Annotated in this window: 52 protein-coding genes, 5 tRNA genes and 1 pseudogene (1 of these 58 running past the window's edge); 20 read left to right on the plus strand and 38 right to left on the minus strand. The window is 59.8% G+C overall.

Annotation, left to right across the window (positions count from 1 at the left end):
• A partial coding sequence (locus tag DYI20_RS12235; protein WP_483398292.1) for an IS110 family transposase occupies positions 1 to 254 on the plus strand: 254 nt, incomplete at its 5' end.
• A gap of 46 nt (positions 255 to 300) precedes the next feature.
• Positions 301 to 483, plus strand: a complete 183-nt coding sequence (locus DYI20_RS00010) for a hypothetical protein (RefSeq protein WP_122548660.1) — start codon at positions 301 to 303, stop codon at positions 481 to 483.
• A gap of 4 nt (positions 484 to 487) precedes the next feature.
• Here DYI20_RS00010 and DYI20_RS00015 read toward each other — a convergent pair whose 3' ends face one another.
• The 13 genes from DYI20_RS00015 to DYI20_RS00075 form a co-directional block, all read right to left on the minus strand.
• On the minus strand, positions 488 to 847 hold the full coding sequence (locus tag DYI20_RS00015; protein ID WP_183145563.1) for a hypothetical protein: 360 nt from the start codon (positions 845 to 847) through the stop codon (positions 488 to 490).
• A gap of 258 nt (positions 848 to 1,105) precedes the next feature.
• Positions 1,106 to 1,178: transfer RNA gene (locus DYI20_RS00020), tRNA-Ala, on the minus strand.
• A 76-nt stretch (positions 1,179 to 1,254) separates the two neighbouring features.
• Positions 1,255 to 1,902, minus strand: a complete 648-nt coding sequence (locus tag DYI20_RS00025) for a histidine phosphatase family protein (protein ID WP_166769825.1) — start codon at positions 1,900 to 1,902, stop codon at positions 1,255 to 1,257.
• Between the two features lie 20 nt (positions 1,903 to 1,922).
• Complete coding sequence (gene rsfS, locus DYI20_RS00030; RefSeq protein ID WP_122548662.1) at positions 1,923 to 2,312, minus strand: ribosome silencing factor; 390 nt, start codon at positions 2,310 to 2,312, stop codon at positions 1,923 to 1,925.
• A gap of 32 nt (positions 2,313 to 2,344) precedes the next feature.
• Positions 2,345 to 3,685, minus strand: coding sequence for a hypothetical protein (locus DYI20_RS00035; RefSeq protein ID WP_122548663.1), 1,341 nt, complete (start codon positions 3,683 to 3,685; stop codon positions 2,345 to 2,347).
• Positions 3,682 to 4,374, minus strand: coding sequence for a nicotinate-nucleotide adenylyltransferase (gene nadD, locus DYI20_RS00040; RefSeq protein WP_110099810.1), 693 nt, complete (start codon positions 4,372 to 4,374; stop codon positions 3,682 to 3,684). Before nadD ends, DYI20_RS00035 begins: the two co-directional genes overlap by 4 nt.
• Before the next feature lie 114 nt (positions 4,375 to 4,488).
• Positions 4,489 to 4,710: a hypothetical protein gene (locus DYI20_RS00045; RefSeq protein ID WP_110099775.1), complete on the minus strand. Its 222-nt coding sequence runs from the start codon at positions 4,708 to 4,710 to the stop codon at positions 4,489 to 4,491.
• 67 nt (positions 4,711 to 4,777) lie between these two features.
• Positions 4,778 to 6,073, minus strand: a complete 1,296-nt coding sequence (locus DYI20_RS00050) for a glutamate-5-semialdehyde dehydrogenase (protein ID WP_110099776.1) — start codon at positions 6,071 to 6,073, stop codon at positions 4,778 to 4,780.
• A 31-nt stretch (positions 6,074 to 6,104) separates the two neighbouring features.
• A complete protein-coding gene (proB, locus tag DYI20_RS00055; protein WP_110100973.1) occupies positions 6,105 to 7,277 on the minus strand; it encodes a glutamate 5-kinase in 1,173 nt (390 codons plus the stop codon).
• Between the two features lie 55 nt (positions 7,278 to 7,332).
• Positions 7,333 to 8,895 carry a GTPase ObgE gene (gene obgE / locus DYI20_RS00060; RefSeq protein WP_110122970.1) on the minus strand — a complete coding sequence of 521 codons (1,563 nt, stop codon included), beginning with the start codon at positions 8,893 to 8,895 and terminating at the stop codon, positions 7,333 to 7,335.
• Between the two features lie 144 nt (positions 8,896 to 9,039).
• Positions 9,040 to 9,300, minus strand: a complete 261-nt coding sequence (gene rpmA / locus DYI20_RS00065) for a 50S ribosomal protein L27 (RefSeq protein WP_110099779.1) — start codon at positions 9,298 to 9,300, stop codon at positions 9,040 to 9,042.
• Positions 9,301 to 9,334: 34 nt separating this feature from the next.
• Positions 9,335 to 9,643, minus strand: a complete 309-nt coding sequence (gene rplU, locus DYI20_RS00070) for a 50S ribosomal protein L21 (RefSeq protein WP_110099780.1) — start codon at positions 9,641 to 9,643, stop codon at positions 9,335 to 9,337.
• A gap of 236 nt (positions 9,644 to 9,879) precedes the next feature.
• Positions 9,880 to 12,552, minus strand: a complete 2,673-nt coding sequence (locus tag DYI20_RS00075; RefSeq protein ID WP_244924632.1) for an Rne/Rng family ribonuclease — start codon at positions 12,550 to 12,552, stop codon at positions 9,880 to 9,882.
• A gap of 531 nt (positions 12,553 to 13,083) precedes the next feature.
• Here DYI20_RS00075 and DYI20_RS00080 point away from each other — a divergent pair.
• The gene (locus tag DYI20_RS00080) at positions 13,084 to 13,758 is read left to right on the plus strand and encodes a vitamin K epoxide reductase family protein (protein WP_110110055.1); all 675 of its coding nucleotides are present in this window, start codon (positions 13,084 to 13,086) and stop codon (positions 13,756 to 13,758) included.
• Positions 13,759 to 13,788: 30 nt separating this feature from the next.
• Positions 13,789 to 14,517, plus strand: a complete 729-nt coding sequence (locus DYI20_RS00085; RefSeq protein ID WP_110100389.1) for an NUDIX hydrolase — start codon at positions 13,789 to 13,791, stop codon at positions 14,515 to 14,517.
• 18 nt (positions 14,518 to 14,535) lie between these two features.
• Here the strand turns inward: DYI20_RS00085 and ndk are convergent, their stop codons facing one another.
• The 6 genes from ndk to DYI20_RS12730 all read right to left on the minus strand — a co-directional run bounded on the left by ndk (position 14,536) and on the right by DYI20_RS12730 (position 21,856).
• Positions 14,536 to 14,970: a nucleoside-diphosphate kinase gene (ndk, locus tag DYI20_RS00090; RefSeq protein WP_110100388.1), complete on the minus strand. Its 435-nt coding sequence runs from the start codon at positions 14,968 to 14,970 to the stop codon at positions 14,536 to 14,538.
• A gap of 95 nt (positions 14,971 to 15,065) precedes the next feature.
• Positions 15,066 to 15,593: a DUF4233 domain-containing protein gene (locus tag DYI20_RS00095; RefSeq protein ID WP_110100387.1), complete on the minus strand. Its 528-nt coding sequence runs from the start codon at positions 15,591 to 15,593 to the stop codon at positions 15,066 to 15,068.
• Positions 15,586 to 17,166, minus strand: coding sequence for a bifunctional folylpolyglutamate synthase/dihydrofolate synthase (locus tag DYI20_RS00100; protein ID WP_244924633.1), 1,581 nt, complete (start codon positions 17,164 to 17,166; stop codon positions 15,586 to 15,588). Before DYI20_RS00100 ends, DYI20_RS00095 begins: the two co-directional genes overlap by 8 nt.
• Positions 17,167 to 17,172: 6 nt before the next feature.
• Entirely contained in the window at positions 17,173 to 20,598 is a 3,426-nt protein-coding gene (gene ileS / locus DYI20_RS00105; RefSeq protein WP_424923548.1) for an isoleucine--tRNA ligase, read from the minus strand.
• A gap of 339 nt (positions 20,599 to 20,937) precedes the next feature.
• Positions 20,938 to 21,714, minus strand: a complete 777-nt coding sequence (locus DYI20_RS00110; protein WP_110100418.1) for an SDR family oxidoreductase — start codon at positions 21,712 to 21,714, stop codon at positions 20,938 to 20,940.
• 16 nt (positions 21,715 to 21,730) lie between these two features.
• On the minus strand, positions 21,731 to 21,856 hold the full coding sequence (locus DYI20_RS12730; protein WP_255410737.1) for a hypothetical protein: 126 nt from the start codon (positions 21,854 to 21,856) through the stop codon (positions 21,731 to 21,733).
• Between DYI20_RS12730 and valS the strand changes: the two genes are divergently transcribed.
• Positions 21,855 to 24,503 (plus strand): valine--tRNA ligase, encoded by a 2,649-nt coding sequence (gene valS / locus DYI20_RS00115; protein ID WP_122548664.1) that lies wholly within the window; start codon positions 21,855 to 21,857, stop codon positions 24,501 to 24,503. The two genes, DYI20_RS12730 and valS, sit on opposite strands and share 2 nt — an antisense overlap.
• 111 nt (positions 24,504 to 24,614) lie before the next feature.
• Here the strand turns inward: valS and DYI20_RS00120 are convergent, their stop codons facing one another.
• From DYI20_RS00120 to DYI20_RS00145, 6 genes are all read right to left on the minus strand, one after another.
• The gene (locus DYI20_RS00120; protein WP_110100386.1) at positions 24,615 to 25,217 is read right to left on the minus strand and encodes a DsbA family protein; all 603 of its coding nucleotides are present in this window, start codon (positions 25,215 to 25,217) and stop codon (positions 24,615 to 24,617) included.
• Between the two features lie 117 nt (positions 25,218 to 25,334).
• A complete protein-coding gene (gene clpX / locus DYI20_RS00125; RefSeq protein WP_110099788.1) occupies positions 25,335 to 26,645 on the minus strand; it encodes an ATP-dependent Clp protease ATP-binding subunit ClpX in 1,311 nt (436 codons plus the stop codon).
• Positions 26,646 to 26,876: 231 nt separating this feature from the next.
• Positions 26,877 to 27,542, minus strand: coding sequence for an ATP-dependent Clp protease proteolytic subunit (locus DYI20_RS00130; protein WP_369860237.1), 666 nt, complete (start codon positions 27,540 to 27,542; stop codon positions 26,877 to 26,879).
• A gap of 59 nt (positions 27,543 to 27,601) precedes the next feature.
• Positions 27,602 to 28,222 (minus strand): ATP-dependent Clp protease proteolytic subunit, encoded by a 621-nt coding sequence (locus DYI20_RS00135; RefSeq protein WP_110099789.1) that lies wholly within the window; start codon positions 28,220 to 28,222, stop codon positions 27,602 to 27,604.
• A gap of 203 nt (positions 28,223 to 28,425) precedes the next feature.
• Positions 28,426 to 29,808 (minus strand): trigger factor, encoded by a 1,383-nt coding sequence (gene tig, locus DYI20_RS00140; RefSeq protein ID WP_122548665.1) that lies wholly within the window; start codon positions 29,806 to 29,808, stop codon positions 28,426 to 28,428.
• 66 nt (positions 29,809 to 29,874) lie between these two features.
• Positions 29,875 to 29,948, minus strand: a tRNA-Pro gene (locus DYI20_RS00145).
• Positions 29,949 to 30,205: 257 nt separating this feature from the next.
• On the opposite strand from DYI20_RS00145, the gene DYI20_RS00150 reads away from it, so the two are divergent.
• Positions 30,206 to 30,279 (plus strand) — tRNA-Gly (locus DYI20_RS00150).
• Positions 30,280 to 30,508: 229 nt separating this feature from the next.
• On the opposite strand, the gene DYI20_RS00155 is transcribed toward DYI20_RS00150, so the two are convergent.
• The 4 genes from DYI20_RS00155 to DYI20_RS00170 form a co-directional block, all read right to left on the minus strand.
• Entirely contained in the window at positions 30,509 to 31,612 is a 1,104-nt protein-coding gene (locus tag DYI20_RS00155) for a lipoyl synthase (RefSeq protein WP_110100384.1), read from the minus strand.
• 35 nt (positions 31,613 to 31,647) lie between these two features.
• A complete protein-coding gene (gene lipB, locus DYI20_RS00160; protein WP_110100383.1) occupies positions 31,648 to 32,334 on the minus strand; it encodes a lipoyl(octanoyl) transferase LipB in 687 nt (228 codons plus the stop codon).
• Between the two features lie 74 nt (positions 32,335 to 32,408).
• Entirely contained in the window at positions 32,409 to 33,299 is an 891-nt protein-coding gene (locus tag DYI20_RS00165; protein WP_110100382.1) for an Fpg/Nei family DNA glycosylase, read from the minus strand.
• A gap of 11 nt (positions 33,300 to 33,310) precedes the next feature.
• Positions 33,311 to 33,814, minus strand: coding sequence for a ribose-5-phosphate isomerase (locus tag DYI20_RS00170; protein WP_110100381.1), 504 nt, complete (start codon positions 33,812 to 33,814; stop codon positions 33,311 to 33,313).
• Positions 33,815 to 34,047: 233 nt separating this feature from the next.
• Here DYI20_RS00170 and pepN point away from each other — a divergent pair, with 233 nt between their 5' ends.
• From pepN to DYI20_RS12490, 3 genes and pseudogenes are all read left to right on the plus strand, one after another.
• The gene (pepN, locus tag DYI20_RS00175) at positions 34,048 to 36,747 is read left to right on the plus strand and encodes an aminopeptidase N (RefSeq protein ID WP_110100380.1); all 2,700 of its coding nucleotides are present in this window, start codon (positions 34,048 to 34,050) and stop codon (positions 36,745 to 36,747) included.
• A pseudogene (locus DYI20_RS12485) lies at positions 36,747 to 37,190 on the plus strand (OsmC family protein); the annotation flags it as partial. The gene pepN and the pseudogene DYI20_RS12485, both read left to right, overlap by 1 nt.
• Positions 37,191 to 37,334: 144 nt before the next feature.
• Positions 37,335 to 37,712, plus strand: a complete 378-nt coding sequence (locus DYI20_RS12490; RefSeq protein WP_233242980.1) for a globin — start codon at positions 37,335 to 37,337, stop codon at positions 37,710 to 37,712.
• A 33-nt stretch (positions 37,713 to 37,745) separates the two neighbouring features.
• Here DYI20_RS12490 and DYI20_RS00185 read toward each other — a convergent pair whose 3' ends face one another.
• Both DYI20_RS00185 and DYI20_RS00190 read right to left on the minus strand, forming a co-directional pair.
• Entirely contained in the window at positions 37,746 to 38,495 is a 750-nt protein-coding gene (locus tag DYI20_RS00185) for an SDR family oxidoreductase (RefSeq protein WP_110110047.1), read from the minus strand.
• A 68-nt stretch (positions 38,496 to 38,563) separates the two neighbouring features.
• Complete coding sequence (locus DYI20_RS00190) at positions 38,564 to 39,208, minus strand: DUF8185 domain-containing protein (protein WP_146206395.1); 645 nt, start codon at positions 39,206 to 39,208, stop codon at positions 38,564 to 38,566.
• Between the two features lie 152 nt (positions 39,209 to 39,360).
• On the opposite strand from DYI20_RS00190, the gene DYI20_RS00195 reads away from it, so the two are divergent.
• Positions 39,361 to 40,278, plus strand: a complete 918-nt coding sequence (locus tag DYI20_RS00195; protein WP_110100376.1) for an acyl-CoA thioesterase — start codon at positions 39,361 to 39,363, stop codon at positions 40,276 to 40,278.
• 142 nt (positions 40,279 to 40,420) lie between these two features.
• Here DYI20_RS00195 and ettA read toward each other — a convergent pair whose 3' ends face one another.
• Together ettA and DYI20_RS00205 are read right to left on the minus strand one after the other, a co-directional pair.
• Positions 40,421 to 42,103, minus strand: a complete 1,683-nt coding sequence (ettA, locus tag DYI20_RS00200; RefSeq protein WP_110099519.1) for an energy-dependent translational throttle protein EttA — start codon at positions 42,101 to 42,103, stop codon at positions 40,421 to 40,423.
• A 66-nt stretch (positions 42,104 to 42,169) separates the two neighbouring features.
• Entirely contained in the window at positions 42,170 to 42,634 is a 465-nt protein-coding gene (locus tag DYI20_RS00205; protein WP_110100375.1) for a single-stranded DNA-binding protein, read from the minus strand.
• A gap of 259 nt (positions 42,635 to 42,893) precedes the next feature.
• Here DYI20_RS00205 and DYI20_RS00210 point away from each other — a divergent pair.
• The 5 genes from DYI20_RS00210 to DYI20_RS00230 all read left to right on the plus strand — a co-directional run bounded on the left by DYI20_RS00210 (position 42,894) and on the right by DYI20_RS00230 (position 48,323).
• A tRNA-Arg gene (locus DYI20_RS00210) sits at positions 42,894 to 42,967 on the plus strand.
• 129 nt (positions 42,968 to 43,096) lie between these two features.
• The gene (locus DYI20_RS00215; protein WP_233487825.1) at positions 43,097 to 44,674 is read left to right on the plus strand and encodes a DUF2079 domain-containing protein; all 1,578 of its coding nucleotides are present in this window, start codon (positions 43,097 to 43,099) and stop codon (positions 44,672 to 44,674) included.
• A 28-nt stretch (positions 44,675 to 44,702) separates the two neighbouring features.
• Complete coding sequence (locus DYI20_RS00220) at positions 44,703 to 45,815, plus strand: hypothetical protein (protein ID WP_110110046.1); 1,113 nt, start codon at positions 44,703 to 44,705, stop codon at positions 45,813 to 45,815.
• A gap of 837 nt (positions 45,816 to 46,652) precedes the next feature.
• On the plus strand, positions 46,653 to 46,970 hold the full coding sequence (locus DYI20_RS00225; RefSeq protein WP_147472497.1) for a hypothetical protein: 318 nt from the start codon (positions 46,653 to 46,655) through the stop codon (positions 46,968 to 46,970).
• 129 nt (positions 46,971 to 47,099) lie between these two features.
• Positions 47,100 to 48,323 carry a hypothetical protein gene (locus DYI20_RS00230; protein WP_110110044.1) on the plus strand — a complete coding sequence of 408 codons (1,224 nt, stop codon included), beginning with the start codon at positions 47,100 to 47,102 and terminating at the stop codon, positions 48,321 to 48,323.
• Here DYI20_RS00230 and DYI20_RS00235 read toward each other — a convergent pair.
• The 3 genes from DYI20_RS00235 to mptB (DYI20_RS00245) are packed head-to-tail and all read right to left on the minus strand — an operon-like array spanning position 48,259 to position 52,952.
• Positions 48,259 to 49,653, minus strand: coding sequence for a glycosyltransferase family 87 protein (locus tag DYI20_RS00235; protein WP_110110043.1), 1,395 nt, complete (start codon positions 49,651 to 49,653; stop codon positions 48,259 to 48,261). The genes DYI20_RS00230 and DYI20_RS00235 overlap by 65 nt on opposite strands.
• Positions 49,654 to 49,659: 6 nt before the next feature.
• Positions 49,660 to 51,291, minus strand: coding sequence for a polyprenol phosphomannose-dependent alpha 1,6 mannosyltransferase MptB (mptB, locus tag DYI20_RS00240; protein ID WP_110110042.1), 1,632 nt, complete (start codon positions 51,289 to 51,291; stop codon positions 49,660 to 49,662).
• A complete protein-coding gene (gene mptB / locus DYI20_RS00245; protein ID WP_110099512.1) occupies positions 51,288 to 52,952 on the minus strand; it encodes a polyprenol phosphomannose-dependent alpha 1,6 mannosyltransferase MptB in 1,665 nt (554 codons plus the stop codon). The genes mptB (DYI20_RS00240) and mptB (DYI20_RS00245) overlap by 4 nt, the downstream gene beginning before the upstream one ends.
• A gap of 204 nt (positions 52,953 to 53,156) precedes the next feature.
• Between mptB (DYI20_RS00245) and orn the strand changes: the two genes are divergently transcribed.
• The 5 genes from orn to def all read left to right on the plus strand — a co-directional run bounded on the left by orn (position 53,157) and on the right by def (position 55,632).
• The gene (gene orn / locus DYI20_RS00250; RefSeq protein ID WP_110099511.1) at positions 53,157 to 53,801 is read left to right on the plus strand and encodes an oligoribonuclease; all 645 of its coding nucleotides are present in this window, start codon (positions 53,157 to 53,159) and stop codon (positions 53,799 to 53,801) included.
• 116 nt (positions 53,802 to 53,917) lie between these two features.
• Positions 53,918 to 53,990 (plus strand) — tRNA-His (locus DYI20_RS00255).
• 192 nt (positions 53,991 to 54,182) lie between these two features.
• On the plus strand, positions 54,183 to 54,620 hold the full coding sequence (locus DYI20_RS00260) for a hypothetical protein (RefSeq protein ID WP_110099510.1): 438 nt from the start codon (positions 54,183 to 54,185) through the stop codon (positions 54,618 to 54,620).
• 27 nt (positions 54,621 to 54,647) lie between these two features.
• Entirely contained in the window at positions 54,648 to 54,959 is a 312-nt protein-coding gene (locus DYI20_RS00265; RefSeq protein WP_110099509.1) for an antibiotic biosynthesis monooxygenase family protein, read from the plus strand.
• 31 nt (positions 54,960 to 54,990) lie between these two features.
• Positions 54,991 to 55,632 (plus strand): peptide deformylase, encoded by a 642-nt coding sequence (gene def, locus DYI20_RS00270; protein ID WP_110099508.1) that lies wholly within the window; start codon positions 54,991 to 54,993, stop codon positions 55,630 to 55,632.
• 91 nt (positions 55,633 to 55,723) lie between these two features.
• On the opposite strand, the gene DYI20_RS00275 is transcribed toward def, so the two are convergent.
• Both DYI20_RS00275 and DYI20_RS00280 read right to left on the minus strand, forming a co-directional pair.
• Positions 55,724 to 57,109 (minus strand): glyceraldehyde-3-phosphate dehydrogenase, encoded by a 1,386-nt coding sequence (locus DYI20_RS00275; RefSeq protein ID WP_233487836.1) that lies wholly within the window; start codon positions 57,107 to 57,109, stop codon positions 55,724 to 55,726.
• A gap of 214 nt (positions 57,110 to 57,323) precedes the next feature.
• On the minus strand, positions 57,324 to 57,671 hold the final stretch of the coding sequence (locus DYI20_RS00280; RefSeq protein WP_244924634.1) for an HNH endonuclease family protein. The gene runs 471 nt beyond the window's last position; only the last 348 of its 819 coding nucleotides appear in the window; its start codon lies off the right edge, out of view; the stop codon is at positions 57,324 to 57,326.

Genomic DNA, 57,671 nt, shown 5'->3' on the forward strand with positions numbered 1-57,671 from the left:
CCTCGATCCGAGGTGAGTCCCCGGCCCGCTCTAGCAATAAACAACTCAACAACGCCTTATTCCGATCCGCATGGATGGCCTCCTGCCACGACCCGGTATCGAAAGCCCACTACAACAAGAAACGCGCTGAAGATAAGAAACATAACGCCGCGGTGATCTGTCTGACACGCCACCGCCTCAACGTCATGTTCGCCTTGGTCCGAGATGGCAACTTCTATCACGCTACCCCAAACAAAGTTCCCCAAGCAGCTTGACTTAAAGCACAGGGGACACCCCCCTCAGGGATGCTTCCTGGCCTCTATGGCCGAGTTCTACTCGCTGAACCTAGCCCAAGAAATCCCCCGCGACATGACCCGGAGGACCACTATCGGCGGCACCCCCACCAAAGCACCCCTGGGCTACCTCACCGCCCGCACCGTAGCCGACTGGTCCCCGTCGCACCTGGCCAAAGAACTCACAGCCCGCCAAAACAGTCACCACTAACGGGCTACACAAGACCAACCACTCCTGCCAGGGCAGCGTCACCTTCCGTAGCGTCACCTACGACGGCACCCACCAGCCCCTCGTCGACGCCACGACCTCGGTGCGTGTCCACGCCAACCTCGACGCCAACAACACCCGTGGCGAACAATCCCAGAAGTATCACCACTACCGCAAAGGCACCCTGTTCTACACCTGCGCAGCCAAGCTCATGGTTGATCGTCGGCGCGACAGAGCCGGGGACCACTACGAGTAGTTCCACGGCTCCGCGATCCTCGTCGCACGCGCCGAAGCTCAGATGGAACACGCCTACCAGCACAACTCCCTCAGCTAAACCCAGGCCACGCAGGCCCGGAAGGACCGCCACGACGTCTCCGACAAACGCACAACTTAACGCCTCGAGCTGATCCCAACCCACTACACCGACACGCGATCACACTCGGCCATTTCACCGACCTCCTGCTCGACCTCGGTGACCTCTACAGCAAGTGCGAATCAGCCGAACGACGCATCTTCAACCGCGCGTCGTTCACCCGTATCACCATCGACGTCCCGGCCCACGTCGCCGCAGAAACAAAACGGCCCCGCCATCAGGCGGGGCGAGTTTCGATATTCTCATCTTACGTGGAGGTAAGGGGACTCGAACCCCTGACCTTCTCCATGCCATGGAGACGCGCTACCAGCTGCGCCATACCCCCGTAGTGAGTAGTTGCAACCTCTCGGAAGCAACTTCTCTACTATACAACCGCATCTTTTAATTGTGCAAATCGGCGGTTAAACGTTCGCATCGATGAGCTGAAATTCTCGGGACGCCCCGGGTGTATAGGTCAAGATGTGGGCTCGACAGTTGTCGAGCCGGGGGATGCTACCGTAGTGAGAATCGGGTTGTCCCAACAGTACATGAGTCGCGGCCCGTAAGGTGTTGCCGTGCGCGACAAACAGCACAGTAGCCGATGCTCCATTATGGCCCAGCTTCGGTAAGACCCCACTCAGCGTTTCCCGGATTGCTTGGGCGCTGCGAGTGCCGGATTCTTTGGGTGTTTCGCCCTGGACCGGCCCGCAATTGATATCGGGCCTGCGCCATTGAGCAAATTCTTCTGGCCACTGGGTAGCAATCTCGGAGAAGTAGAGTGATTCCCACTGTCCCCCGGCCGTTTCGGCCAGACGCGCGTCCACGGTGACAATCTGCGAGACTGGACGACGTACTCCACGAGCCTGCAACACATACTCCGCCGTGGTCCGCGCCCGCATGAGTGGAGAACTCCGCACGGCCAGGAAATCGGTCCCGAGCCAGCGTTCGGCTGCTTCTTTTGCCTGGACGACTCCGGTCTCATTGAGAGGCACGTCGGTTTGCCCTTGATATCGTTCACGAGCATTCCATTCCGTTTGACCATGTCGTAGCAAAACAATGCGGAATGTCATGGGACGTGCTCTTCTCCGGTCTAGTCCAGCTCGTTGTCCTGTTCGGGGCGTGCCACATCTAGCTCGATCTGAGGTGCTTCTGCCCATAAGCGGTCTAGGGCAAACAGTTCACGTTCTTCACGGTGTTGGATGTGAACGACAAAATGGCCATAGTCCAGCAGTATCCAGCGGGCTTCTTCGGTGCCTTCACGCCGGATTGGTTTCAGATCTTCCTGCTGCCGCAGGGCATCTTCAATCTCTTCGGTGAGTGCTTTTACCTGGCGTTCTGAGCTGGCACTGACGAATAAGAAGGCATCAGTAATTCCCAGGCGCGTGGCCACATCAACAGCGGAGATATGCTCCCCCTGTTTGCTATCGGCCGCCTGGGCGGCAACGTTGAGTGCTGTCAGGGTGGTCTCGGGAACGCTCACTAAGCTCCTTAGCAGGTTGAGATCGTCATCACTTAGAAAAACAGCAGAACCAGGCCGATAATCAAGGTGGCCACACCGATTATTAATACCACGGTAGACCACATCATCATTCTCCGCTCAGCAGCAGCGGAATCGCGGGTATCCAGGGGGTCCAGCCCGTGGGCAGAGCCAGCACCGACGGGGTTCTTCTTGACTTTCGCCGGCGCTGACACCGGTTCGCTCGCCGACGTGGCGGTGGTACGGGAACGGGGTGCTGGACGGTCCTGAGTGGCAGGTTCCACCACCGATTGGGTTGCTGTGGCCTTGGCCTGGAGCTGATCGTTTATTTTCGGCGGTGCGGTGTCCTCGGTGACAGCTGGCAACCCGGTATGTGACGTCCACTCTTCATCGGAGATCACCTGACTCTGGGCGCGCTGATTAATCTCGCCCATTCGTTTGGCCAGATCTTGTTGCCGTTGTAACAGGCGCGGATCAATCCGGTTGGGGTTCGTTTCACCGATCCGGGCGATCTCCTCAGAGACATGCTGAATTTCGCGCTGAAGTTCGGCACGCTCATCCTCGATCGGTTGGGTCAACCCAATTCCGGTGATCTCGGTGGTGGCAGTGGAGGAATACTCGTGAAACGACTGCACTTCTTGAGGTGCTGCCGGGTGGTCTTCCACGGTTTGTGGTGCCTCAGCCCGGCGCGGATGCTGTTGCGGGCGCTGTTGGGCGGCCACATCGTCAGCGTCGGGACTGAAAATATTCGAAGACTCTGCCTCGGCGTAGGCTTGGACACGCTCTGCTCGCGCCTGTCGTCGGGACCGTGGGGTGGTGTCCTGCGATGGTGCGGGGCTTGGCTGAGGTTGCTGAGAGATGACCGGGATACCACCGGTGGCGGTGGCGTCTGCATCGGCACGACGGTGACGCCGGGGAGTCGCCGGCGGGGTGCGTTCGGCACTGGGCGCACGACGAACTGGCTCGGGTTGTCCCGTCACGTCAGTTCGCCGGAAACTCTCGGTGACCTGATCAACAGGAGCTGACCGCGCTGAGTGCGCTGCGGTTCGGTGGTGCTGTGGAACGGTGGTGTGCCTCGGCGCATCGGGTACCGCTTGCGGATCAGCGTGTTGTCCGGGATGGCCCGGAACACTTCCGCGCTGAGTATCGGCGACGCGGTGTCCTGCGGATCGATATTCCTGCTGGATCCGAGGAACCCGACCAGAGACCATCGACGGAGCATCCGTGGGTGAATCCGCAGCCCGACGCGCGCGACGGGGCTGGTTGTTTTGTTCGCTTCGTCCGGTCTGCTCAACCGCAGTGCCCTCGAAGATGGCCCGTTCACGGCGACGACGTAGCTCACGACGGGACAGCGGGCGTGATGACTCGTTGCTCACGAGATCACCTCCTGATCAGTCGCGTTGGTCGGGTCCATGTGTCTGACGACCGCTGGGCGAAGCGGGTCTGTAGCGGCCTCTTCGGTGTCTTCGCTCAGGTATAAACCGTACTTGGCGATATATTGTACGACTCCGTCTGGAACCAGGTACCACACCGGCTTGCCGGCTCTGACCCGGGCCCGACAGTCCGTGGAGGAAATAGCCATGGCCGGAATGGACATCAGCGAAATGTCATCGCGCCCAAAGTCATCGAGGGCATGACCGGGCCGGGAGACACCGACAAAATGCGCTTTACCCCACAAATTCTCCACGTTTTTCCAGGACATGATGCTTTCCATCGCATCCGCACCGGTGATGAAATAGAGCTCGGCATCGGGCCGCAAGGCGTGGAGGTCATCGAGGGTATCGGCGGTGTAGGTCGGCCCGGGACGGTCAATATCCACCCGTGAGACGGAGAACCGCGGGTTGGCCGCGGTAGCAATAACGGTCATGAGATACCGGTGTTCGGCGGCGGTGACGTCTTTATCGGCCTTCTGCCAGGGACGTCCGGTCGGCACGAAGACGACCTCGTCCAACTCGAATTCGGAGGCAACTTCCGAGGCTGCGACCAAGTGGCCGTGGTGGATGGGGTCGAAGGTACCGCCCATAATGCCCAGACGGGGCCGGCGCTGGGCACCGTTACCTGCCATCTGGGACTGATCAGAGTGAGTCACGACTTAAACTACTTTCACATCCCGGTCCCACCCTGCAACGATCGTGGGTCCGAGACCGGGATGGCGACGGAGAGGTTTCCAGAACGGTCTTTAGTGTCCAGACTGCTCGTCGAAACGCTGGTGTGCGCGATCGCGGGTGACGACCTCGCTGCCCGGGGCCTGGTGACGACGCCGAACGGAGCGTAGGGACATGGTGGCAAACAGCAAGCACATCAGGATCACGAAGACTGCAACCCCGTAAGCCCAGGGTTCAACCGGTAATTCGTTGACAATCTCCGGACCGGAGCCAAGGGTGGTGAGATGTGAGAGCATGGGCGTTCTCTTTCTTATCGCTCAGCGGTGTGCAAAATCATCACCTAGTCTACTCACATTGTTTCCACTACGTTCTGATTTGTCCTTGACCGCGCAGAATCCACTTGGTACTGGTCAGCTCTTCCAGCCCCATGGGCCCGCGGGCGTGGGTCTTTTGGGTGGAGATTCCAATTTCTGCGCCCAGCCCAAATTGCCCACCATCGGTGAACCGTGAGGAGGCGTTGACCATGACCACGGCAGCATCAATGCCAGCGATGAACGTGTCGGCATGGGAGAGGTCGTTGGTGATAATCACTTCGGTGTGGCCGGTCGTGTGAGCTTGGATGTGCTCCATGGCGGTCTGAAGATCATCGACGACGCCCACCGCCATCTCCATGTCAAGGTATTCGGTATCCCAGTCCTGTTCGGTGACCTCCAGCAACATCCCGGCGCTCGGTGAGTCGGTGGCGGCAATGAGTTGCCGAGCTGCATCGTCCAGGTGCAAACGCACCCCGGCTTGGGCCAGGGCGCGCAGCGCCTCACGGCCGGCCTGGACCGCCTCGCGGTGGATCAGCAGGGTTTCGGCCGCATTGCACACGGAGGTGCGGTGGGTTTTCGAATTCAGCACGATGTCGGCGGCCATCTGTGGGTCAGCACTAGCATCCACATAAACGTGCACGTTACCCGCCCCGGTCTCAATGACCGGGACCCGGGCGTTGTCCACCACCGAGCGAATCAGCCCCGCTCCCCCGCGCGGGATCAGCAGATCGACTCCCCCGCGCAATTCCATCATGGCCCTCGCCCCAGCGCGACCGTGCTCGTCCACGGATTGAATGACATCGGGGTCAAAGCCTTGATCAGCCAGGGCAGAGCGCAAGATGGCGATGGTAGCCCGGTTGGTGTGTTCAGCCGCCGATCCACCCCGTAGTAGCACCGCGCTACCGGCTTTGAGCCCAATACCGGAAATATCGACAGTGACGTTCGGCCGGGCCTCATAGATGGCGCCGACCACGCCGATGGGCACCCGGACTTGTTGCATCCGGATCCCGTTGGGAAGGTTACGTCCGCGGACCACCTCACCGACGGGGTCGGGTAACGTGGCCAGCTCGTTGAGCGCGGAGCGCAGTCCGGCCATACGCTGTTCGGTGAGCGTGAGCCGGTCGAGTAGCGCCACCGAAAGACCGTTGTCGGCTCCGGCGCTCAGATCGGCTTGATTGTGGTCCAAAATGTAGCGACGTTGGTCCCAGATTGCCTCACCGAGTGCCTGCAGGGTACGATCTTTGCGAGCTCGTGATGCCGAGGCCAATGTCTGCTGGGCGCGACGGGCCCGCTGAGTCATCTCCCAAACTGCCGCGCGTACCGTGGAGTCCTGCTGTGTGGTCATACAGGCCAGTCTAGCGTCGATGGGATACATCTCACGGGCGGATAGTGAGACCGAAGGAATCGCGGGTGACGGTATCGTCGGTGTGGACCACTGCCCGATCGTATTCAGGCCCGAGTGCCTCCCGTAGCTCCGCGGTGGACTTGCCCAACATCTCGGGTAGCTCATGGGAGGAATAATTGATCAAGCCTCGGGCAACGATGGTGCCGTGCACATCGCAGATTTCGACCGCGTCTCCAGGCTCAAATTCTCCGCGGACGTCGACCACTCCGGCAGGGAGCAAGGAGCGATGCCGCTGGGTGACCGCAATGACCGCCCCGTCGTCGATGAGAATTGATCCTCGAGTCTCGGCCATCAACCCCAACCAGGCCGAGCGAGCGGTTTTGCGTTCACCGCGCACATCAAACCAGGTGCCCACATCCTCGCCGTCCAGTGCCGGGGCTGCCAGTGACGCCGCGGTCAGCAGTGCTGGAATCCCGGACCCAGTGGCGATCGAGGCGGCTTCGACTTTGGTCACCATCCCTCCGGTGCCCACACCGGCAGTGCCGGTGGTGCCAATCGTGACGTCGTGGAGGTCCTCGGCAGAGCGGACACGGGCGATGCGGGTGCTGCCGGGTCGGGTGGGTGGTCCGTCGTAGAGGGCGTCCACGTCGGTCAGGAGCACCAGCAGGTCGGCTTTGACCACATTGGCGACCAGTGCAGCCAGGCGGTCGTTATCGCCAAACCGAATTTCTTGGGTGGCCACCGCGTCGTTTTCGTTAACCACCGGGATCACGCCCAGATGCAAAAGCCGTTGAAGCGAACGGAAAGCATTGTTGTACTGGGTGCGGCGCATCAATTCATCGGCGGTCAGTAACACCTGGGCAACGGTATATCCGTGGCGGTGGCAGGACTGCGCATAGTAGGCCATCAGCTGGCTCTGCCCCACCGCGGCAGTGGCCTGTAGCGTTGCCAGATCCTTGGGTCGTTTATCGAAGTCCAAAACCGGTAACCCGGCAGCGATCGCGCCAGAGGAGACCAGCACCACCTGGGTGCCAGCCTTCCGCAGGGAGGCGATCAACGCGGTGAGCCGGTCTATAGCCTCCAGCGACACACCGGAGGGAGTGGTCAACGATGACGACCCAATTTTGATCACGATCCGACGCGCCTGGGAAATGGTCGAACGGTCAGTGACCGGGTTGTGCGAGACAGGGGTTCGGGTACTCACGCGGGTATCGCCTTCGGTGCTGGATGGATGTGATCTGTGCGGGGCAAGGACCGGATCAGAACTGGTCGTCGTCTTCGTCGGTATGATGCCAGTCGGTCCACAGACCGCAGCGACGTTCCTGTTCCATTTCGGCCTGGGTGGCGGCCCGGGCCGCTTTGCGTTCTGCCCAGTCCTGACGTTTTTCTTCACGGGTCGGACGGTGTCGCTCGTCCATGCGGTAGTCGGAACCCCGTGGACCGGTGAGGTGTTCCGACCCGGTCGAAATCGTCGGCTCCCAGTCGAAGACGACTCCGGTGTCGTCATCACCGATCACCACAGTAGCCCCAGGCACTGCGCCGGCTTTGAACAGTTCTTCTTCAATACCGATTCGCTCTAAGCGGTCGGCCAGATAACCCACGGCCTCATCGTTGGCGAAGTTGGTTTGAGCCACCCAGCGTTCCGGCTTGTCCCCGCGGATACGGAACAGTGGTTTCGCGCTCCGTTCCTCGGCGGTAATCGTAAAGTCTTGGGTACGATCACCCCGACGGCGCCGGGGCGTGATCTGCACAACGGGAGCAGGCTCGGGTTCGGGGGCAACGGCCCGGGCTTGGTTGACTAACTCAGCCATGGCGAATTTCAAGGCGTCCAGGCCTTGGTGGGCAATCGCTGAGATGTCAAAGACCCGCAGTCCGCGACTTTCCAGGTTATCTCGAACCATCTCAGCCATCTCCTGGCCGTCGGGAAGATCCGTCTTATTCAGCGCGACCAACTGCGGACGTTCGTTCAGCGGTTTCATTTGCTCGCCACTGCTACCCTGGACTGGTTTGACCGAATATGCGGCCAGTTCGTGTTCCAGGGCTTCGAAGTCCGAAATCGGGTCGCGGTCAGATTCCAAGCTCGCGCAATCCAGCACATGGACCAACGCCGCGCAACGTTCGACGTGACGCAAAAATTCTAGCCCTAAGCCCTTACCCTGACTGGCACCGGGGATCAGACCGGGCACATCGGCGACGGTGAACCGGGTTTCACCGGCTTGAACCACTCCCAGGTTAGGAACCAGTGTGGTGAAAGGATAATCGGCGATTTTCGGTCGTGCAGCCGACAGCGCAGCGATCAGAGAGGATTTCCCTGCCGAGGGGAAACCGACCAGGGCAATATCGGCCACGGATTTCAGCTCCAGCACAACACTACGTTCTTCGCCTGGAATACCGAGCAATGAGAATCCGGGTGCTTTACGTTTTGGTGACGCTAACGCCGCATTGCCCAGCCCCCCGGTGCCACCGGCGGCCACGACGTATTCCATGCCGGGATGCACGAGATCTGCCAACACGTTGCCTTCTTGGTCTTTAATCACCGTGCCAACTGGGACCGGTAGATACAGTGATTCACCGTCTCGACCATCTTTATTCCCTCCCTTACCGGGCTCGCCGTTGGTGGCTGAGCGGTGGGGACCGTGGTGATAGTCAAGCAATGTGGTTTCTTGGGAGTCGGCCACGACCACCACGTCTCCACCGCTACCGCCGTTGCCTCCGTCGGGTCCGCCAAGTGGTTTGTATTTCTCCCGGCGCACCGAGGTTTCCCCGTGGCCACCGTTGCCACCGGTGGCGTGCAAGGTGACATGATCAACGAACTGTGGCATTGGTTTCTCCCTCACGAGTCAGGTGGTCTCAGTCGGTGGCGGTTCGGGGGTTTAGATAGCGCAAGCGGGGGCGGACCCAGGCAGGCCCGCCCCCGCTGGAGCGTTGGTCTATAGTGACAGCTATGCTCTCACGGTGCGCAACGGCTATTCTGTCGTTGCCGGTACCACGTTGATCACGCGGCGACCACGGCGCTGACCGAACTCGACGGAGCCGGATGCCAGAGCGAACAGAGTGTGGTCTTTGCCCAGGCCGACGTTGTTGCCGGGGTGGTACTGGGTGCCGCGCTGGCGAACGAGAATCTCACCAGCGGAGACTGCCTGTCCACCGAAACGCTTGATTCCGAGGTACTGCGGGTTGGAGTCACGACCGTTTTTGGTCGAGCTTGCACCTTTTTTCGTTGACATCTGCTAAATCCTTTTCTTTGACGTCTCGATCGACCTAGGCGATAGAGGTGATCTTGACCTTAGTCTGGTTCTGACGGTGACCCTGACGCTTCTTATAGCCGGTCTTATTCTTGAATTTCTGGATGACGACCTTCTTACCACGGAGGTGTTCCAGAACTTCGGCAGACACCTTAACGTTGTCTAGTTCCTTCTTCTCCGAGGTGACCTTGTCCCCATCCACCACCATCAGTGCGGGCAACTCGATGGAGCTACCGGCCTCAGCGGGAACGCGGTCAAGGGTAACGAGGTCTCCAACGGAAACCTTTTCCTGGCGGCCACCAGCGCGGACAATCGCGTACACCACTTGGGACTCACTTCTCTCGACGTTAGAAAATTGTTCTTTTGCTGTGGCTGAGGCCCGATACGCCACACGGAGGTATTTTGACCTTCTCAGCCTCGACTCGGTGGGTGGACCGGCATGTTTTACGCACACTTAACGCGTAACTTCACAGCACCAAAGCTATACCTTACCTTGTCTGTTACGTGAATTTCAAATGACACACCGGGAAAGATGCGCCACATTTTCGCGTCTGCTGACCGTTATTGCGGTGAGGAAATATCCTCTGCACTCACGCCAACACCCAGCATCACCGCAGCAGCCTCTTTGGTCTCGGTCGATTCCTTCGGGGCCTTGGTACTGGAGGTCGTTGACCGGGCGGTGAACTGCGCGCCGGAATCTGGGGTGGACTCTACCGGGGCGGTCTGGACAGTTTCTGCCCCCACATCCGAGGTCGCCCGCCGCCGGCGTGGTTTCGCGCGCTGAGCCGTGTCGGTTGTTGTCACTGAGCCGGAGGGAGTCGAAGCGTGCTGGCTCTCCTGGGACTCGTGGGCGCGCTGCACATCATCCAGTGCGGAATTGATGTCGTCCAAAATGGACTGTTGCGACTGGACAGCACCGTCCGAGTCTGCCCGACGAGGCTTTCGCCCACGGCGACCTCGAGAGGAATCCTGCTCGCCCTCGCTGCAGTGGCCTTCATCCTGTTGGTCGTTGGAGCCCTTCTGTTGCGAGGACCCATTGCTGGCTGCGGCAATGGAGTTCATCGCATTGCGAGTCTGCTCGGCTTTCGCATCCCGCTCGGCCTGTTCTTCACGATGGTGTTGCTCCTGGTTCGAGGTGTCGTGCTCGTGTGAGGAGCTGTGGTGGTGATGGTCCGAACGGTTCTTGTCGTTCTTGCGGTTCTTGCGTCGCGACCGCGAATTCGACGCCGAGGAAGAATGGTTGCGGTGTTTGCGAGGTTGCCCGTGGGAGTCGTAGGACACCGATTTCTCCACCGGTTCGTCGTGGACGATAATGCCACGACCGGCGCAGGCCTCACAGGTTTCGGAAAAGACTTCAACCAGTCCAGTCCCCATCCGCTTCCGTGTCATCTGGACCAGGCCCAGCGACGTCACTTCAGCGACTTGGTGCCGGGTCCGGTCACGGCCCAGGCACTCCACCAAACGACGCAACACCAAGTCTCGGTTGGATTCCAAGACCATGTCGATGAAGTCGATGACAATAATGCCACCGATATCGCGCAACCGAAGCTGGCGCACAATCTCTTCGGCCGCTTCTAGATTGTTCTTGGTCACCGTTTCTTCCAGGTTGCCGCCAGAACCGGTGAATTTCCCGGTATTGACGTCGACGACAGTCATCGCTTCGGTGCGGTCAAAGATCAGGGAACCGCCCGACGGCAAATTGACTTTACGATCCAAGGCCTTGTGGAGCTGTTCATCCAGACGGTGTGAGGCGAACAGGTCCTCACCGTCGTGGTCGTCCGGGTCCCACTTGCTGAGCCGATCCACCAGGTGCGGTGCCACATAGGTCACGTAGGCTTCCACGTTGTCCCAGACCTCATCACCCTGAACCACCATGGCGGTAAAGTCCTCATTGAACACGTCACGGACCACTTTGATCGTCAGGTCCGGTTCAGCATGCAACTGCTCGGGGGCCAGCACCTTCGTGGAAGTGGAGGCGGATTCAATCTCTTCCCACTGCGCCCGCAACCGGTTGATGTCGTTCATCAATTCCTGTTCCGAGGTGCCCTCGGCGGCCGTGCGGACAATCACCCCGGCGTTGTCCGGCATGTGATCTTTCAGGATCTTCTTTAGCCGGGAACGTTCCGTATCGGGGAGCTTACGGGAAATACCGGTCATCGACCCACCCGGAACGTAGACCAAATAGCGACCGGGCAACGAAATCTGGGAGGTCAGTCGGGCGCCCTTATGGCCCACCGGGTCCTTGGTGACCTGCACGAGCACCGAGTCACCAGACTTCAGCGCATTCTCGATCTTCTTGGGCTTGCCCTCCAACTGTGCCATATCCCAGTTGACTTCACCGGCATACAGCACCGCATTGCGACCACGCCCGATATCAATAAAGGCCGCTTCCATCGAGGGCAACACGTTCTGGACCTTGCCCAGATAGATATTGCCGATCAACGAGTCTTGGGTGGTGTTGGATACGAAGTGTTCAGCCAGCACACCGTCTTCCAGCACGGCAATTTGGATCCGGTGCTCCCGCTGGCGCACCATCATCGTCCGCTCCACGGACTCCCGACGGGCCAAAAACTCAGCTTCGGTCAACACATTGCCACGACGGCGACGTCCCCGGGCCTGCCGGCGACGCTGACGCTTTGCTTCCAGGCGGGTGGAGCCACGCACCGAGGTGACCTGGTCCGAGCCGGTCCCCGATCCCCCGGCCGGACGCGGTGCACGCACTTTGGTGACGGTGTTCTCCGGGTCATCACCGGTGCCACCGTCAACTTCCAGGTCGGTGGTACCCCGACGACGCTTCCGACGGCGGCGGGCTACCGGCTGATCATCGCCCTGGTCTGCTGGACCCGATGGGCCGGTCTTCTCCGAACCATCTTCAGCACCCGAGCGGTCACCCTGTCCGCGATTCGAACCATCATCACCCTGAGATGACGATTGCTGCTCAGCGTTATTGCGACGACGACCGCGGCGCTTACGGCGTGAGCGACCGGATTTTTCTCCGTGAGAGTCCTTACCGTGTCCGGATCGCTCAGAATCAGAGGACTCTGCATGGCCCCCGTCGTCCTCAGAGTCATCCGTCCGGCGGGTACGAGTCGTAATATCGGAGAGATCAGGGGCGTGAAAGAGCACATCCATCGGGTCGTCGGGAACCTGCAACGACGCCACCTGGTTGTCGGTTCCCTCGTTGCCCTCCGTCTGATTCTCGGTGTTCACTTGTGGTTCGTTGTCAGCTGCCACTGCAGCTCCTTCATTCCTCGGCATCAGCCACACACTGACCGCGAGGCGGTTCGGGTGCCGTGACGGGCGCGTTTCCCCCGATCGTCCGGGGTGCGCCGTGGATGGCACACAAAAAGCTTGGTCTGAACCGGCTCCACCGGGTGAGGTGCCACGGTGAGGCACGGAACCTGTGGCGTCTGGGCGGCGACCGATCTCGTGCTAGCTCAGTCTGTTCTCATCTCCGACGGTCTCCGCGGGATGCCGGTCGGGAACGTCACCCGGGACCGATCCACTTCGCACGATTGAGCTCGTTTCCTCACGTACACTCAACGCGGTTGCGGTTCATCATCGGTGGTCGCGCAAACTATCGCCACAGGACAGCGGTGAGATGGTGTGGACATCTTCCGTGTCGTCTCCCATTGTGGCACAGATTCACCCAGCACGGGGACATTTCCTGGTCGTGCTGGCTGAGAGCATAGACTACATAGTGACCGCGCGTGCCCGCTCTGATGCGATGCCGCCGGTGATCTTCCGATCCAAGGAGTCCCTGGCATGCCCCATGATATCTCCCATCACACCGCAGACCAGACCGCGGTGACCCTCGACGACCGCCTCGATCCCGACCCTGACACCCGTGCCGAGGATCTACCCTGGTTTGCCACCCGCGTCGGGTCAGGCCTGGTGATGCTCATTACCGGGCTGATCGCGATGGGCGCGGCCGCCATCCTGATGTATGAGCGGGTCCAGATCTGGAAGGACCCGGAATATGTCACCAGTTGCGATTTAAGCCCCTGGGTCTCGTGTGGCACCGTGATGCAGTCGTGGCAGGCCCAACTTTTCGGGTTCCCGAATCATTTCATCGGCCTGGTGGGCTTCACCATTGTCATCACCCTGGCCACGGTGTTGGTGATGGGCATGCAGTTCACGCGCACCTATTGGATCTGCATTAATATCGGCGTCGTCTTAGCCCTGGTGTTCTGCCTGTGGCTGTGGACCCAAGCCGTCTATGACATCAATGTTCTGTGTTTATACTGCATGGTGATTTGGGCGGCCGTGATTCCTCTGGCAGTGCTGGTGACCGCTCGCAATATTGCGACGGGAGTGATTCCAACCTCGGCTACGGCCCGCACCTACCTGCTGGCCATGACGTGGCCGATGGTGGTCTTGCTCTACGCGGTGATTGCCGGGTCCATCCTGATTCGCTTCGGCGAGTCATTATTCTCGTGATCCCTATCACTTATTGTCTAAGCTAGGGGCATGGCAGACAGTCCCTATCACTATGTCCCCGAGGCCCGGAACAATCCAGATCATCCGGCCCACCACGTTCCGGTGCGCCCAGCCGCTTCGGTGGTGCTATTGCGTGACCAAGGCGTCGGAGTTGAGGTTTTCGTGCAATTTCGTGCCAAGACCATGGATTTCGCCGCCGGTGTTGCGGTGTTTCCCGGTGGTCGGAGCGAACCGGGCGATCACCAAGCCGGTGACGGTTTATTGAGTCCCGAAGCGATCGCTGAGCATGCCCAGATTTGGTCGCGGACCAGGCTGGTCTTGGATGACGCGACTCCCGGCGTGGCGGCGATGGCAGCCACCGCGGTGCGTGAGGTGTGGGAAGAAACGGCGGTACGACTCAGTGGTGAGCAGCTGGTGCCGTGGGCGAATATCACCACTCCGTTGGGGGCACCCAAACGCTTTGATACGTATTTCTATGTCGCCGCAGTCACTGATGAGCAACAACATCAGGTCCGTAATGTCACCACCGAAGCTACCGAGGCGCGGTGGTTGAGCACCACCGATCTGCTCCAGGCTTTTGCCGCTGAGCAGATCGCGCTGATGCGTCCAACACTGTATCTGGTTAAAACTGTCCACGCGCTGAAAACGATTCCGGAGATTGTGGCCGGGCATCAGCCGGTGGTGACCCCGCTGTCTGGACTGCGCGGAGTCACCCTCGACTCCGATGACTCGCACTTCACCGCTGAGACAAACCACTAACCGCCGTTGCGGCGACGATTAGTCAGCGCGGTTCCAGCCGAACCAGATCTCCATCTCGCGCTCGGCCGACAGGGTTGAATCCGAGGCGTGGATGAGGTTCTGTTGCACACCAGGGCCCCAATCACGACCGAAGTCTCCGCGAATGGTGCCCGGCAGTGCCACAGTGGGGTCGGTCTTGCCGGTCAGCGCGCGGATGCCTTCGATCACGCGATCGCCTTCCACGATGGCGGCCACCAGCGGACCGGAGGACATGAACTCGACCAGGGCGGGGAAGAATTCTTTGCCCTGGTGCTCTTCGTAGTGATCGGCCAACATCTCCGGGTTGGCGGTCATCATTTCCAATTCGACGATACGGTAACCCTTGTGCTCGATGCGGGTCAGGATCTCACCGACCAAGCCTCGTTTGACTCCATCTGGCTTAATCAGAATCAGCGAACGTTCTGGGGTGGCCATCGGGACTGCACCTCTTTCTGTCGTCTTGCTGTTGTGGGTCGGTGACCGGTGACGGTATCTAGCTGAGAGTATACCGAAGCGGTCTGGTGGGCCGGTTAGCTCTTTGTGTCGGGATGGTCGGTAGCACAACGGTACCCGTGGGCAATCTCCCATGCGCGTTGCTGTCGGTCGCGGACGATGTTCTCTTCATCCATCTGCCCTCCCCGGACCACGGCCCACCACCAGGCAGCCAGGAATCCGGCTCCCAAGATCAAGGCAAAGTATTCGAGAAATCCCCCCAGTACAAACAGCACTTGGATCCCCCACCCGATCCAGTATCCCAGGGGCTTAGTGAGCAGTCTCGTGGTGACCAGTGCCAGTACAGCCAGGGCGATCGAGGCCCAGAAGACCGGGACCGCCCAGGGTTCCTCGCGGTTGAGGTTCAACACGGTCATGCCGTAGAAAACCAGTACCAGGGATTCCAGGCCCAGTAGCGAAGCGCAGAACATCACCCGCAGGGAACGGCGTTTCTGTGGTTGGCCCGGGCGCCAGTCTTTTTGGCGTTGTGTTTCGCGCTGGGGCCGCCAGGACTCTCGGCCGGTGGTTCCGGTGGGCGGTTCTGATGGTTGGTGTTGATCAGTCATCGGTATCACCCTGCTGACCGTGGCCACCACGGTCCACGTCGTCATCCGTGTCGTCTTCCTCGGTGGCGAAGAAGGCTGCCAGGTCGTCGTGATCTTCGACCACCGCGGCTGCTGCCGCCGCGTGGGCGGCTGCGGTATCGGTGGTCTCGGTCTGCCCGGGGCCGAGCAGGCCACGGACTTGGCCTACCAAAGTGATTGACCCGGTGACCAATACACCGGGGCCACCGGTGCCATCAGTAATGTTGGCGGTGCCGGATTCGTGCAGTTCTTCATCCTCGTCCACCACGGCTTCGACGGCCCATCGAATCGCATCGGTCGGGGCCGGTTCGGGATGTAGCGTGTCGGCATCCCATCCGGCATCCAGGGCGTATTCCACCAGAGTGTCGGGATCAATGGCGCGTGGTGAGGCAGAGGCTGTCAGGGCCACGTGCTCGACCGTGTCCCCAAAAGCGTCATAGAGACTGGCTAACACGCCGCGGGCATCCTTTTCTTCCAGAATGCCAACGACCAGCGCCAGCTTGGTGAAGTTGAAGGCCTCTGTGACACTGACGGCGGTGGCTTCCATACCGGCTGGGTTATGCGCCGCGTCAATCACCAAGGTTGGGTTGGTACGAAGCACTTCCAGCCGTCCCGGGCTGGTGACCTGCAGTAGCCCCTGTTGCAGTAGCTCCTGGTTCAAGGTGTGACCGCCGTGGCCGAGGAAGGCTTCCATCGCTACGATGGCTACCGCGAGATTTTCTGCCTGATGGGGGCCGTGGAGTGGCAGGAACAGCTCGGGGTATGTACCGCTGAGTCCCTGCACCGAGACTTGCTGCCCGCCGACCGCCACCCGGCGGTCGGTGACCCCAAATTCCAGGTTTTCAAACGCGAAGCTGGCACCAACCTCGCGCGCCTTATCCAGGAGCACCTGGGCAGCCGCCGGTTCCTGCGCAGCGGAGACGACGTACCCGTCGGGTTTGATAATCCCGGCCTTCTCCTCGGCAATCTCTTCGACGGTCTCGCCCAGCAGGTCGGTGTGATCCAGGGAAATGGGAGTGACCACGGAAACTTGGGCATCGGCAACGTTGGTGGCATCGGTGATCCCACCGAGTCCCACCTCAAGCACCATCACGTCGACCGGCGCGTCAGCGAAAACCGCGAACGCCAGCACGGTCATGGCTTCAAAATAGGTCAGTGGCGTCTCGTCCTCAACCAGCAGCTCCTGATCCACCAGGCGCACGACCGGCAAGATCTCCGACCACACCCGCAGCACGGTCTCATCATCGACCGGCTCGGAGTTCAACGTCATCCGTTCGGTGAATTTCACCAGGTGCGGTGAGGTATAGCGCCCGGTGGAGAGCCCGTAGCTGTTGAGCATGGTCTCGATCATGCCAGCGGTGGAGGTTTTGCCATTGGTACCGGTCAGATGAATGACCGGTGCGCAGTGTTGGGGATCCCCAAGCAAATCCATGGCACGATACATCGGCTCCATCCGTGGCTCCATCTTGTTTTCTGGGGCGCGGGCGAGCAGATCGCCATAGAGCTCCTCCAGGCTCTGGGGCCCGGTCTGGGGATCTGGTGACAGCTCTGACACGAGGCACTACGCTTTCTGGATTGATGCGAGGGAATCGGTGGAAGCCGACGAAACCACCTCTACGCTAACACTGACCAGCTTGGAGGCGTCATCGGCCATCGAACCACGCGGGTCGTCCCGGTTTTCATCCGCCACAAGCTCCAGCTGCGTGGTCAGCGTCTCTTGGCTGATCAGCTCCCGGTGGGCGTCAATGGCTGTGATCAGTCCGGTGGGCCCGGTGATCTCGGTCCGAATCCGGTCGGAGACGTCCAGACCGGCTTCACGACGTGCTGCCTGGACCGCGCGGATCACGTCGCGGGCCGAGCCTTCGGCGGCCAACTCGTCATCGACACTGGTGTCCAACACCAGGAACCCGTCGGAGATCACCGCCACCGCAGTCTCGTCGGACCCTTCGGACTGATCCACGGTGGTCGCGAGCTCGTATTCGCCCTCGACCAGCTCGACACCGCCGGCGGTGACCACGCCGTCGGCGACCGACCAATCCCCAGACTTGGAGGCTTTGATGACCTGTTGGACCTGCTTGCCTAAGCGCGGACCGGCGGCCCGGGCGTTGACGACAAGTTGCTGGGTGATGCCGAAATCGGTGGCTGAGGCTTCACTGGTGTCTTTGACGTCGATGGTGTTGATGTTGAGCTCATCGGAGATGATCTCGGAGACGGTCTGATCAACGCGTCCGGCATTTTCAATGACCACCGAGAGCTTGCGCAGCGGCAAGCGGACGCGCCGGCCCGCACCCTTACGCAGCGCAGAACCGGCCGAGGAAATCTCCCGGGCCAGGTTCATGCTGTGCTGGACGGCCTCGGCATCCTCGCCTTGCGGGAACAGGCTGGCGTCCGGGTAGTCGGTCAAGTGCACCGAACGTCCCCCGGTCAGGCCCCGCCAGATTTCCTCGGTCACCATCGGCAACAACGGTGCTGCCACCCGGCAGAAGGCTTCCAGGCACGTGAACAACACGTCCAGGGATTGTTCATTCTCATCGAAGAACCGCTGCCGAGAGCGACGAATATACCAGTTGGTCATGGTGTCCATGTACCGGCGCAGTTCCTCGGTCGCCTGGGGCACGAGGTAGTGGTCCATGTACTCTTTGACCTGGGTGATCATGGTGCCGGTGGTGGCCAGAATGTAGCGGTCCAGCGGGTCGGTGGCCTCATAACGGTACTGGGCCCGATATCCCTGCGGTCGGGTGCCACCGGCGGTGGCAGAATTGGCGTAGAGCGTGAAGAAGTGCCACACGTTCCAGGCCGGAAGGAGCACCTGTCGGGCGGCTTCGCGAATGCCGTCTTCGCTGACGATCAGGGTGCCACCGCGCAGAATGGGCGAGGCCATCAGGAACCAGCGCATCGCATCCGAGCCGTCCCGGTCCAGCACCTCGGAGACGTCCGGGTAGTTGCGTAGCGACTTGGACATCTTCTGCCCGTCCGAGCCCAGCACAATACCGTGGGAGATCACGTTTTTGAACGCCGGGCGGTGGAACAGGGCGGTGGCTAGCACGTGCATGGTGTAGAACCAGCCACGGGTCTGGCCGATGTATTCCACGATGAAGTCGGCTGGGTTGTGGGTGTCGAACCAGTCCTTGTGCTCCATGGGATAATGCACCTGGGCATAGGGCATCGACCCGGAGTCGAACCACACATCGAGCACATCGGGCACTCGACGCATCATCGACGTGCCGGTAGGGTCATCCGGGTTGGGGCGGACCAGCTGATCAATCCAGGGCCGGTGCAGATCCACCTCGCCGTGGGCATTGCGGGGTAGTTCGCCGAAGGCTTCTTCGAGTTCAGCTAGGGAACCGTAGATTTCTTGGCGCGGGTAGTTGGGGTCATCGGATTCCCACACCGGGATCGGGGAGCCCCAGTACCGGTTGCGCGAAATCGACCAGTCGCGGGCGTTTTCCAGCCATTTACCAAACTGGCCGTCCTTGACGTTATCGGGAATCCAGTTGATCTGCTGGTTCAGTTCCAGCATCGAGTCTTTGAACTCGGTAACTTTCACGTACCAGGAGGTGATCGCCCGGTAGATCAGCGGAGTCCGGCACCGCCAGCAGTGCGGGTAGGAGTGTTCATAAGAGGCTTCTTTCACCAGCTCGCCGGCAGCGCGCAACGAGCGAATAATCGGACGGTTGGCCTCAAACACCTGCAACCCAGCAATGTCTTTGAGCTTGCCCTCGCCCAGGGACTCATCGCCGAACAGTGGCAGGAATTTCGCGCCCTCATCGACGGAGAGCACCACGGGGATGTCGTGGGCTTCATTGATCATCTGGTCGTCTTCACCATAGGCAGATGACTGGTGGACCACACCGGTACCGTCATCGGTGGAGACGTAGTCAGCAACCAGCACGCGGAAGGCGTGCTGGTTGCCCCACTTCTCGTCTTCGGAGAAGTAGGTGAAAATCGGCTGGTAGGTCAATCCGCCCAGGTCCGTTCCGGCATAGGTGGCGGTGATCGCTTCGGTGGCAGCTTCCACGGACTCATAGCCTAGATCGGTGGCATAGGCGGCCAGCCGTTCTGTGGCCAGCAGGAAACGTTCACCGTCCAGCGAGTCCACCGTGGTGGCCTTTGGGCCACGGGGTAGCACCACGTAGGAGACCTCCGGTCCCACCGCCAGCGACCCATTGGTGGGTAGCGTCCACGGCGTGGTCGTCCAGGCCAACACGCGCACCCCGGCCAGGTCCTGGGCGGTTTGTGAGCTGGCGATGTACGAGGCATCCAGCAGGTGATCGTCGATCCCGCCGGTGAGTCGGAAGGTTACCGTCACTGAGGGATCTTGACGTTGCTGGTAGACGTCATCGTCCATACGCAACTCGTGGTTGGACAGCGGAGTTTCATCTTTCCAGCAGTAGGGCAGAACGCGGAAGCCACGGTAGGTGAGCCCTTTCTCGGACAGGTCTTTGAACGCCCACAGCACCGATTCCATGTAGGAGGGATACAGTGTCTTGTAGTCGTTATCGAAATCGACCCAGCGCCCCTGCCGATTGACGTAGTTTTTCCACTCTTCGGTGTATTTGAGCACCGAAGACCGGCAGGCGTCGTTGAACTTATCGATACCCATGGCCTCAATTTCGGCCTTATCGGTCATGCCCAGCTGCTTCATGGCTTCCAGCTCGGCGGGCAAGCCATGGGTATCCCAGCCGAACCGACGCTCGACGCGCTTACCCTGCTGGGTTTGGTAACGGGCCACAAGGTCTTTGACGTACCCGGTGAGCAGGTGGCCGTAGTGAGGCAGGCCGTTGGCGAAGGGTGGCCCGTCGTAGAAAACGAACTCATTATTGGTTCCGTCCTCAGCGATGGCCGGACGTTGGTCAATGGAGGCTTGGAAGGTGCCATCGGATTCCCAGTACGCCAGAATGGCCTCCTCAATGGCGGGCATATTCGGCGATGACGGAGTGGAGCCGTTGCGCACGGACTCAGAATCGGAGCTGGCCTGAGGGTACACGGTGGAGTTACCTTCCTTGCTGACGATCAATCACGGGTCGGTGTGAATCTCTGGTGTGCAAGGACGCACAACCTGTGGCGCACCCTGGCTAGCCACAGCGGTGTACGCGGTACCACCCTGCTTATCTGAGTTGAAGCTCAGATCGCTCATCGCAACGCTGTAACGGGCTGACCCGTCCGGTTCTACTAGGTACTCGCCTCAATGTTGATGCCAGTGACACGAGGACTGTTCTTCCGGAAGCTCGCCGGTGATTGCCGGGTCATCGCTGGTGAAGTATGCGGTTATTCTGGGTTCATCCTAAACCACGTGCTGGGCAAAATCGAATTAACCCGAGGTCGCTCAGGCGTCTCGAATCAGCTTGTGTTGGGCGGCTTGTTTAACCGGTCGCATCACGATCTGGTCGAGGTTGATGTGGTGTGGCAAGGTGACGGCGTACACGCACACCTCAGCGACATCTTCTGCGGTGAGCGGCTCGGCGACACCTTCATAGACTTTTGCGGCGGCGTCGGCATCTCCGCCCATGCGGTTGAGAGCGAACTCATCGGTCTTGACCAGGCCGGGGAGCACTTCAACCACCCGTAGATTATGTTCGGCTTCCTCAAGCCGTAGTGCGGCGGTGAGCGCGTGTTCGCCGAATTTGGCAGCGTTGTAACCGGCCCCGCCCTCATAGGCGACGATGCCGGCTGTGGAGGTCAGATTCAGCACGGTGCCGGCACCGGATTCTCGGAGCATCGGAAGGAAGCCCCGGATCACGCGCAACGCCCCCATGACGTTGGTCTGCAACATCCAGTCCCAGTCCTCGTCTTTGCTCTGGCCAATGGGGTCGGTGCCGTGCGCCCCGCCGGCGATGTTGATCACCGTGTCGACTCCTCCGGCTTCGGTCACGGCCACAACGAAGCGGTCCACCGAGTCTTGGTCGGTGACGTCTAGTTCTAGGGGAATAATTTCCCCGGTGGGTTGGGCGACTTGTGCCGCCAGCTCTTCAAGCCGGTCGAGGCGACGTGCTCCGGCGAATACCTTCCAGCCTTGGTCGGAGAGCTGAAGCGCGGTGGCGTGGCCGATACCGGAGGAGGCTCCGGTGACCACGGCCGAACGGGTTGCGTGAAAATCCGTCATCTCTGAGGTCATAGCTTTACAGTACCCGGCTGATGCGGCCCCGGGAGGTAACGCAACGGGTGCCCACCTGGTCCGTCAGGTCTGGGACATACTGCTCAGCACGTGCTGTCGGAGTGGTGGTCTGTGAAAGAATATGTGGCATGGCAGAAGATCTTCAGGGCTCGAACTCGCCCAAAAACAACACCATCCCTGATCGTCCAGGCCTCGAAGGGCTCGAAGAGAAATTTACCGCCCGGTGGGAAGCCGACCGGGTCTATGTCTTCGACCCTGACACGGATCGTGACCAGGTCTACTCCATCGATACTCCCCCACCGACCGCTTCGGGGTCGTTGCACGTCGGTCACGTATTCTCCTATACCCAGACCGACGTGTTGGCCCGCTATCAGCGGATGAACGGGAAGAACGTGTTCTACCCGATGGGCTGGGACGATAACGGTTTGCCCACCGAGCGTCGCGTGCAGAACTACTACGGAGTGCGCACCGACCCGGCCACGCCGTATGACCCCGATTATCGTCCACCGGACAAGCCGGCAAAGAACCAGCGCGACTGGGATGTGATCTCCCGCCAAAACTTCATCGAGCTGTGTCTGGAGTTGTCCACCGACGATGAGAAGGTCTACGAGGATCTGTTCACCCGTCTGGGCCTGTCGGTGGATTGGAATCTGTCCTACCGCACTATCGATGACCACTCCCGAGAAGTCTCCCAGCGGGCCTTCCTGCAGAACCTCGCCGATGGCGATGCCTATATGGCCGAGGCTCCCACGCTGTGGGACGTCACCTTCCGCACCGCGGTCGCCCAGGCCGAGCTGGAAGACCGCGAGATGGAAGGCGCCTACCACCGGTACGCTTTCACCACCGAGCAGGGTGAGAAGATCTTTATTGAAACCACCCGCCCCGAACTGCTACCGGCTTGTACCGCGTTGGTGGCTCATCCCGACGATGAACGGTACAAGCCCTACTTCGGCACCACCGTGACGTCCCCACTGTTTGAGGTTCCCGTCGAGGTCAAGGCCCACCCGCTGGCTCAGCCGGATAAGGGGTCGGGTATCGCGATGATCTGTACCTTCGGTGACCTCACCGACGTGACCTGGTGGCGTGAGCTAGAGCTGGATACCCGCACGGTGATCGGTCGTGACGGCCGATTCCAGTCCGAGACCCCAGAATGGATCACCTCCGAGTTCGGTCGTGCTAACTATGAACGACTGGCCGGCAAGACCGTGTTTTCCGCCAAGAAGGCCGTCGTGGAGATGCTGCAAGAACATGATTTGCTCGATGGACAGCCGAAGAAGATCATGCACGCGGTGAACTTCTACGAAAAGGGCGAAAAGCCCTTGGAGATTGTCACCTCCCGTCAGTGGTATTTGCGCAATGGTGGCCGGGACACCGACCGCCGGGATGCACTGATTGCCCGCGGTGACCAGTTGCAGTGGCACCCAGAATTCATGCAGTCTCGCTACACCAACTGGGTGGAGAACCTCAACGGTGACTGGCTGGTCTCCCGCCAGCGGTTTTTTGGGGTCCCGGTACCGATCTGGTACCGGCTGGATGACCAGGGTGAGCCCGACTATGAGTCCCCGCTGATTCCAGAGGACGCCCAGCTCCCGGTTGATCCGTTGCAGGATGTTCCCGCCGGCTACACTGCTGAGCAGCGCGATCGGCCCGGCGGGTTCACTGGTGATCCGGACGTGCTGGACACCTGGGCGACCTCGTCACTGACTCCACAGATTATTGGCGAATGGTCGACCAATGATGAGCTATTCGACAAGGTCTTTCCTTTCGATCTGCGTCCGCAGGGCCACGACATTATTCGAACCTGGCTGTTCTCCACGGTGGTGCGGGCCGATGCGCTCCACGATTCCGTGCCGTGGCAGCACACTGCCCTGTCTGGCTGGATTCTCGACCCGGACCGGAAGAAGATGTCAAAGTCCAAGGGCAACGTTGTGGTGCCGATGGATATCCTGGACAAATTCGGGGCGGACGCGGTTCGGTATTGGGCGGCGTCAGCCAAGTTGGGCGCCGACACCGCCTATGAGGTCAATCAGATGAAGATTGGTCGTCGTCTGGCGATCAAGCTACTCAACGCCACCAAGTTCGTGTTGCAACTGGGGGCCAACCGCTCCTGGGTTGCGACCACAGCTGACCAGGCCGCACAGATCACCCATCCGCTGGACCGGTCGTTGTTGGCCCAGCTGTCCGACACTATCCAGCAAGCCACTGTTGGCTTTGAGCGCTATGACTACGCCCGGGCATTGACCGTTGTGGAGACCTTCTTCTGGAACTTCACCGACAACTACGTCGAGCTGGTCAAGGACCGCGCCTATGGCGGGCGGGGCGACGACCAGCAACGCTCTGCCGTGGTCACCCTGGCCACCGCACTGGACGCACTGCAACGATTGTTGGCACCTTTCCAGCCCTTCGCTACCGATGAGACCTGGAGCTGGTGGCAACAGGGCTCAGTACACTCAGCACCGTGGCCGGGGCGTGAGGGCGAATCTGCCGGTATTGACGCCGTTGGCCGTGACAGCGATTCCGAGGTGCTCACCGCCGTGGCACGTGCACTGTCCGGGGTTCGTAAGGCCAAGTCCGATGCGAAGGTGTCGCAACGCACCGAGGTCTCAACCGCCACTATTCAGGCGACCTCCGCGCGTGCTGACCAAATCCGGCAGGCCCAAGACGACCTGTACGCTGCCGGGCGCATCCAGCACCTGGAGTTCACCGACCTCACGAATACCGATGAAGAACACGATATCTCCGTGATCAACACCGAGCTCGTGGAGTCCGAGAGCTAAGCTCCTGCCCCGAGTGGTCGGGACCGGATTAGTTAGTCCCGGTGCGACCACAAACGGCGGGGGTGGCCACCAAGACAGTGGCCACCCCCGCCGTTTGTGTCTCAGCGCAGATTAGTCGAAGCGTGGTGTGGAGTCGCGACTGCGCTTGAGCTCATAGAAGTAGGGGTAGCCCGCCAGCGCTACAGCACCATCAAAGATCTTGCCGGCTTCTTCACCGCGCGGAATCTTGGACAGCACCGGGCCGAAGAAGGCAGTGTCACCGAACTGCACCACCGGAGTGCCGACCTCGTTACCGACCAAATCAATTGCCTGCTGGTGGGAGCTGGCCAGTGCCTTGTCGTTCACGTCGGTCCGTGCATCAGCGATGACCTGATCGGCCTGTTCGCTGGCTCCGATCTCCTCCAGAGCGGTCCGGACGGCTGCCTCGCGATCAGAGACGTCATTGTTGTGAATCTGGGTGCCCACTGCAGTGTAGAACTCGCCTAAACGATCATGCCCCAGACGTTGTTCGACGGCGACAGCGGCCCGGGCAGGCAACCACACGTTGGGGTCTTTCTCTTTGCCCTCGGCATCATTGAGGATGCCCAGCGACATCACATGCCAGTCGAGGGTGATATCGCGGACCTGCTCGACTTCACGGATCCAGCGCGAGGTCACCCAGGCGAAGGGGCAGATCGGGTCAAACCAGAAATTGACGACGTTATTTTCGGCCATCGGAGCGTATCTCCTTCTGTCGGGTTCCGGAATCTACTGCAATGCAGTCTGTTGGGCATAGCGACACGCTTCGCGGATTTATTCCGTACAGTTCCGATACCGGTCAAAAACGTAAAATTAGGCCGATTTGGTGCGCCGTTTGTGGGTCACCTCGCGAGTGACCATCAGCGGTTCGGCCTCACCTCGCACGACGTCGCCGGTGATCGTCACCGAGGCAATGTCGTTTCGTGAGGGCAGATCAAACATCACCGGCTGTAGCACGTTTTCCAGAATGGAGCGTAGCCCACGGGCTCCTGCACCTCGTTCTTCTGCCTGGTCCACGACAGCATCAAGAGCGGACTGGTCAAATTCAAGCTCGACACCATCTAACGCAAACATCTTTTGGTACTGCTTCAGCACAGCGTTCCTCGGCTCGGTCAGCACCCGAATGAGTGCCTCCCGATCCAGTGGGTCTACTGCGGTAATGACCGGCAGGCGCCCAATGAATTCAGGAATCAAACCAAATTTCAGCAGATCTTCAGGACGCACATCAGAGTAGGAGGGCAACTCCCCTTCACCGAAACTCGACAAGGCTGCGCCGAAGCCGATCCCCTTACGTCCAGCCCGGGACTCGATAATGCCATCGAGTCCGGCAAATGCACCGGCCACGATGAACAGGACATTAGAGGTATCAATTTGCAGGAATTCCTGGTGCGGGTGCTTGCGACCGCCCTGTGGCGGCACCGAGGCAACGGTACCCTCCAGGATCTTCAGCAGGGCCTGTTGCACCCCTTCACCGGAGACGTCGCGGGTAATCGAAGGATTCTCGGATTTCCGTGAGATCTTATCGATCTCGTCAATATAGATAATGCCCTGTTCGGCCTTCTTGACGTCAAAATCTGCGGCCTGAATCAGCTTAAGCAGAATGTTCTCGACATCTTCGCCCACGTAGCCGGCTTCGGTCAGTGCGGTTGCGTCCGCGACGATAAACGGCACGTCGAGTTTCTTGGCCAGGGTCTGTGCCAAGTAGGTTTTGCCCGAACCGGTAGGGCCGACCAAGAGGATATTCGATTTTCCGACCTCCACATCGGCCAGCGCATCTAGAATCGAGTCATCTCCGAACGTGTCGGTAACAGCCTGGCGGATGGTGTCATTGCCCCGGACACGTTTGTAATGGTTGTAGACCGCGACTGACAAGGCTTTTTTGGCTCGTTGCTGGCCAATGACGTACTGGTCCAAGTGGTCGAAAATCTCGCGAGGAGTCGGCAAGTCGACGTCGTTGGTCTCGGCAACTTCGGTGAGTTCTTCCTCAATGATTTCGTTGCACAGTTCAATGCACTCATCACAGATGTAGACGCCGGGACCGGCGATGAGCTTACGAACCTGCTTCTGGGATTTGCCACAGAAGGAACATTTCAGCAGGTCCGCACTTTCTCCGATTCGTGCCAAGGTGACTCCTCACAATTTTGTTTCGATCCAAGCATAGTAGCTGGCCGGAACTTTTCTGCCCCGTTACACCCGTGTGCCTTGCTCGCTCAGGGGATCTCCCGCCCAAAACTACCCCGAACGTCCCGGGCGATGGAAATCTCGTCTCCACGCTGGGGATAACCACACAGAAAGGCACCGGTGGCGTGAACATCTCATCGCAGAGTGTCCACCCCACCGGTGCTACTGTCAGGCTTAGCTACGTTTGATCTTGCGCGACTCCAGCACCTCGTCGACGAGACCGTATTCTTTGGCCTCTTCGGAGGACAAGAACTTATCGCGGTCAATATCAGCGCGAACCTGATCGACGCTACGGTTGGTGTGCTGGGCGAGGACTTCTTCCATCCAGGTACGAATCCGCAACAATTCGTCAGCGTGAATCTGTAGATCCGTTGCCGTACCACGGTCACCGCCCATGGATGGCTGGTGGATCAGCACGCGCGCGTTGGGAAGCGCCAGGCGCTTGCCCGGAGTGCCGGCGGCCAGCAAGACAGCGGCAGCCGAGGCTGCCTGTCCCAGGCACACGGTTTGGACCTCGGGGCGGATGAACTGGAGGGTGTCGTAGATCGCCGTCATCGCGGTGAAGGATCCACCCGGGGAGTTGATGTACAGAGTGATGTCACGTTCCGAATCCATGGCTTCTAGCACCAAAAGCTGAGCCATAATGTCATCGGCGGAGGCGTCATCGACCTGGGTTCCCAGGAAGATAATCCGGTCCTCAAACAACCGAGCGTAGGGGTCCTGTCGTTTGAAACCGTAGGGAGTGCGTTCCTCAAATTGCGGGAGAATGTAGCGTGCCGAAGGCATCATCGGCGCCTGCGCGGCGGGCATGTCCTGACCAGAGTGTTTGTGCTGTGTCATCGAAGAGCTCCTGAAAAGATGTGGTTAGTCCGCTGAGTGTGGTGGTGACACCAGGATGGTTACTGCTCGACGCCGCCACCACCGGATACGGAACCGGCACGTTCGGCGATGTGGTCGAAGAAACCGTATTCCAGGCCCTGCTCGGCGGTAAACCACATGTCGCGTTCATTATCTTTGAGGATCCGTTCCACACTCTGGCCGGTCTGTTCTGCAGTCAGCTCGGCCATGACTTTCTTCATGTGCATGATCAGCTGGGCCTGAATGCGGATGTCAGACTCGGTACCACCGATACCGCCGGAGGGTTGGTGCATCAGAATGCGGGCGTGGGGGGTGGCGTAGCGCTTGCCCTTGGTCCCGGAAGAGAGCAGGAACTGTCCCATGGAGGCAGCCAAACCGGTTGCTACAGTCACCACGTCGTTGGGAATGTACTGCATGGTGTCGTAGATGGCCATCCCGGCCGTCACCGAGCCACCCGGGGAGTTAATGTAGAGGTAGATGTCGCTCCGGGGATCCTCTGCGGAGAGCAACAGCATTTGCGAGCAGATTGCGTTGGCGTTGTCATCGCGAACTTCAGACCCCAACCAGATGATGCGCTCTTTCAGCAAACGGTTGTAGATGTAGTCTTCACGTTCGGCCGGATCGACAGTGGCCATCCGTGGTGCGGGGGACGAATCTGTCATGGACGTCCTACCTTCCTTCAATGCTGACAGCTACCTCCACGGCAGCCTGGTTGAATCATCTTCGGGAAAAACACTACTGATGATCGGCTCGTTCTGGGGCCACAGCACACGGTATTTCGCTGTTGGCACGAGTCCGTCACATGCCACGGGCCCGCCGGGGAGCAATTCTGCTCCTCAACGGGCCCGTTCAGTATGGCTGAGTTTTATTTCTGCTCGTCGTCGGCTTCCTCGGTGGATTCGCTTGTTTCGTCCTCTTCGGTGGGCTCAGCGACCTCGTCCGCGTCATCGTCCTGTGGCTTAACGAAGGACGACAGGTCCACGGCGTTGCCCTTGGTGTCGGTCACCTCGGCGTATTCGAGGACCTTGGCCAGAGCCTTGCGACGACGCACCTCACCCATGATCATCGGCACCTGGTTGCCCTGATCCAGCATCTGCGCGAACTGGTTGGGGTCCATGCCGTATTGCTGAGCGGTGGTGATAATGTATTCGATCAGCTCAGCCTGTTCGACGCCGATTTCTTCCTGATCGGCGACCTCATCGAGCACGATCTCGTTGACGAAGGCTTCGCGGAAGTTGTTCTCGACTTCTTCGCGGTGCTCCTCCGTGTCATGGTCATCTCCGGCAGAGTGACCGCCATCGTTGAAGTGCTGTTCCAGCTGTTCGGTAATGACCGACTCGGGCACGGGCACCTCGACCAGCTTCAGCAGTTCCTCCAGGACCTTGTCGCGGGCTTCAATCCCCTGGTTGGTCACGGCTTCGTCAGCAGCCTGCTTCTTGAGATCTTCCTTGAGTTCATCGAGAGTATCAAACTCGGAGGCCAGCTGTGCGAAGTCATCGTCAGCCTCGGGCAACTCGCGCTCCTTGACGGCGTTAAGCACCACCTTGACGGTGGCAGCCTCACCGGAGTGCTCGCCGCCGGCCAGGGTGGTCTCGAACACGGCGTCTTCTCCGGCTGATAGACCGTCGAGTGCCTCGTCCATACCCTCGAGCATGGTGCCAGAACCGATCTGGTAGGACAGGTCTTCGGCCTCATCAACCGTTTCACCGTCAATGCTGGCGGTCAAAGAGATCGTCACGAAATCGTCCTGCCCTGCCGGGCGATCGATGTCTTTCAGGGTGGCAAACCGTGCACGCAGGTCGTCCAGAGCCTTTTGCTCATCTTCTGCGCTGGGCTCAGCCGGGTCAACAGTGACCTTCAGGCCCTTATAGTCTGGCAGTTCAACCTTGGGCCGAATGTCCATTTCAGCGGTAAACTTCAGGGGCGCTTCGTCATCGCCGTCGGCTCCGGGAACGGCCTGGATATCCACCTCGGGGCGAGACAGTGGCACGACCTCAGCCTCGCGCAGACCCTGCTGGAAGAATGAGTCCAGGTTGTCGTTGACGGCCTGTTCGATCACCAGACCACGACCGAAGCGCTGGTCGATCAAACGCGGAGGAACCTTGCCCTTGCGGAAACCAGGGATCTGCACCTGATTGGCAATGCTCTTATACGCAACGTCAATACGGGGCTTGAGTTCTTCGTAAGGAACCTCAATCTCCAGCTTGACCCGAGTGGGGCTGAGATTCTCTGTTGTGGACTTGACCACGTAGGACTCCTGATATCGATCGTGGATAAATGGAATTGTGTAGCGGTTAACGACGAACCGAAACTGTCGGGACGACAGGATTTGAACCTGCGACCTCACGCTCCCAAAGCGCGCGCTCTACCAAGCTGAGCTACGTCCCGAAATGCCCGGGCACAACACACCGTGTTGACTCCGACAACAGTGGCACCCTGACGGTGAAACGATCCTTCACCGCACGTGGATTACTCCGCAGGACCGTTGACTGAATAACCATCACGCAGGCCTGGAGGCCACTAGGCACCCACGATATCTTAGTCTGTTTCGCGTCCAAAACGGAAATTTGGACTGAACACTTTTTTGCACTACACTCAAATTCGCTGTGCATTGCAGTGGTGATAACTACTCTGATGTGCACTGCGGGGATGTAGCTCAATGGTAGAGCCTCTGCCTTCCAAGCAGATAGTGCGGGTTCGATTCCCGTCATCCCCTCCACAACGGCTTTGATCCGCCCAGCCCCGGTAGTTCATTGAGGTATGCACACAGAGGGCTCGCGGCCTTTTTCACCTGGGTTCCTCGCCCTCGTCCTCCGTTGAATAAGCAACGGTTGGCAACCCGGTTAGCAATGCTTGCGAGGAATTATCGCGCCCACACTTCATCGGAGCGGAAGCTGTGGTGTCCCGCGCCAAACATCAGGACACTCTCTCGCTCGTCCGTTGCGGGTCTAGGCCACCGGCAACTGGGTGCGGTCACCGGGCTGGTGTGCCGGCAAAGCCGGTTCGTCCGGGTTGTCGTCGACGGCACCGCGGGCCTTGAGACGTTGCACCACAGTGGCAGCTTCCTGACGGGTCGAGCCCTCAGCTGCTTCCTTCAGATGAGCGAACTCGGCAGGGATCTGCCGACCCAGCGCGTTCATGGCCTCAACGTAGAGCTTGCCGGAACGGTAGGAAGACCGCACCAACGGCCCTGACATGCAGGCCTTGACACCACGCTCGTAGGCGAAGTCACGCAACCGGAGGAACTCTTGGGGCTTGACCCAGCGGTCGACCGGCTGGTGTAGCGGCGAGGGTCGCATGTACTGGGTGATGGTCAAAATGTGGGTTCCGGCATCGACCAGATCGCCAATGGTTTCTTCAATTTCTTCGGTGGTCTCTCCCATGCCGAGAATCAGGTTGGATTTGGTGACCAGTCCTGCGTCGCGGGCTTTACTGAGTGCACCCAAGGATTTCTCATACCGAAAGGCGGGACGAATAATCTTCATCAACCGCGGAACAGTCTCGATGTTGTGGGCAAAGACCTGGGGCTGAGCGTCGAAGACCATCTGCAACGGGCGGTCTCCCCCGCGGAAGTCATCGACCAGCAGCTCCACCCCGGTGCCTTCGCCACGACGATGAATGGCACGGCAGGTTTCAGCATACAGCCAGGCGGCACCGTCTTCGAGGTCGTCGCGGGCCACACCGGTCACCGTCACATAGCGTAGCCCGAGTTCCGACACCGAGTCAGCCACACGTTCGGGCTCTTCTTGGTCGTACTCCCCCGGCTTACCGGTGGCGATGTCGCAGAAGCTACACCGGCGGGTGCACACCGCCCCACCGATTAAGAACGAGGCTTCCCGGTCTTCCCAGCACTCGTAAATGTTGGGGCAGTTGGCTTCCGCGCAGACAGTGTTCAGAGACTGCTTGCGGACTTGCTCACGCATGTTCCGGTATTCCGGCCCAACTGTGGCTTGGGTTTTCAACCAGTCGGGTCGATCCTCGCGAGGTACTTGAGCGTTTCGCGCCTCGATGCGCAATAGCTTGCGTCCTTCTACTTTCGGCAAGGTCGACATGTCAGGTGTTCCTCTCCTTGTGAGACGAGATCGGATCAGCTGTGGTGTGGCTGAAGACTCTGGTCCGTTTCTGCGGTGGTGGAGTAGATCGGATCAATCAGTGGGGTCAATCGTTCGGTGAGCTCCGCGACCAGCGGATCAACCAGATCAGCGACCGCAAGGTCGGTGACGCCTTCTTCTGCCATCGAGGTCACCGCAGCGTCATTGATGCCACACGGGATAATCCCAGTGAACGATGTATTGGGGTCGGTCGTGACGTTGAGCGAAATACCGTGCATGGTCGCCCCGCGCGAAATCTTCAGGCCAATGGCCGAGATCTTCCGGTCGGGGTTGCGCAACCAGACTCCGGCCCGGTCCTGGATGCGTTCTACCGGCAAGTCGTAGTGTTCACCCAGCACGGTGAGCACGGAGGCTTCCACACTGCGGATGTAGCGCAATGTGTCGATGGGCTCGGCAAGCTTGACGATCGGGTACACAATGAGCTGTCCGGGCCCGTGCCAGGTCACCGATCCGGCACGGTCCGTCTCAATCACCGGAATCTCATCGGAGATAATGTCGACAGCCTTGGTGTTCCGTCCGGCCGTGTAGGTGGATTCGGCCTGCCAGATCAGTAGCGTTGATTCTTCTCGGCCTTCAGAGACAGCCCGGTGAATTTCACGTTGGCGCTGGTCCATGGTCGCATAGCTCTGTAGACCGTTGTCGAGTTCGTTGAGAATGCGCATGCAATCCCCTCAATCCTGCGCGATGAAAGTACATCCATTAAACCAGATGACTTCGGTTGATGACGCAAATTATCTTATCCCTGACAGCGGGTGCACCAGTACAGTTTTCGTTGGTGCATCGATTCCACGACAATGTTCTGTGTGCCACAGACCCGGCATGGCTCGTTCTGTCGTTGATAGACGTAATAGGCGTGCTCGGGCCAGGCATCGTTCAGAGCGATTCCGGGACGATCTTCGGCCCGGGTGGTGATAATCTTTCCGGTCGCGACACCACGACGCATCAGTCGCACTTCATCCTCCCACAGCTGGTGCAGCTGTTCCGCGCCGAGTTGTCGCGACGGGGTGTGCGGGTTGATGCCGGTGCGAAAGAGCCCTTCGGCCCGGTAGATATTGCCGATTCCACCAATGATTTTCTGGTCCATCAGCACCTCCCCGATGGGACGTCGGGTGGCCAGCGCTCGGTCGATAAACCGTTGCGGGTCGGCATCACGTCGCAAGGGGTCAGGTCCAATACTGGCCACCACGTCGCCAGCTTCATCCACGGTGAGCACCCGGACCACAGAGGCACCGATGAGATCAGCCCACCCGTGGTCGGAGACGATCCTGACCCGAGTGGTGGGTTTGGGCTCTGGCGGATCGACCGGGTTGGTGCTCAGCTGCAAGGAGTGCTGCTCACGTTCGCCGATCTTGCGTGGAGCTCCGATCGAGGACACGGTGGCCACATGCTCGTCACCACCGAAGGTCCAGGCCCCGTACATGCCCAAATGCACGTTGAGGATCAGCTCGTGGTCAAAGACGAGGAAAAAATGTTTCCCGTAGGCTTCAGCCCGCGTAGCCCGCCGCCCGTCTAGCCGGGCGGCGCCGGCACTGAACCGTCCTTGCGGAGAGGTGATGCGTAACGGTTGGTCGGTAAAGACCTCGGAGAAATATCGGGCCAACCGGTGGATGGAGTGTCCTTCAGGCATCAGCTACGTCGTTACGCGTCCAACCCGTCGGTGCCCAGTTCGAAACCTTCGATCTCACCGCGCTGTTCGAACTCGGCAACCTGGTCAATGCGGCGCTGGTGACGTTCTTCACCGCTAAACGGTGTCTCTAAGAATGCGGTCACAATTTCCAAGGCTTCCTCGGCTGCGTGCTGGCGCCCCCCGATAGCGATGAGCTGAGCGTCATTGTGTTCACGGGCCAGGTGGGCGGTGGCTACTGACCAGGCCAGGGCAGCTCGGATACCGGGGACTTTATTAGCAGCAATTTGTTCACCATTGCCGGACCCACCCAGCACAATACCCAAGGAGTCCATTCCGGCTGCACGTTCCCGGGCGACTGCGAGCGCGGCGTTGATGCAGAATGACGGGTAATCATCGTCGGGGTCATAGGCCTGAGGCCCGTGGTCCAACACGTCGTATCCGGAATCAGTCAGGTGATCAATGAAGTAGTGGGCCAAATCCAGCCCGGCATGATCGGTGGCAATGTGCACACGCATGGCGTTGGTCTCCCCTTGGTGTTGCTGCGGTCGATGACGGTGTGAGCCTCACCTTCACCCTACCGCAAACCCTCTCACCGCGGAGCACCGGCTGACGAGCCAGCTATCCAACGGTGAGTCTGCTGTGGCAGACAAGAAACGCACAGAAAGTGACACAATGGGGAACAGACCAAGAGACGACCGGACTTCGAATCCGATCAACCCGAGACGTCCAGCGAGGTGTTTTGTAGAGGATGACCACATCACAGTTGCTCAATATCACGGCCACCGAAGCACAAGCGCGGGCCACCGCGTTCGATGTCGAGTCGTACCAGGTTGAGCTGGATCTCTCGTGGGACGGTGAAGTGTTCGGGTCTCGTACCGAGGTGCACTTTACCGCTGCGGACCGCGCCAGTATCGCCCCGGAATACAGTTTCATCGACTTTGTTGGGGACTCGTTGCGCGAGGTGAGTCTGAACGGCATCAACCTACCCACCGACGAGTATCACGGCGCTCGTATTGCCCTGCCGGTCGAGCATCTCGCCGATACCAACGTGCTGGTCGTCGATGCTGTGGCCCGCTATACCAATACCGGTGAGGGACTACACCGCTTTGTGGATCCGGTCGATAACGAGACCTACCTGTATTCGCAGTTCGAGGTGCCCGACTCGCGCCGGGTGTTCACGGTCTTTGAACAACCCGATCTGAAAGCCACCTTCCAGTTCACGGTCATCGCCCCGGACCACTGGACCGTGATCTCCAACCAACCCACCCCGGATCCGATTCCTCTGGAATTATTAGCCGGAGCCGGTGTGACCGGTCGCCGGGACGACACAGCACACCACAGCCGGGGGCATCTGGCTCGCTGGGAATTCACACCCACGCCACGACTGTCTTCATATGTGACCGCGCTGATTGCCGGCCCCTACTATTCGGTGCACTCCACAGCCACCTCCACCACCGGCCGAGAGATTCCGCTGGGACTGTACTGCCGGGCTTCGATTGCCGAGTATTTGGACGGTGACAACCTCTTTGAAATCACCCGGCAAGGTTTCGACTTCTTTGAGCACGAATTCAATACGCCCTACCCGTTTGAAAAATATGATCAGCTATTTGTCCCAGAGTTCAATGCCGGGGCGATGGAAAATGCCGGCGCCGTGACATTCTTGGAGGACTATGTCTTCCGTGGCCCGGTGGCCGAACAGCTGGTCGAACGACGGGCCATCACGATCCTGCACGAGATGGCCCACATGTGGTTCGGCGACTTGGTGACCATGCGCTGGTGGAATGATCTGTGGCTGAATGAGTCCTTCGCCGAGTTCGTCTCCCACGTCGCAGCGGTGCAGAACACCCGGTTTGATCAAGCCTGGACCACCTTTTCCGCGGTCGAGAAAACCTGGGCCTACCGCCAGGACCAGCTCAGCACCACGCATCCGATTGTGGCCGATATCAGGGACCTGAATGACGTGCTGGTGAATTTCGATGGCATCACCTATGCCAAGGGTGCCTCGGTGCTCCGGCAACTGGTGGCCTATGTAGGTCACGACGCATTTGTGGAAGGTGTGCGTCGTTATTTCCATACTCATGCCTATGGCAATACGGCGCTGAAAGATCTCCTCGGTGAACTGCAGCTGGCCTCGGGCCGTGACCTGGCCGAGTGGTCCGAGCTGTGGCTGAGGAGCTCTGGGATCAACACGCTCGAGCCACAGCTACAGCTTGCCGAGGACGGTGAGACGATCTCCTGTTTGCAGATCCTGCAGTCGTCTCAGCACAGTGAAACGCCATTGCGTCCCCACCGGGCGGTGGTGGGCTGCTACCGGAACGACCCGGCCCACCCCGAACGGCTGATTCGGGCCGAACGGATCGAGCTCGACATCACCGGTGAGACCACCGAGGTCCACGTACCGGCCGGCACGAAGGTCCCGGACATTCTGCTAGTCAATGATGAAGACCTGACCTATGCGAAGGTGGTGCTGGACCCGGATTCCGCGCGCACCACCATCGACCGGCTGTCGGATGTGGCAGATTCCGGAGCTCGTGCGGTGCTCTGGGGTGCATTGTGGCACATGACCCGTGATGGAGTGCTCTCGGCCTCGGCGTTTATTAGTACCTTGCTGAAGCATCTGGGTGCAGAGACCCACTCGAGTTTGATCTTCACTCTGATCCGTCAGCTCAATACCGCACTGAATCGATATGTTCCGGCCAGCCATCAGCCCCAGATCCGGCACACGGTCGCCGAGAAGCTCTGGGAGCTGGCCACCGCGGCACCGGCCGGCAGTGATACCCAGCTCCAGTTCTTCAAGGCGTTCATTCTCCATGCCCGCCACCACCAGCTCGAGATCCTCTCCGAGGTGCTCAGCTATGGTGCTCACGGTCAGGATCCGCGGTTGCCCGGGCTGGTGCTCTCCGACGAACTGCGCTGGGATGCGCTGACCTCGCTGGTAGCCGGTGGCTACGCCGGGGTGACGGAGATCGAGGCAGCGGCTCAGGCCGATACCACGGCCACGGGAGCGTTGTCTCGTCATAAGGCCATGGCAGCCCGGCCCGAAGCACAAGCCAAAGCTGACACCTGGAGCCGGCTGGTGGAGGCTGATATGTCCAATACCACCCAGCGCCAAACCATTATTGGTTTCAACCGGGTCCACGACCGTGCAGTGCTGGAACCGTTCATTGACCAGTACTTCGAGGTCATCGACACCGTCTGGGGCCAGCGCTCGCACGAGATGGCCGAAACGTTCGCCGAAGGCCTCTTCCCCGGCTGGGATGTCTCCGAATCCACTCTCGAGAAGGCCTCGACCGTCCTGGCATCTACCAACCATTCTGCGCTGCAACGAGTTCTGGCAGAAAACCGCGATGATCTGATCCGGTCCCTGAGGGCCCAACGAGCCTTTGAAACGACACCGTCTGGCAATCACCGCAGCACCGGTAGCACGAACGAGACGAACGACGCATGATGGAACACACCTTTCAGTTACGCGCCGAATGGTCGAGCCGTGACACCCCGCACCCGAAGCGGGGGTTCACCCGAGATATCCTCATCCAGGCCGATGGGCCCGGTGAACTGCAGGGCTCAGCGGCCAGAGCGTTTCATGGTGACACCTCCCGGTGGAATCCGGAGCAGTTATTGCTGGCGGCTCTGGCCGAGTGCCATATTCTGTCGTACTTATTCGTGGCAGGCCAAGAAAAATTGGCGGTCTCCCACATCGAGGTCGGTGGCGAGCTACTGCTCTCGCACGACCTGAAAGAGGGCGGACACGTCGCCAGTGCGGTGTTACGCCCCCAGGTGTGGCTGGATGAGGCGACTCATGACCAGGACCCCCAGGCCTACCAGCGGGCCGGAGAGTTGCACGAGACAGCTCATCAACAGTGTTTCGTCGCCCGGTCGGTGAATTTTCCGGTGGCCATCAAGCCGGTGACCACCGGAGAACCTAAGCGAAAGTCACCTCAGTTCACCACCCGCCTGGGTGCTCCGATTGCACTGCGACCGCCCCGACCGGCCAAAAAACCCGTGTCGGTCACCGGTGCCACCGGTTCCCCGGCAGTGGAACAGCGTAGCTTCTACGACCAGGTGGGCGGACACGAAACCTTCGCGAAACTGGCGCGGGTGTTCTACGAGCAGGTCGCCACGGACCCGGAGTTCCGTGCCCTGTATCCCGAGGAAGACCTGGGTCCTGCAGAAGCTCGACTGCGCATGTTTCTGGAACAGTACTGGGGTGGGCCCACCACTTATTCCCAGCAACGTGGCCACCCGCGGTTGCGGAAGCGCCACATGCCCTTCGAGATCGGGCCCCAAGAACGGGATACCTGGTTGAAATACATGAAGGTCGCGGTGAAGTCCTTAGACCTTGCTCCCCTGCAGGAAGAGACCCTGTGGGATTACCTCGAGCGCGCCGCCCACGCGATGCAGAACCGGTCTTAGCCACGCACGTCCTGTCAGTCCAGGCACACGACGCTAGACCAGGTGGCGGAGGACCCGAGCCACCGTGCGGTCCGGGGCCAGCGCACGGAGTTTCCGGAATGCCATATCGGGCAGTGAGACTCCGTAGTGGATGGTGGCCCGTTGCCATTGGTTGCGCGGATGCACCGCGGTGTAGATCTTTTCGGCGACGTCTCGCGGGGTAATCCGCACCCCCAGCGTGCGGATGGATTTGGCGCTCACCTCAGCCAGTGCCGTCTTGGCCCACAGCGGCATGACATCGATGACTCGAATATCATCGTGTTTCCATTCCAGCCCGAGTCCTTCGGTCAATCCTTTGACGTAGAATTTCGTGGCCGAATACACCAGCACATCGGGTTGACCGTAAATCGCCGATGCCGAACACATATTCACCAGGGTGGAGCCGGGTGTGGCCTTCAAATACGGGTGTGCTGCCCGGGCACCGTAGGTTGGTCCGGCGCAGTTGACCTCAATCGTGTTCAGAATTCGGGCGGGGTCTTGGCGAGCCAGAGCACCGTCAATGATCACGCCGGCGTTATTGTCGAGCACATCGAGCCGTCCCCCGGTGTGCGAGGTGAATTCAGCCAGTGCTGTATCCCACTGCTGTGGGTCGGTGACATCCAAGTGCCCGGTGATCAGGTGTGGATGTCCGTAGGGAATCTCGTTGACGTCATAGGCTCCCACGAGCCATCCAGCGGATAAGAATTTTTGTGCGGTGGCCCGGCCAATTCCTGTGGCTGCTCCAGAAATGAAAATTGCCCTCATGCGGTCACTCTAAAGGACCAGCACGCCACTGAATAGAGATCACTGGTAGCGCACCGTACTCGAGGCCGCTAGACGGTGATGGCAGGGCGGGATACGATGTGCCCGCCCCGAGATGTCAGTCGCAACCAGACTCCCGCCCGAAAGAGCTGGGAGGTGCCCCGCTGGGTTAAAAAACTCAGTCCAGACGCGGCAAAAGCCATCCCGGCCGGAAATTGCGCCACGGCCGGGTCCCCGTATGTCTCACCCCAGACTGCGGTGCGGGCCTGGTGAACCATTGCGGCCCCAGGACTAGTGGGCAACGTTTCTGCGACGTGGCGGATGCCCTGTCGAGATAATTCGCTCAGCTCAGCGTCGTCGATCACCGCTACCAGTCGCCACTGGGTTCTGGGCGGTGTCATGCCGGTCCAGGCGGTTTCTTCTTCTACCGGAGGTAGCGTGAGCCACGTGATGTCCTGGGAGGTCATCCGACTGGTACGGTCGGTAATCGCTTGTAACGGGTAGACACGGTCGAGTCCATCCAGCACACCAACTTGGTCCTCAGAGTTGTTCAACCCCACGGTCCGAACACCGAGGACGTAGGGCATCTGGTCGCCAAGGCTCAGGGGGCTGAAAATATTGACGGTGGTCACCAAAACATTGCGTTGGACTTGGAGACGCATGCTGGTGGCTTGAAGGTGCTTGGCCCGTTCCGCAAAGCGATGCAAATCGTTCACGACACGGTCATTGGCCAGCGGTATGCGGTGCCCCTGAGTCATCCCGCCATTCTCCCACGAATGGAACACGCGTGCGCTCTGTTGACGACACGAGCGGTTATGATCGATGACAGAATTATTCGCATCGCACTCATCAGAGGGGCACCATTCACATGACCGAGACCAATGGTTCCGAGACGCCGAGGCTAGATTCAACGGATCTACTCCGTCAAGTCTTGGATCTGGAGTATCAGGCAATCATTGATTCCAAGAAAATCTATACCGGCACAACGCCGCCACAATATGGTGGGCGTGTGTTTGGGGGCCAGGTCCTGGCCCAGGCATTGATTGCCGCTGGTGACACGGTCGATGACGAACGGCACCTGCATTCGATGCATGCCTATTTCGTCCGACCCGGCGATGCCCAGGTGCCCATTAACTTTGTGGTGGAAGAAGTCCGCGATGGACGGTCTTTTTCGGTTCGCCATGTGGCAGCGCAGCAACACGGTAAGACCATTCTGACCCTGACCTGTTCCTTCCAGGCCGAGGCATCCGGGATGGACTTTTTCCAGCCCATGCCGCAGGGCATGCCCGACCCACGGAGCATCCCCAGCACTGAAGAGTTGTTGGGCGGCATTGACCATCCTCAAGCCCAGGAGATGGCCTCACGTCGCCCCTTCGATATTCGGATGATTTCCGAACCGGTCTACATCGGTCCTGCGCAGGAGCGTTCCTCGCAAACAGCGTGCTGGTTGAAGACCTTTTCCGGCATCGAGCTGGGACATAATCAGCAGGCGGCTGCCCTGGCCTATGCAGCTGACTATATGCCCTTTGATCCGATTCTGCGCCAGGCCGGGCTGTTCTGGGCCACTCCCGGGATTTCGATGGCTTCGCTAGACCACGCCATGTGGTTCCACCGTCCCATCAAGGTCGATGAATGGATGCTGTATGTGCTGTCCAACCCCTCAACCCAGTCGGCGCGAGGCACCAGTATCGGGCAGTTCTATTCCACCGCTGGAGACCTCATTGCCACCGTCGCCCAAGAAGGCATGATCCGCACCCCGGATGACGACAACGCCCCGTCCTCATGATCTCGTCAGTCCTGACACGTGCCGTAACTGTCGTCTGTTAGCACAGCATCTAATCGCACTAACAGCACAGAAACCACCAACGGGGTCTCACCACACACGATGGCGAGACCCCGTTGGTGTTCAGGGCGTGGAGATCGTGACTCTAGTCGCGAGTCAGTTTCCGGTGGGTCACCCGGTGCGGACGTGCTGCCTCGGGGCCGAGACGCTCGACCTTATTTGCCTCGTAGGATTCGAAGTTCCCCTCGTACCAGTACCAGTGAGCGGGGTTTTCTTCGGTGCCTTCCCAAGCCAACATGTGGGTCGCGACACGGTCTAAGAACCACCGGTCGTGGGAAATGACTACCGCACACCCGGGGAATTCCAGCAGAGCGTTTTCCAGTGAGGTGAGTGTTTCCACGTCGAGGTCGTTGGTCGGCTCGTCAAGGAGGAGCAGGTTGCCACCTTCTTTCAACGTCAGCGCCAGGTTCAATCGGTTACGCTCACCGCCGGAGAGCACACCAGCTTTCTTCTGCTGGTCCGGGCCTTTGAATCCGAAAGCGGACACATAGGCCCGAGAAGGCATCTCCACATTGCCAACTTGAATGTAGTCCAGTCCGTCAGAGACGACCTCCCACAGGGACTTCTCGGGATCAATATTGGCACGGTTCTGATCCACGTAGGAGATCTTCACCGACTCACCGATCTTCAGCTCTCCACCGTCGAGGTCTTCCAGCCCCACGATGGTTTTGAACAGGGTGGTCTTACCCACACCGTTCGGCCCGATGATACCGACGATGCCGTTCGGCGGGAGCGAGAACGACAGGTCATCAATCAGGACGCGATCGCCAAAGCCTTTGCGAATATTGGTGGCTTCGATGACCTGCGATCCCAAGCGGGGGCCCGGCGGAATCTGAATCTCTTCGAAGTCAAGCTTGCGGGTCTTCTCCGCTTCAGCTGCCATCTCTTCGTAACGTGCCAGACGAGCCTTCTGCTTGGCTTGACGCCCCTTGGCATTGGTCCGAACCCAGTCGAGTTCGTCCTTGAGGCGTTTGGCCAGCTTGGCGTCTTTGCGCCCCTGAACGGCCAACCGTTCACGCTTCTTCTCCAAATACGTGGAGTAGTTACCTTCGTAGGGGTAAAGACGACCGCGGTCGACTTCTGCAATCCACTCGGCCACGTGATCCAAGAAATACCGGTCGTGAGTCACGGCGATAACAGCGCCGGGGTAGGTCTTTAAGTGACCTTCCAGCCACTGCACCGATTCTGCGTCCAGGTGGTTGGTGGGCTCATCAAGCAACAACAGGTCAGGCTGTTCCAGCAACAATTTACACAGCGCAACACGACGACGTTCACCACCAGAGAGATGCGTGACGTCAGCGTTACCATCTGGTAGTTGTAGGGCTTCCATGGCTTGTTCCAACTGAGAGTCGATGTCCCACGCATCAGCGGCATCAATCTCTTCCTGCAACGTGCCCATTTCTTCCATCAAGGCATCGAAATCCGCATCTGGCTCGGCCATTTCGGCAGAGATCTGGTTGTAGCGCTCAAGCTTCTGGTAGATCTCTCCAACGCCCTCACGGACGTTGTCCAGCACATTTTTCTCTTCGTTGAGCGGAGGTTCCTGCAAGAGAATTCCGACCGAGTATCCCGGGCTGAGACGTGCTTCACCATTCGAGGCCTCGTCCAGACCGGCCATGATTTTCAGAATCGTTGATTTACCCGCACCGTTGGGGCCGACCATACCGATCTTCGCTCCGGGGAAGAACGACATGGTGACGTCATCGAGGATGACTTTATCGCCAACTTTTTTGCGGGCATTGATCATGGTGTAAATAAATTCCGCCATGCCCTCTACAGTAGTCGGTGGCCGTGGCAAATGCGTACTCGCACGCCACGGCCACCGCACGCTAGCTTAGGCAGCAACCTCTGGATCGTCGCCCTCCCCCTGCGGGGTTTCGACCGGGTCGCGCACCAGCGGAGAGGCGTCCCAAGACTCGGTGGACCCCGCAAATATTTCGTACGGACGCGAGAATTCCGCAAACCCCATCGCCAGATCGTGGCCGATGGTGGTGGCATAGATTTCGACTGCTGTCCCTTGGCGCTGTCCGTCTTTGGACGTCCAGGGACGAATGGACAAATTGCCCGTCACGACCACGGGTTGACCTTTCACGACACTGCGGTAGACATTATCGGCCAGTTTCTTATAGGCGGTGACGGTAAACCAGTTGGTATTGCCGTCTTCCCACTCTCCCGTGCGCTGATTCCATTTGCGTTCCGTCGAGGCCAAGCGGAAATCCACCGCCGAATCCCCCGAGGGTAGCGTGACTTTTCGTGGTTCGGTTCCCACGGTGCCTCGTACCGTCATGTTTTGTCGCATCGTCCAGCCCCTTTCTCATCATGTCTGCCCCCTGAATACCCCGATGCGGTGGGTGGGTGGGAGCTGACGGTGATGGTTATTCATCGATGGCATTGTTCTCAGCTCCCAGACTGGCAGCACGTGTGTGCCCTGTCCGGGTTACCTCCAGCTTCGTCGAGTTGAGGACAACTCGACACCTGCAGGACCTCAACTGTGGATAGTGGTGGCGCGTGTATTGGCCCTGTGGGGAACAAAGCGGATACAATAGGGGTGCTCATTTGCCTCAGTAGCTCAGCTGGATAGAGCAACGGCCTTCTAATCCGTAGGTCGGGGGTTCGAATCCCTCCTGGGGCGCTGTTGACCAGGTGCTGGTGTGCTGATCTGGTGTGCCGGTCTTGCCTCGACCGGTGTGCCCCTGACCCCGCGGGGCATGATATATGGCGAGACCGGACCGTGAGGAGACCCAATAAGGTGTCACATGCTATGCAGCAGAACACCCAGCAGACTCAAGCTGAGGCCGAGACCGGACCGGCGATCCCGTCTCGTGCCAAAGTGTGGTGTCATCTCGGCATCCTAATGGCCGTGGCGATCGCGGTGTATATCACCCATTCGATCCTGCGGTTTAACGGCTACCACGCCAAAGGGTTCGACCTGGGAATTTTCGACCAGGCAGTACGCCAATACTCGTTGTTTAAGCCTCCAATCGTGCCGATTAAAGGCGATGGTTTCCACCTGCTCGGGGACCACTTCCACCCGATCCTGGCGCTACTATCTCCCTTCTACTGGATCTGGGACGACCCGCGCATGTTGGGGATCATCATGGCCCTGGCACTGGCCTCAACGGCGATTCCGGTCTATTTCTTCACCCGGCGCCGCAGCCACCACCACGTCTGTGCCTTAGTGGTCAGCACCGCATTGCTAGCGTTCTGGCCTTTCCAGGCCATGGTCAACTGGGACTTTCACGAAGTCACGCTCGGGGTGCCGGTCATTGCGTGGGTGATGTGGGCGCTGGATGCGCGCCGTTTCTGGCTGGCGTGCGGGCTGAGCCTGATCCTGCTCACTGTTCGGGAAGACATGGGGATCACGCTGGTCGCCATCGCCGTGGTCATGTTGTTTTATCGGGCCTGGTGGCAGGCTCTGGTCACCGCGGTGAGTGGCATGATCGGTTTCGTCGTGGTTTTACAGGTCGTGATCCCTTATTTCTCCCCCTCGGGAGAATTCTCGTATTGGGAATATACCGCCCTGGGTGAGGATCTGGGTTCCTCCTTGACCTTTATGCTCACCAACCCCTTGGAAACAATCGGCATCCTGTTTGATCATCCGCTAAAGATCGGGCTGTGGCTCCTTCACTTCGTGCCCCTGTTGCTCTTGCCGTTGTTATCGCCCATTACCCTGGCAGCAGCTCCGCTGTTACTTTCCCGGTTGTTCAATGACCGGTTAAACGTCTGGGCGCCGGTGTACCAGTACGACGCCATGCCCTCGGTGATTTTGATGCTGGCTGCCGTCGATGGGGCTTATCGACTTACTCGATGGGTCCGGACCTGGCCAGACAGCTCCCAGACACCTGGCACCAACCACCTCCCGAAGGACGCCACGGAGGCGACTACCGGTCAGCCCCGACCACGACCGGCTTCCGTGGTCGGTACGGTGGTGCTTGGCGTGAGCTTGGTCGGCACCGTGACCTTCCCGGCTGTCTTCCCGTTCCACCAGCTACTCACTGCTACGTACTGGATACCCAGCGAGAAAGCACAAGCCTTTGACCGCGCCGTATCAATGATCCCCGACGACGTCTGTGTCGAAGCGGCCGACCATGCCGCCCCGCATCTGAGCACTCGCACCGCGGTGGGTCTCCACGGGACGTTGAACGACGACCGGTCGACCTGGATGATTATTGATGACGAGGTCGAGGAGCTGGGTGGCAACCACCCGCTGACCCCATCGCAAGCATTCGACCGGGCTGAACGGCTCGGCTTTGAGGTAGTTTGGGAGGATCAAGGTGTCTGGGTCCTTCACCGCGATCAGCCGGTTGACCCTGCCTGCTCGCAGTATCTGCACCGCTAATTCCACGACCGGTTGACAAGGAGGATCCATGGATGGTTTTGAGCTCTTCCGCACCTTACTAGTGGCCGTAGCGGTGGTGGGTGGTATCGCTCTGTTGGTGTTCGGCTGGAACATGATGGCCTCCCGGCTGTTGGGAGGTCGCAGTGAAGACCACGAGCTGACAGCTACGGAAGGAAACCACGCCGGTTTAGATGCGCAACGGCGTCTGGCGGAATTGCAACAGGAGCTCTTTGCCTTGCTGGCCTTGCCCGAGGGACCTGACCCCCGACACCCTGGTTCGAGCACCGAGGTGGTTTTCGACACCCCGGGCTGGGCCGATGAGTCCAGTCGGTTCGTCCGCGCTTTCCGAGCCAGCCAGTCAGCGTGCTATCAACGCTTCACCGAGCTCGCTCCAGAACCCGGTAGCCTGCAGGTGTCCTCACAGCAACTGGACGCCCTCGTCTCGGTGCTGGGCGAACTGACCGAAAACTTCCTCGAAATTGATCGAGCCATCAAACTCAGCGATACGGTTAGCGATTCCAACAACACCCAATTCATCCTGGACCGGCGTTGGGGTGCCCCACTGCGCCGGGATACTGTGGCGGACAACCAGCCAGAGCGTTTAGCAGAAAACCTGATGGTATATGTGGCCAGAAACTGGCCGGTGCATCAACGAATCATCCGTGATGACTTCACCGCCGCTGGCCTCGGCCAGGCCGAACAGAAAACCCTGGATTCCTTACTCAACAGGCTGGTGACCCACCAGCTTTTGGCCCGTGATCATGACGGGTTCATCTGGCCGGCTTCCACCCATCAACCCGACTGGGGCGTATTCCGCCAGCTCAGCATTGAGCAGCTGGCCGATCCTGACGCTGTACCGTTGATTGAGCTCGCCAATGCCGCCTGGGCTGGACTCGGCACCTGCGAGGACCAGCGCGCCACCACCAACCACCTGGTCGTCGCTACCGCCGAACAGCTCGGACTAACCGCCGAGGACCTGCACGCATCTCCCCAAGCCGAACAACGGGTGTGGGATGCCCTCGAGACCGGACTGGCCACCGACCGGTTAGCGACAGCCGGTCCGAACCAGATCAGGAGAGGACGCACCCAGTGGCCGGTGCTCTACCGGCGTCCGGTCACACCCCGGCATTCACGTTCCTAACACTGAACCTGCTGATCCTTATCCCGTGCTACACCGCGCCAATAGCTAATCCACGAATGGTCTCGCCGGGTGAGCAGACCGTGAGAGCCTGGTGGCAATCGAGGCAGAGGGAGACTGTGGTGCGCAAAGGGTGCGGGGGCTGTTTTGGACTGATCCTGCTGATTGTGTTGATCGTTCTGGCTAGCCGGGGTCAGCAAGGTATGGACCAACAACAAGAAAACCGCCGAGGCCACTTGAGTGAAGCGCCTCAGATGGTGGGGGCGCCGCCCGAGACGAGATGATTGAGGATCTCACCGAACGCTTTGAGGCGTTGCACCCGCACCCCGATTCCGGATGGTTCGTGGAGACGCGGCCTCACGCCGCCGAGTTCTACCGTCACGACCTTCACGCCCAGGAGATGTTCTGTGAACTCACCGACTCCTCGTCACCGCAGTATCCTCCCTCCGCTGACGATCCTCGCGCGTTGGGTGAACTGGTTCAGGAGAGCGAAGATGCCTCCCGCCACGCTGAGCGAGGTGTCCAGGGCTTCGAATGGACAGGGCCACCGCCCGCACCACATGACCGGGCCGGAACCCCCCGCTACATCTCCGCAGCACAACGAGCGCTCGACCCGCGCTGGGGCCAACCCGCCCGAGCCGAGGCTCCTCCAGCGGCGTCTGCCACACGAGTGAACACCTCGGTCTTCGAGCTGGTCACCACGCAATGGCCGCTGCAATGCACCACAGTTCACGTGGTGGAAGACCAGTATGGCGCTCTGTGGCCAAGCTGGGTGGATCGGCAAGCGTGGATCTGTCACCGCACCTTTTCCAGGACCGAGCGCCCCGAACAGCTGTGCGTGTGCCAGGCATCCCCATCCGGGAAATCGCCAACGCCCACTGGGCCGTCCTCGCCCAGGCCCCTGCAACGCAGAGGCTCTCGGCTGAGCAGTTGCTGGAGGCTACGTGGCATCGATTGGTGGGCACCGACGCCGTCATCAATTCCTCGATCACCGTCAGCCCAGACCACCACGCGCAAGACCGGCTCCAGCAAGGACTTCAAAACGCTATGGAAAGCGACCGGGTCCAACGCACCGCTCACGGCAGGTTCATCGCCTCGGGTGTGTGTTGGCCGGTCACCTACCGACGTCCGTTCCGGGCACGGCCCGATGATGCCTGATGACGAGCCACATGAGCTTCAATAAGTCCCCCGACGTCTCACGTTGTCCTAGGAACCTTTTAGGCTACTTTCAGATAAGTCGCGCGGGATGCTGGACGTCAGCTATTCCATGAGTGAAAGCGAGTTGCGGTGAGCCAACAACAAGGTGGCGGGCTGGGGTGTTTGGGAGTGATTCTCCTGCTGGTCGTTCTGGGCCTGGCCATTGAATACTGGTACATAGTGGTCGGCATTATTGTGTTGCTGGTGGTTGGCTTTTTCGTGTTCTCGTCCCTAGCGGCAAGCGATCAAAGGCAACTGCAGGAAAAGCAAGATCGCATCGCCGCACGCAAAGAGCAGAACCAGCAGGAGGCCGAACGCCGTGAGCGCGCCGACAAGTTGCAAAGGATCACGGATCGTTTCACGGCCCTTGAAGCTCGATCAGCCTCCCAGATCCATCATGTGACAACCGAACCGGAGAACGCAGGCTGGCTAGTGGATTCCAACCCGCATGTGCAGGCGTTTCGGAGTCAATATCATCGCGCCCGGACCGAATTTTCTCGCCGTCTCAAGCCCTATTCGTCGATGTATCCACCTCGAGAGGACCAACTGACTCAGCTCGATGAGATGGTTACTGATCTTGAAGTGGCCTACGATCATGCCGATCGAGGGGTGCGGTTGTTCGGCTGGGGTGGTCCCGCGCCTGATTCCACCGACCTCGCCGCGGCGGCTCGCTACGCGGCCGAGGCCCAACGGGTACTGGATTCTCGGTGGGATCAACCGGCCCTGATCGACCCTCCCGGTCCGTTCTCGGTGACTCGTTATGGAAAACTCGTGCGTGAGGCAATCACACGCCACTGGCCCGTGTTGCGCGAGAGCGTACACGACATTATGGCCGTCGCCGACTCAGCAGCCGTCAGACCCCATGTTCCCAGGGACACCGACGATGCTCTTGACACCCAGCTGGCCACCGGTCTCCTGGTGGAGGACCACAATGGGGCCTTGTGGCCGGCCTGGGTGGATCCCGACGAGTGGATTTGTCACCGCACTTTTCCCAACGATCACCACCCCGATTATCTGCCCTTGGTCCAGGCGCCGATCCGAGAAATTGCCAATGCCCACTGGGCGACGCTGGCCGAAGAGACCGAGGCTGGCGGGATGCCCGTCGATCAGCTCATCGAGGCTACCCTCCGCCGACTGCGTGGCCCCGATGCCGCCCCCGACAACAGTCCGCGGCTACAGGCCAGACTGCGTCGTGGCCTCGACGATGCACTGCTCAGTGGCCGGGTGCAACGAGAATCTGATGGACGGATCACCTTGTTGCGGGTGACGTGGCCTGCGACCTATCGACGCTCCCGTTTCGACGAGCGGGGCTGAGCACCCACCGATCGGCCGCAGCGTTGAAGTCTCCCCCACCTGGATCAAGCGGTGAATTCTGGCTACCGTCACCGCGCAGTTCATCGCGTTGCGGACGCAGGATATCGCCGATGACTGACAAACAGATCCAGATCAGGGTGACCATGTGGGCGATGATGCCGGTGGCGTACCAGGCGGTGACCCACCAGTCACCGAACTCGCCACCGGAGGTGATCCGGGCCGATTCCATCCACACTCCGCCGAAGTGATACACCTCCGCGGCCTGCCAGATCCAGAATTGAGCCTGTTTGGGGCGCGCGAGCACGACCAGCGGGATCAGCCACATCACAAACTGTGGTGAGTAGACCTTTCCGAGCAGAATAAAGGCAGCCACGATCAACAGGCACAACTGAGCCATGCGGGGCCGGACCGGGGCACGCAAGCCCAGGATCAGGAACCCCACGCAACACAGGGCGAACAGCCCATTGGAGATCAGCGAAAACGTCTCCCCGGACCAGCCAGTGAAGTCCAGGGCCAACCACATCGAGGAGAAGGACACTTCACGATCGGAGGAGAAGGTGTAGAACCGCGACCATTGGTCGAAGGCTGTGAGCATAAATGGCAGGTTGACCGCCAGCCAGGTGATCGCTGCCGGGAAGATGACTTTGGCGAACACTCCGAGTTTGCCGGTACGGATCGCCAGCACCAGGATCGCGCCCAAGAAGAATAACGGGTAGAGCTTCATGGCCGTACCCAGCCCAATCAGCACCCCGGCGAGTACGTTCTGGTTCCGGGCAAAGGCCCACAGCGCCAGCGAGCCGAGCATCACCGCCCACAGATCCCAGTTAATGAACGCGGTCAGGATCATCGCAGGAGCAAGAGCTACCAACAGTGCGTCTTTGGGACGGTTGCGGGCGGTGTAGGCGGTGGCAATCACGGTGATGATCCAGCACACCGTGATCAGGGCGGCGTTGATGTCGAAGTAGGCCACGGTGCGTTCCAGCGTTGCGCCCTCACCGGGCACCATCCAGGCGGTGAGACCGGCGATGACCGCCAGCAGGGCCGGGTATTCCAGCCACTGGTCTTCGGGTAGTGGCGTGTAGAACGGGAACCAAGCTTCGGCCAGCCCGCGGGTGGGAAACAGTTGCGCGAAGTCCGAGTAACACATGTGGATGTGCGCATCCGGGGTCCCCCAGCCGTTGACACGACACCATTGTTTGGACAGCAACGCCAACACAGCCGCTACCAGGGTGACCAGCACCAGCACCACGAGCAGTCGGGGGGTGACTGCCGACCGGGGCACCGGGCGGCGTTCCGGGGTGCGTGTGGTGGAGTCAGTGGGTGCAGGCATAAGGGGTTAGTCTTTCTCCAGGTGTCGTAGCGTGGTGGCATCTCGGTCGCGTTGCGGCGGGAAGGCTTGTGAGGTGGCCGGATCCCAGAATAGCAACCCCGCCATCCCGATGACACCGATGACGCCGGTGATCACCCGCACCAGCAGGATGGGAATCCATTCGGCCACCGACACCTGATCGACCACGCCGATGACCACCAGCACCATGATGAGTAGGTACAGCATCCAGGACCAGCGCGGATGCCACAGCCGGACCACGGCGAATAGCGGCAGCACCCACAGCAGGTACCAGGGCTGGATGATCGGTGCCAGCAGAATGGAGACGATCAGCGCGATACCGGTGGAAATCACCGGGTGGGTCACCGAGCGCTTCAGCGCCAGGTAGGCCACCACCACAGCAGAGATCACGGTACCCAGCGTGTAGACCACGTCGGCGACCGGGCGGATACCGGTCTGGGCCAGCGCGTCGGTGATCCAGCCGATACCCAGGCCGAGCAACCCGAAGGGCGCATAGGGGAAGGCAGCGTCACCAGCGGTGGTCATGGCCGGGATCCAGCCAAACCACAGCCCGGAGATCCAGCCGAAGACGGTCATCACCGCACCGACCACGACCGCGCAGAGTCCCCAGGCGAGTATCCGTTGCCGATAGCTGACCTCGCGCTGGTCATGTGGGTCGGGTCGACAGAGCATCATCCCGGCGAAGGGCAGGGCCAGAATTGTCAGAGGTTTGATGCCAATCGAACAGGCGATCAGTACCAGCCCCACCACGGTGCGCAGCCACCAGCCGGTCGTGGGCCGGTAACTGCCTAACAGCAGGAACCCGGCCAACAGCAGCCCCAGCATCAACGAGTCGTTGTGGACTCCAGCCACCAAGTAGAGACTGACCAGTGGGTTGAGTACGCTGACCCACAACGCCCAGTCGGGGCGGGCGCCGAATCGGCGAGACAGCTCAATCACGGTGTACCAGCACAGAAACAGCCCGGCGATCGAGACCACGCGGAACAGCAGGACCGCGATTTCCGGGACCTGGCCGGAGACAAAGGTGATGCCTTGTGCCAGTAGCAGAAACAGGGGCCCATACGGTGAGGGGGATTCGGCCCAAATGGAGTCGGCGCCTTGACTAAACCACCCGGGTAGCGTGGATACCCCGGTCTCATAGGGGCTCCACCCGGAGTGCAACACCTGCCCTTGGGCAATATAGGAGTAAACGTCACGGGAGAAGATCGGGAAGGTGAAGATCAGCGGAAGCGTCCAGAGCACCATGGCTCGGGTCAGCACCCGATAGCGGGCGTGTTCCAGTCGGGCGGGCGCCCCAGGTTCAGGCTCGGGGTTTATCCCGCGGTAGCGGGTGTGCGGCAATCGCAAATCTTGCCCAAGGCGTAACCAACAGCGAACCAGTAACAGTGAGGCGGTGACCAGCACGATGGCGCAGGTGAGCACCCCGGCGGTTTCCACACGCAGGGGGTTGAGCACCGTGGAGTGGGCGAACCAGGAGAATTGGGAGCTGGGGAGCCACCCCACGCCCCAGGAGGAGACCATGATGGCCAGGGAAGCGATCAGCCCGGTCAGCAGGTGACGGCGTGGTTCAGGATGGGCCAAACTCAACAACCGACGGTGGAACCAGATGCCCAGAGTCATTGATCAGCACCACTCCGATCAGGTTCGCGCGAAATCGGTGGCCTGTCCGGGGTGCGGGTGATCCGCCAGAACGCCAGGTCGCTGGCGCGTAGGGTCCGCAGGCGACGCCAGGTGTTTTTCAACCCGTCACGCACGTGCCAGTCTTCTTTCATCATGCGGGAGGTCAGCGGGTCCAGTAGCAGAATCCAGATGATGCAGATCCAGGACACCGCGGTAGATAGGTGGGGCATGAATTCCCCGACGGTGAGGAATTGCCAAATGAACAGCTGGTCAGCGGCACCGAAGGCAAGGAAGAAGGCGACGATCACGATGACCAGCTTCAGTTGCCAGTTGCCTTTGATGCCCACCACCACGAACAGGGGCAACAACCACAACACGTACCAGGGCTGGACGATCGGTGAAAGCAACACGATAGTGGCAAACGCCCAGGTGGTCCGTTGCAACAGCTGGGATTGTCGGCCGGTGAACATCAGAATCAGCACGATGATGACCGAGGCAATGCGACCGATGAGTTTCAGCACGTCCAGCACCCAGTCGCTGGGGATACCCAGGGCGTTGAGGGGAGTGCGGATCATATCGTAGGTGAAACCAATCGGCGACCACGGGACCGAGCCCGTGCCGGTCTCGGCCATCACCGATACCCAGCCGAAACCGTAGCCGTTGATGAGTCCAACAGCCACCAGCACGGCGAGAGCGATCGCCAAGGTCAGGGCCCAGTAGCCGAATTTGCGCACCCACCCCGGATTGCGTCCGGCCCACCACAGGCCAATAAAGGGTAGCAACACCACCGTGATGGGCTTAATGCCGATCGAGGCGACCACCAGCAGCACCGCGATCAGTCCGCGCCCGCGCACCGCGTAGTAGATCCCAGCGACCGCGAAGCCCACCATCAACGCGTCATTATGAGCCGAGGAGACGAAAGAAATAATAAAGAGCGGATTGGCTGCTGAGATCCACTGGGCCCGAGCCGGGTCCACACCATAGTGGGCTGCCAATGTGGGCACGTAGTACATGATCAAGGCCACGCCGGCGACAGCAACCACGCGGAAGAGCAGGATTGCCAGATCGGGGCTGTCCACACCGCTGAGGGCCATGATGCCGGCGGCAATCCATAAGAAGATGGGACCATAGGGTGTGGCGTCTTCAGCCCAGGTGGTGTCAGTGCCCAGTTGGAACCAGTTCGACAGGTTGGAAATGCCCTCTTCATAGGGGTCTCCCCCGGAGAGCACCAGCCGTCCTTGATTTACATACGCGAAGATATCGCGGGAGAAGATGGGCAGACAGAGTAGCTGTGGCAGGATCCACAGGGTGGTAATGATGGTCACCGGGGCCAGGGAGCCGGCGGGAAACCGGTAGAACCCTTGCTGAGACGAGACGCGCCGACGCAGCACAATCCCTAGTCGCAACCAGGCCCAGAACATCACCCAACATCCCAGCGTAAGGAGCAACGTTCCGATCGCCACGCCGTGATTGGTCGCGCGCAACGGGGTGAGCACCTGCCACTGATTTAACGGTGAGGCCGCTGCCAGCCAGCCGACTGCATAGGACCCGAGCATCACCATCGCCGACCCCACGACACCAACCACTGCCGCGATCACCAGCGAGGGTGAGAGCGCCCGGCGGGGTTGCTCCGAGGCGGTGGATACCTCAGTGGTGGTCATGTTCGTCCTTTTGATGGCAACCGGGGTACCCGGCCGGTGGAGTGGGCAACGGCCGCACCCACAGCTGTTCATCGGGTGTCATCGTGCTAATTCGGTGCATAATCTATCATCGTTAGCGGAGAGTACGGTGGAAGACACCAACACTGCCGGACTGTTGTTCCTGGCGGTGGAAGCATGTGAAATCAATCTGTCAGGGAGACACGAATGTCCGAGAAGACCCCCGTGGAGAATGCCAACCGCAATCTGGTGTGGATCGATTGTGAAATGACCGGGTTAGACCCGGATGTGGACACACTGGTGGAAGTTGCGGTACTAGTCACGGACTCGGAACTGAATATTCTGGGCGACGGGGTCGATGTCGTGATTAAGCCCTCAGACGCAGCGGTGACTCAGATGAATGATTTTGTCACCCAGATGCACACCTCCACCGGTTTGATCAACGAGTGGGAACAGGGCATGAACCTGCAGGACGCCTCCGCTGTGGTCATGGACTACATCACCACCCACTGCCCCACCCCGCGCACCGCGCTACTGGCCGGCAATACCGTGGGCCAGGACAAATTGTTTTTGACCAAAGAAATGCCTGCGGTCACCGACCACCTGCATTACCGGATCGTCGATGTCTCCTCGATCAAAGAACTGGCCAAACGCTGGTTTGTTGATGCCTATGAGAATGCCCCGGAAAAATCGGGCAACCACCGTGCCCTGGGAGATATCGTCGACTCCATTAATGAGTTGCGCTATTACCGAGATACGATCATGGTCCCCTCCCCCGGCCCCACCGCAGCGCAAGCCCAAAAAATTGCCGGTGAGTTGGAGCTCTATCAGACCGCTGACTACGCCCGTTAACGCCCTCTTTACCGCATGTTGTTCCCGATTGGGTGTCAACGAGAAAACAGGGTATAGTTACTAGGCGTTGCCCAGCAGACTATGACACATCATGCGCTGGTGGGCAGGACCTTATGGTGGGTATAGCTCAGCTGGTAGAGCGTCTGGTTGTGGTCCAGAAGGTCGCGGGTTCGAGCCCCGTTACTCACCCGGAAATATCGTCCCGTGAACTTTTCCGTTCGAGAGTTCACGGGACTTTTTTCATCCCCGGCTACCCGGTCTTGCCGAGTCATCGGGGCGCCAAGCCCCACCATTAGACCGGTCTGGGTCAGGAGTAGACTAGACTCGAATCTCAGCACAGCCCTGATCAGTGGCGCTGTTTTCGTGACCTCAGGAGCAGTCATGGCATCGAGCACTCAACGTGTCGCCTCGTTGGTATCCCACCGTGTGATCGGTTGCGTGCTCGCGGTGATCGCTGGGCTCACCTTGAGTAGTTGTTGGTCTGACTCCACCGATGAGACCTGTTCTAAGGTGCTGGAGTTTCAGTCTGTCCAGTCCCAGACCCACGGTGATGCCATCTCCGATAACACCACCGTCAGTGACCAGATGACCGAGGAATGGAACCAAGCCACCGATAAGACCAGCGATGATCGACTCGCTGAGGCGATGCGCGTGTATGCGCCAGCATTTACCCAACAGGTCTCGACCATGGCCGGTGAATCACCCGATGCCGTCCCGGATGTCGATTTATCGAACCCAGATATTCAGCAGGCCGCGGCCACCCTCGACGAGATCTGCGGTACGAGCTGGAGTCTTGACGAGTCATCAACCTCCCCGTAGGAAATATCACGAAAGGCTGACTACCCGATGTCTATTGTTGTGATCAATGCGCTGACCGTACCTGACGAAGCTCGCGCAACTCTCGAACAGCGTTTTGCTGCTCGCAAACATGCTGTCGACCAAGCACCCGGTTTTGAAGGCTTCAAATTGTTACGCCCTACTGCCGGCGAAGACCGTTATTTTGTCTTCACCCAATGGGCTTCCCGTCAGGACTTTGAACACTGGCGCGACCACGGTGCAGCTGCCGCACATGCCCATGACGATTCCGAACAGGGCGAGCGTCCCAAACCGGCCGCCCAAAGTGCTGAGCTTCTCGAGTTTGAGATCGTCGACCTCTAGAAATCACTCTAGAGCTAAGGAGTAATTTTTCGTGGCCACTATCCGTCCTATCACCATTCACGGTGATCCTGTCCTCCACCGTCGTGCCACTGAGGTCACCGAGATCACCCCGGAGATCGTCACGCTCGTTCAGGACATGCACCTCACCCAGCGGGTTGCCAATGGCGTTGGCTTAGCCGCACCGCAAGTTGGGGTCGGGCTACGAATCTTTACCTGGGGCTACGAGGACACCGCAGGGGTAGCACCCACCCACGGCGAAGTGATCAATCCGGTGCTGACTGTGCTGGGCAAAATTTCGGAGGAAGAACCCGACCGCACCGAGGATACCGAGGGTTGCCTGTCGGTCCCCGGGCTGGGATTCCCCTTGCAGCGTTCAGATCATGTCCGCCTGCAAGGTTTTACCGTCAACGGTGATGCGCTCGATTTCGAGGCCACCGGTTGGTTTGCCCGCATTATGCAGCATGAATTCGACCACCTCAACGGCACGCTATATGTCAACCGGTTGAATAAGCGCTGGTCGAAAAGGTGGAAGAAAGAGCTGAAAAAACACGGCTGGACTACCGAAGGTCGCACCTGGTTGCCAGGAAACGATCAGGATCCTTTCGGCCACGAGGTAGACGCCGAGGCCCTGGCCGAAGCGGAGGATACACCAAACAGTCGGCAAGATTCCTAGCCACCAACGCACAGCCCCCGGCCACGTCCTTCTGTTGGGACGCATTCGGGGGCTGTGGTGTTCGCTGTCCTGATGCCTCGGTTGGGCGGTCCTAGTCGCGAGCCGGAAGCACTGGCAGGGATTCACCGGCCATCTTCTCAATGACGCGGATGACCTGAGAAGAGTATCCAAACTCGTTGTCGTACCAGACGTAGAGCACCAAGTGGGTGCCGTTATTGACGATGGTGGACAGACCATCAACTACGCCGGCACGCTCGGAGCCCACAAAGTCGGTGGAGACGACCTCTGGAGAGTTGGTGTAGTCAATCTGGCTACGCATCGCACCGGTCAGTGACTCTTGGCGCAAGCGGGAGTTGATCTCATCGACCGAGGTCGGCTTGTTGAGTTCCAGGTTCAAAATAGCCATCGAGACATCCGGAACCGGAACACGGATGGCATTACCCGATAATTTGCCCTTCAACTCGGGCAGAGCCTTGGCCACTGCTTTCGCCGCGCCGGTTTCGGTCAGCACCATATTCAGGCCTGCCGAGCGACCGCGGCGGGAGCCCTTGTGGAAGTTATCGGTGAGGTTCTGGTCGTTGGTATAGGCGTGCACGGTTTCGACGTGGCCGTGGTCAATGCCGTACTCGTCCTGGATAACCTTCAGCACCGGAGTGATGCCGTTGGTCGTGCACGATGCGGCGGAGACGATCGTGTCCTCGGGCCGAATATCAGTGTGGTTCACACCGTAGACGATGTTTTTAATATCGCCCTTACCCGGTGCGGTCAGGATCACCTTGGCGCTCCCCCGAGCAGCCAAGTGCTTGCTCAGGCCTTCTTCGTCACGCCAACGCCCGGTGTTATCGACCACGATGGCCTCGGAGATGCCGTAGGCGGTGTAGTCCACCTCGGCCGGATCGGAGGCGTAGATGACCTGGATGCGCGTGCCATTGGCGGTGATGGTGTTGGAGTCCTCATCCACCACGACCGAACCGTTGAACGGCCCGTGAATGGAGTCGCGGCGCAACAGGGAAGCGCGTTTGATCAAGTCGTCATCGGTGTTGCGACGCACCACAATGGCGCGCAGCCGCAAACCGGTTCCGCCACCGGCGTGGGAGAGTAGAATCCGGGCCAGCAGGCGACCGATCCGGCCGAAACCGTAGAGCACCACATCGGTTTCTTCCCCCACCCCGGCACCGTTGCCGTCGACAATGTCAGCTAGTGCGGTGCGCAAGAACTCTTCGGGGTCGTTCACGCCCGAAGACCGCCAGTCACGCACCAACAGGGCGAGGTCCAATTTGGCCGCACCCAGGTTCAACTGAGTAGCTGCCTGTAGCAGGGGGAAGGTTTCAGCAATGGGAAGTTCGGCTTCATCGACCTGCCGGGCAAAACGGTGGGCACGGATAACGTCGATGACCGACTTGTGAACCAGCGTGCGTCCATGAATGTTGGTGACAACATTGTGGTCGCGGTAGAGCTGGCCGATCAGCGGGATCATCCGCTCTGCCAGTTCTTCTCGCTGTCCCCACTTGTCTTCGGCCTGTTTAATCTCAGCGGTGTGATCTGCCACTGGGTGTTCATCCTCTCTGGCGAAGGCAATGCCCCGACGACATCCTTGTCGCAGGGCGGGCTGCTACGGATGGCTCCAAACGTCCTTTCATTCTAACCACGACTAGCCGGTGGGCAGGGACATCACACGGCGGAGCAATGGCTCACACCGCCGATTCGTAGGCAGGCTGGTCCGGACAGGTCTGCAGAATATTCTCCAATGCCTGTCGTTCTTCCGCGGTGACCCACAGCTCATATTTGGCTTTGACCGAGATCTGTCGGCCGGCATACTCGCAGTGGCTTTCCGGATCCGGAGGCAACCATTCAGAGGCGTCGCTATTAGATTTGGCAGTATTTACCGGACCGGAGACGGCTTCAAGGTTCAACGGGTCGTTAGCAAACCGGTGGCGCTGGTCTTCAGACAGTTCTTGGGCGCCTTTTTGCCAGGCGTCTGATAGCGCAACGACGTGATCAATTTGTACCTGCGAGGAGGTGTCCTCGCCACGCTGGAA

The organism is Auritidibacter ignavus, assembly GCF_003703835.1.
Classification (GTDB): Bacteria; Actinomycetota; Actinomycetes; order Actinomycetales; family Micrococcaceae; genus Auritidibacter; species Auritidibacter ignavus.

Excerpts from the sequence above, each read along its gene's own strand:
- DYI20_RS00010 (WP_122548660.1), top strand. The coding sequence starts at position 301 with ATGGCCGAGTTCTACTCGCTGAACCTAGCCCAAGAAATCCCCCGCGAC.
- DYI20_RS00025 (WP_166769825.1), bottom strand. The coding sequence starts at position 1,902 with ATGACATTCCGCATTGTTTTGCTACGACATGGTCAAACGGAATGGAAT.
- nadD (WP_110099810.1), bottom strand. The coding sequence starts at position 4,374 with ATGGCAGGTAACGGTGCCCAGCGCCGGCCCCGTCTGGGCATTATGGGC.
- DYI20_RS00045 (WP_110099775.1), bottom strand. The coding sequence starts at position 4,710 with ATGCTCTCACATCTCACCACCCTTGGCTCCGGTCCGGAGATTGTCAAC.
- DYI20_RS00050 (WP_110099776.1), bottom strand. The coding sequence starts at position 6,073 with ATGACCACACAGCAGGACTCCACGGTACGCGCGGCAGTTTGGGAGATG.
- obgE (WP_110122970.1), bottom strand. The coding sequence starts at position 8,895 with ATGCCACAGTTCGTTGATCATGTCACCTTGCACGCCACCGGTGGCAAC.
- rpmA (WP_110099779.1), bottom strand. The coding sequence starts at position 9,300 with ATGTCAACGAAAAAAGGTGCAAGCTCGACCAAAAACGGTCGTGACTCC.
- DYI20_RS00080 (WP_110110055.1), top strand. The coding sequence starts at position 13,084 with ATGCCCCATGATATCTCCCATCACACCGCAGACCAGACCGCGGTGACC.
- DYI20_RS00085 (WP_110100389.1), top strand. The coding sequence starts at position 13,789 with ATGGCAGACAGTCCCTATCACTATGTCCCCGAGGCCCGGAACAATCCA.
- ndk (WP_110100388.1), bottom strand. The coding sequence starts at position 14,970 with ATGGCCACCCCAGAACGTTCGCTGATTCTGATTAAGCCAGATGGAGTC.
- DYI20_RS00095 (WP_110100387.1), bottom strand. The coding sequence starts at position 15,593 with ATGACTGATCAACACCAACCATCAGAACCGCCCACCGGAACCACCGGC.
- DYI20_RS00110 (WP_110100418.1), bottom strand. The coding sequence starts at position 21,714 with ATGACGGATTTTCACGCAACCCGTTCGGCCGTGGTCACCGGAGCCTCC.
- valS (WP_122548664.1), top strand. The coding sequence starts at position 21,855 with ATGGCAGAAGATCTTCAGGGCTCGAACTCGCCCAAAAACAACACCATC.
- DYI20_RS12730 (WP_255410737.1), bottom strand. The coding sequence starts at position 21,856 with ATGCCACATATTCTTTCACAGACCACCACTCCGACAGCACGTGCTGAG.
- DYI20_RS00120 (WP_110100386.1), bottom strand. The coding sequence starts at position 25,217 with ATGGCCGAAAATAACGTCGTCAATTTCTGGTTTGACCCGATCTGCCCC.
- DYI20_RS00130 (WP_369860237.1), bottom strand. The coding sequence starts at position 27,542 with ATGACACAGCACAAACACTCTGGTCAGGACATGCCCGCCGCGCAGGCG.
- DYI20_RS00135 (WP_110099789.1), bottom strand. The coding sequence starts at position 28,222 with ATGACAGATTCGTCCCCCGCACCACGGATGGCCACTGTCGATCCGGCC.
- DYI20_RS00155 (WP_110100384.1), bottom strand. The coding sequence starts at position 31,612 with ATGTCGACCTTGCCGAAAGTAGAAGGACGCAAGCTATTGCGCATCGAG.
- lipB (WP_110100383.1), bottom strand. The coding sequence starts at position 32,334 with ATGCGCATTCTCAACGAACTCGACAACGGTCTACAGAGCTATGCGACC.
- DYI20_RS00165 (WP_110100382.1), bottom strand. The coding sequence starts at position 33,299 with ATGCCTGAAGGACACTCCATCCACCGGTTGGCCCGATATTTCTCCGAG.
- DYI20_RS00170 (WP_110100381.1), bottom strand. The coding sequence starts at position 33,814 with ATGCGTGTGCACATTGCCACCGATCATGCCGGGCTGGATTTGGCCCAC.
- pepN (WP_110100380.1), top strand. The coding sequence starts at position 34,048 with ATGACCACATCACAGTTGCTCAATATCACGGCCACCGAAGCACAAGCG.
- DYI20_RS00185 (WP_110110047.1), bottom strand. The coding sequence starts at position 38,495 with ATGAGGGCAATTTTCATTTCTGGAGCAGCCACAGGAATTGGCCGGGCC.
- DYI20_RS00195 (WP_110100376.1), top strand. The coding sequence starts at position 39,361 with ATGACCGAGACCAATGGTTCCGAGACGCCGAGGCTAGATTCAACGGAT.
- ettA (WP_110099519.1), bottom strand. The coding sequence starts at position 42,103 with ATGGCGGAATTTATTTACACCATGATCAATGCCCGCAAAAAAGTTGGC.
- DYI20_RS00205 (WP_110100375.1), bottom strand. The coding sequence starts at position 42,634 with ATGCGACAAAACATGACGGTACGAGGCACCGTGGGAACCGAACCACGA.
- DYI20_RS00215 (WP_233487825.1), top strand. The coding sequence starts at position 43,097 with ATGCAGCAGAACACCCAGCAGACTCAAGCTGAGGCCGAGACCGGACCG.
- DYI20_RS00220 (WP_110110046.1), top strand. The coding sequence starts at position 44,703 with ATGGATGGTTTTGAGCTCTTCCGCACCTTACTAGTGGCCGTAGCGGTG.
- DYI20_RS00235 (WP_110110043.1), bottom strand. The coding sequence starts at position 49,653 with ATGCCTGCACCCACTGACTCCACCACACGCACCCCGGAACGCCGCCCG.
- mptB (WP_110110042.1), bottom strand. The coding sequence starts at position 51,291 with ATGACTCTGGGCATCTGGTTCCACCGTCGGTTGTTGAGTTTGGCCCAT.
- mptB (WP_110099512.1), bottom strand. The coding sequence starts at position 52,952 with ATGACCACCACTGAGGTATCCACCGCCTCGGAGCAACCCCGCCGGGCG.
- orn (WP_110099511.1), top strand. The coding sequence starts at position 53,157 with ATGTCCGAGAAGACCCCCGTGGAGAATGCCAACCGCAATCTGGTGTGG.
- DYI20_RS00260 (WP_110099510.1), top strand. The coding sequence starts at position 54,183 with ATGGCATCGAGCACTCAACGTGTCGCCTCGTTGGTATCCCACCGTGTG.
- DYI20_RS00265 (WP_110099509.1), top strand. The coding sequence starts at position 54,648 with ATGTCTATTGTTGTGATCAATGCGCTGACCGTACCTGACGAAGCTCGC.
- DYI20_RS00275 (WP_233487836.1), bottom strand. The coding sequence starts at position 57,109 with ATGATCCCGCTGATCGGCCAGCTCTACCGCGACCACAATGTTGTCACC.